Source organism: Salmonella sp. 741265116_PST (assembly GCF_046567715.1).
GTDB lineage: Bacteria > Pseudomonadota > Gammaproteobacteria > Enterobacterales > Enterobacteriaceae > Salmonella > Salmonella enterica.
The window spans coordinates 1-42,410 of record NZ_JBKFPH010000033.1; the positions used below are offsets into that span (position 1 = coordinate 1).

The 42,410-nt window shown below is 53.5% G+C and carries 31 protein-coding genes, 1 other RNA gene and 1 other annotated feature; of the genes, 18 read left to right on the plus strand and 14 right to left on the minus strand.

What is annotated here, in order from left to right; genetic code table 11:
- Positions 1-98: 98 nt before the first annotated feature.
- The 3 genes from clpB to rluD all read right to left on the minus strand — a co-directional run bounded on the left by clpB (position 99) and on the right by rluD (position 4,510).
- Positions 99-2,672 (minus strand): ATP-dependent chaperone ClpB, encoded by a 2,574-nt coding sequence (clpB, locus tag ACLD11_RS18465; RefSeq protein ID WP_080250744.1) that lies wholly within the window; start codon positions 2,670-2,672, stop codon positions 99-101.
- Between the two features lie 129 nt (positions 2,673-2,801).
- A complete protein-coding gene (yfiH, locus tag ACLD11_RS18470) occupies positions 2,802-3,533 on the minus strand; it encodes a purine nucleoside phosphorylase YfiH (protein WP_411015232.1) in 732 nt (243 codons plus the stop codon).
- The gene (rluD, locus tag ACLD11_RS18475) at positions 3,530-4,510 is read right to left on the minus strand and encodes a 23S rRNA pseudouridine(1911/1915/1917) synthase RluD (protein ID WP_000079130.1); all 981 of its coding nucleotides are present in this window, start codon (positions 4,508-4,510) and stop codon (positions 3,530-3,532) included. The genes yfiH and rluD overlap by 4 nt, the downstream gene beginning before the upstream one ends.
- A 131-nt stretch (positions 4,511-4,641) precedes the next feature.
- Between rluD and bamD the strand changes: the two genes are divergently transcribed.
- The 4 genes from bamD (at position 4,642) to pheA (ending at position 7,400) form a co-directional block, all read left to right on the plus strand.
- Positions 4,642-5,379, plus strand: coding sequence for an outer membrane protein assembly factor BamD (gene bamD / locus ACLD11_RS18480; RefSeq protein WP_411012243.1), 738 nt, complete (start codon positions 4,642-4,644; stop codon positions 5,377-5,379).
- A 271-nt stretch (positions 5,380-5,650) separates the two neighbouring features.
- Positions 5,651-5,989 (plus strand): ribosome-associated translation inhibitor RaiA, encoded by a 339-nt coding sequence (raiA, locus tag ACLD11_RS18485; protein WP_000178449.1) that lies wholly within the window; start codon positions 5,651-5,653, stop codon positions 5,987-5,989.
- 102 nt (positions 5,990-6,091) lie between these two features.
- Positions 6,092-6,217: a sequence feature (Phe leader region), on the plus strand.
- Positions 6,093-6,140 (plus strand): pheA operon leader peptide PheL, encoded by a 48-nt coding sequence (gene pheL / locus ACLD11_RS18490; RefSeq protein ID WP_010989056.1) that lies wholly within the window; start codon positions 6,093-6,095, stop codon positions 6,138-6,140. (Overlaps the previous feature by 48 nt.)
- Positions 6,218-6,239: 22 nt before the next feature.
- A complete protein-coding gene (gene pheA, locus ACLD11_RS18495; protein WP_411015233.1) occupies positions 6,240-7,400 on the plus strand; it encodes a bifunctional chorismate mutase/prephenate dehydratase in 1,161 nt (386 codons plus the stop codon).
- On the opposite strand, the gene ACLD11_RS18500 is transcribed toward pheA, so the two are convergent.
- From ACLD11_RS18500 to aroF, 3 genes are read right to left on the minus strand one after another with little or no spacing between them, the layout of a single operon-like run.
- Positions 7,361-8,269, minus strand: coding sequence for an SMP-30/gluconolactonase/LRE family protein (locus ACLD11_RS18500; RefSeq protein WP_411015234.1), 909 nt, complete (start codon positions 8,267-8,269; stop codon positions 7,361-7,363). The two genes, pheA and ACLD11_RS18500, sit on opposite strands and share 40 nt — an antisense overlap.
- Positions 8,270-8,325: 56 nt before the next feature.
- Positions 8,326-9,447, minus strand: a complete 1,122-nt coding sequence (gene tyrA, locus ACLD11_RS18505; RefSeq protein ID WP_000225191.1) for a bifunctional chorismate mutase/prephenate dehydrogenase — start codon at positions 9,445-9,447, stop codon at positions 8,326-8,328.
- 9 nt (positions 9,448-9,456) lie between these two features.
- Positions 9,457-10,527: a 3-deoxy-7-phosphoheptulonate synthase AroF gene (gene aroF / locus ACLD11_RS18510; protein WP_001168062.1), complete on the minus strand. Its 1,071-nt coding sequence runs from the start codon at positions 10,525-10,527 to the stop codon at positions 9,457-9,459.
- Between the two features lie 439 nt (positions 10,528-10,966).
- On the opposite strand from aroF, the gene ACLD11_RS18515 reads away from it, so the two are divergent.
- Both ACLD11_RS18515 and dgcN read left to right on the plus strand, forming a co-directional pair.
- Entirely contained in the window at positions 10,967-11,485 is a 519-nt protein-coding gene (locus tag ACLD11_RS18515) for a YfiR family protein (protein ID WP_001212379.1), read from the plus strand.
- A complete protein-coding gene (gene dgcN, locus ACLD11_RS18520; protein ID WP_411012245.1) occupies positions 11,478-12,698 on the plus strand; it encodes a diguanylate cyclase DgcN in 1,221 nt (406 codons plus the stop codon). Before ACLD11_RS18515 ends, dgcN begins: the two co-directional genes overlap by 8 nt.
- Positions 12,699-12,852: 154 nt before the next feature.
- Here dgcN and rplS read toward each other — a convergent pair whose 3' ends face one another.
- The 5 genes from rplS to ffh all read right to left on the minus strand — a co-directional run bounded on the left by rplS (position 12,853) and on the right by ffh (position 16,543).
- On the minus strand, positions 12,853-13,200 hold the full coding sequence (gene rplS / locus ACLD11_RS18525; RefSeq protein WP_012134695.1) for a 50S ribosomal protein L19: 348 nt from the start codon (positions 13,198-13,200) through the stop codon (positions 12,853-12,855).
- 39 nt (positions 13,201-13,239) lie between these two features.
- Positions 13,240-14,007, minus strand: a complete 768-nt coding sequence (gene trmD / locus ACLD11_RS18530) for a tRNA (guanosine(37)-N1)-methyltransferase TrmD (protein ID WP_411012246.1) — start codon at positions 14,005-14,007, stop codon at positions 13,240-13,242.
- A gap of 44 nt (positions 14,008-14,051) precedes the next feature.
- Positions 14,052-14,600, minus strand: coding sequence for a ribosome maturation factor RimM (gene rimM / locus ACLD11_RS18535; RefSeq protein ID WP_411012252.1), 549 nt, complete (start codon positions 14,598-14,600; stop codon positions 14,052-14,054).
- Positions 14,601-14,618: 18 nt separating this feature from the next.
- On the minus strand, positions 14,619-14,867 hold the full coding sequence (rpsP, locus tag ACLD11_RS18540; RefSeq protein WP_000256453.1) for a 30S ribosomal protein S16: 249 nt from the start codon (positions 14,865-14,867) through the stop codon (positions 14,619-14,621).
- A gap of 314 nt (positions 14,868-15,181) precedes the next feature.
- Positions 15,182-16,543, minus strand: coding sequence for a signal recognition particle protein (gene ffh / locus ACLD11_RS18545; protein WP_000460052.1), 1,362 nt, complete (start codon positions 16,541-16,543; stop codon positions 15,182-15,184).
- A 165-nt stretch (positions 16,544-16,708) separates the two neighbouring features.
- Between ffh and ACLD11_RS18550 the strand changes: the two genes are divergently transcribed.
- From ACLD11_RS18550 to ACLD11_RS18560, 3 genes are all read left to right on the plus strand, one after another.
- The gene (locus ACLD11_RS18550; RefSeq protein WP_001537507.1) at positions 16,709-17,500 is read left to right on the plus strand and encodes an inner membrane protein YpjD; all 792 of its coding nucleotides are present in this window, start codon (positions 16,709-16,711) and stop codon (positions 17,498-17,500) included.
- Between the two features lie 19 nt (positions 17,501-17,519).
- Complete coding sequence (locus ACLD11_RS18555; protein WP_127172650.1) at positions 17,520-18,806, plus strand: HlyC/CorC family transporter; 1,287 nt, start codon at positions 17,520-17,522, stop codon at positions 18,804-18,806.
- A 120-nt stretch (positions 18,807-18,926) separates the two neighbouring features.
- The gene (locus tag ACLD11_RS18560; protein WP_023136472.1) at positions 18,927-19,532 is read left to right on the plus strand and encodes a hypothetical protein; all 606 of its coding nucleotides are present in this window, start codon (positions 18,927-18,929) and stop codon (positions 19,530-19,532) included.
- 34 nt (positions 19,533-19,566) lie between these two features.
- Here ACLD11_RS18560 and grpE read toward each other — a convergent pair whose 3' ends face one another.
- Positions 19,567-20,157 carry a nucleotide exchange factor GrpE gene (gene grpE / locus ACLD11_RS18565; protein WP_001518875.1) on the minus strand — a complete coding sequence of 197 codons (591 nt, stop codon included), beginning with the start codon at positions 20,155-20,157 and terminating at the stop codon, positions 19,567-19,569.
- A gap of 122 nt (positions 20,158-20,279) precedes the next feature.
- Here grpE and nadK point away from each other — a divergent pair, with 122 nt between their 5' ends.
- The 3 genes from nadK (at position 20,280) to bamE (ending at position 23,392) form a co-directional block, all read left to right on the plus strand.
- Entirely contained in the window at positions 20,280-21,158 is an 879-nt protein-coding gene (gene nadK / locus ACLD11_RS18570) for an NAD(+) kinase (protein ID WP_001059155.1), read from the plus strand.
- Positions 21,159-21,243: 85 nt separating this feature from the next.
- Complete coding sequence (gene recN / locus ACLD11_RS18575) at positions 21,244-22,905, plus strand: DNA repair protein RecN (RefSeq protein WP_000880965.1); 1,662 nt, start codon at positions 21,244-21,246, stop codon at positions 22,903-22,905.
- 148 nt (positions 22,906-23,053) lie between these two features.
- Positions 23,054-23,392, plus strand: coding sequence for an outer membrane protein assembly factor BamE (gene bamE / locus ACLD11_RS18580; protein ID WP_411015235.1), 339 nt, complete (start codon positions 23,054-23,056; stop codon positions 23,390-23,392).
- 165 nt (positions 23,393-23,557) lie between these two features.
- Here the strand turns inward: bamE and ACLD11_RS18585 are convergent, their stop codons facing one another.
- Entirely contained in the window at positions 23,558-23,848 is a 291-nt protein-coding gene (locus ACLD11_RS18585) for an RnfH family protein (protein ID WP_001112990.1), read from the minus strand.
- Complete coding sequence (locus tag ACLD11_RS18590) at positions 23,838-24,275, minus strand: type II toxin-antitoxin system RatA family toxin (RefSeq protein ID WP_001543334.1); 438 nt, start codon at positions 24,273-24,275, stop codon at positions 23,838-23,840. Before ACLD11_RS18590 ends, ACLD11_RS18585 begins: the two co-directional genes overlap by 11 nt.
- Positions 24,276-24,463: 188 nt before the next feature.
- On the opposite strand from ACLD11_RS18590, the gene smpB reads away from it, so the two are divergent.
- The 6 genes from smpB (at position 24,464) to ssrA (ending at position 42,290) form a co-directional block, all read left to right on the plus strand.
- Positions 24,464-24,946, plus strand: a complete 483-nt coding sequence (smpB, locus tag ACLD11_RS18595; protein ID WP_001518569.1) for an SsrA-binding protein SmpB — start codon at positions 24,464-24,466, stop codon at positions 24,944-24,946.
- Positions 24,947-25,559: 613 nt separating this feature from the next.
- Positions 25,560-37,034 (plus strand): biofilm-associated protein BapA, encoded by an 11,475-nt coding sequence (gene bapA / locus ACLD11_RS18600; protein ID WP_411015236.1) that lies wholly within the window; start codon positions 25,560-25,562, stop codon positions 37,032-37,034.
- 64 nt (positions 37,035-37,098) lie between these two features.
- Positions 37,099-38,508: a TolC family outer membrane protein gene (locus ACLD11_RS18605; RefSeq protein WP_411012249.1), complete on the plus strand. Its 1,410-nt coding sequence runs from the start codon at positions 37,099-37,101 to the stop codon at positions 38,506-38,508.
- Positions 38,505-40,685 (plus strand): type I secretion system permease/ATPase, encoded by a 2,181-nt coding sequence (locus tag ACLD11_RS18610; protein WP_411012250.1) that lies wholly within the window; start codon positions 38,505-38,507, stop codon positions 40,683-40,685. Before ACLD11_RS18605 ends, ACLD11_RS18610 begins: the two co-directional genes overlap by 4 nt.
- A 7-nt stretch (positions 40,686-40,692) precedes the next feature.
- Positions 40,693-41,856 (plus strand): HlyD family type I secretion periplasmic adaptor subunit, encoded by a 1,164-nt coding sequence (locus tag ACLD11_RS18615; protein ID WP_072104906.1) that lies wholly within the window; start codon positions 40,693-40,695, stop codon positions 41,854-41,856.
- 71 nt (positions 41,857-41,927) lie between these two features.
- Positions 41,928-42,290, plus strand: a transfer-messenger RNA (tmRNA) gene (gene ssrA / locus ACLD11_RS18620).
- Positions 42,291-42,410 lie beyond the last annotated feature (120 nt).

The following is a 42,410-nucleotide window of genomic DNA, read 5'->3' on the forward strand; positions in this document are numbered from 1 at the left end:
AGCATTTCCGGATTCTTACACAACCACTGGATCGGTCAACCGATCCTTAACTGATCGGCATTAAGCCCGTCAGGGCTCGTTTTATTCAAATTTGTGACTTACTGCACTGCCACAATATGATCATCATTGGCTTCAAGGCGAATCACTTTGCCAGGAACCAGTTCACCAGACAGGATTTGCTGCGCCAGTGGGTTTTCGATCTGCTGTTGAATAGCACGTTTTAACGGACGCGCCCCGTAGACCGGATCGTAACCGTTGGCGCTCAACAGTTTCAGCGCCTCGTCGGAGATATGGATTTCATAACCACGTTCTTCCAGACGTTTGTACAGACGCTGCAGCTGGATCTGAGCAATAGAAGCGATGTGTTGCTCACCTAACGGATGGAATACCACAACTTCATCAATACGGTTGATAAATTCCGGACGGAAGTTTTGGCTAACCACACCCAGCACCATCTCTTTCATTCGACCGTAATCCAGTTCGCCAAAGCGCTCCTGAATGAGATCAGAACCGAGGTTAGAAGTCATAATGACCACCGTATTACGGAAATCGACCGTTCTCCCCTGCCCGTCAGTCAGTCGACCGTCGTCCAGCACCTGCAACAGAATGTTGAATACATCCGGATGCGCTTTTTCCACTTCATCCAACAAGATGACGGAATAAGGACGACGGCGCACCGCTTCCGTCAAATAACCGCCTTCTTCATAGCCGACATATCCCGGAGGCGCCCCGACCAAACGAGACACGGAGTGTTTCTCCATAAACTCAGACATGTCGATACGCACCATCGCGTCGTCGCTGTCAAACATAAAGTTAGCCAGCGCTTTACACAGTTCGGTTTTACCGACCCCCGTCGGCCCAAGGAACAGGAAGGAACCAATCGGACGATTCGGATCGGACAGCCCCGCGCGGCTACGACGTATGGCGTTCGATACTGCTTCAACGGCTTCATTCTGCCCGATCACACGGCTGTGTAACTCTTGTTCCATACGCAACAGTTTTTCACGTTCGCCTTCCAGCATTCTGGCAACCGGAATACCGGTCCAGCGCGCCAGCACTTCGGCAATTTCCGCATCCGTTACTTTGTTACGTAACAGACGCATGGTTTTACCTTCCGACTGGGTCGCGGCTTCCAACTGTTTTTCCAGCTCCGGAATTTTGCCGTACTGCAGTTCAGACATTCGCGCCAGGTCGCCAACGCGACGCGCCTGCTCGATGGCGATCTTCGCCTGCTCCAGCTCCGCTTTAATAGTTTGCGTACCAGAGAGCGACGCTTTTTCCGCTTTCCACTCTTCTTCCAGCTCAGAGTACTGACGCTCTTTGTCGTCCAGTTCTTCGTTGAGCATATCGAGACGTTTTTTACTCGCCTCGTCAGACTCTTTCATCAACGCCTGCTGTTCCAGTTTGAGCTGAATAATGCGGCGGTCGAGTCTGTCCAGCTCCTCCGGCTTAGAGTCAATCTGCATACGAATGCTGGATGCCGCTTCATCGATGAGGTCGATAGCTTTATCCGGCAACTGACGGTCGGCGATATAGCGGTGAGACAATGTTGCCGCCGCCACAATCGCCGGGTCAGTGATCTGCACATGGTGGTGCAGCTCGTAACGTTCTTTCAGGCCACGCAGAATCGCAATGGTGTCTTCCACTGAGGGTTCTGCGACAAACACTTTTTGAAAACGACGTTCCAGCGCCGCGTCTTTTTCAATGTACTGACGGTATTCATCCAGCGTGGTGGCGCCCACACAGTGCAGTTCACCACGCGCCAGCGCCGGTTTCAGCATATTCCCGGCGTCCATTGCGCCATCGGCCTTACCTGCGCCAACCATCGTGTGCAGCTCATCGATAAACAGGATGACGTTGCCTTCCTGTTTCGCCAGATCGTTCAGCACGCCTTTCAGACGCTCTTCAAATTCGCCGCGATATTTCGCCCCGGCCACCAGCGCGCCCATATCCAGCGCCAGTACGCGGCGGCCTTTTAAGCCTTCAGGGACTTCACCATTAATAATGCGCTGCGCCAGCCCTTCAACAATTGCCGTTTTACCGACCCCTGGCTCACCGATTAACACCGGGTTGTTTTTAGTACGACGTTGCAGTACCTGAATGGTACGGCGAATTTCTTCATCACGACCAATTACCGGGTCAAGCTTACCTTGTTCAGCCCGCTCGGTCAGATCGACGGTATATTTTTTCAAGGCCTGACGTTGGTCTTCAGCCCCTTGATCGTTCACGCTTTCACCTCCGCGCATCTGTTCAATTGCCTGAGTGATATTGGCCGTGGTCGCACCGGCTGATTTCAGCAGATCGGTTAACGTGCCGCGAGACTCAAGCGCCGCCAGAACAAACAGCTCTGACGAAATAAAATTGTCCCCCCGTTTTTGCGCCAGCTTGTCGCAAAGGTTCAGTACGCGTACCAGTTCCGAAGAAGGCTGTACGTCGCCGCCGGTGCCTTCCACCTGCGGTAAACGGCTCAGCGCCTGATCGATAGCGGTGCGCAACTGGCCAGCATTAATGCCGGCGGAGGTTAATAAAGGACGTATCGATCCCCCTTCCTGGTTCAGCAAGGCGCTCATTAAATGAAGAGGTTCGATGAATTGGTTGTCGTGCCCCAGCGCGAGCGACTGGGCATCGGCAAGAGCAAGCTGGAATTTGTTAGTAAGACGATCCAGACGCATAACTCCTCCCATAACAGGTCAAAATTGCTACTGGAGATTAAATGAGGTCATCCCTCAATTATTCAAGGTGAATGACCTGAATTATGTGAAAAGAAAGTTACCCGTACCGGATCGTCTTGATTCTTTAGGTTATATCAGCCAAATAAAACTTGCCATACGACCTGTCGTCTTGTCGCGACGATAAGAGAAGAAAGTCTCACTTTCGCTAAAGGTGCAGCGATCCTCGCCATAGACATGTTCAACGCCGGTATTCGCCAGACGTTGGCGTGCAAGCTGATAAATATCCGCCAGAAATTTTTCCCCGTGCGGCAAAAATGCGCTATCGGCTTGCGCATCTTTTGCTAAAAATGCGTCACGCACTTCCGGCCCCACTTCAAACGCGGTCGGGCCGATCGCCGGACCTAACCAGGCGATGATATTTTCTGGTTTGTCAGCAAAGCAGGTGACAGTTTCCTCCAGTATGCCTTCACATAACCCGCGCCAGCCCGCATGAGCCGCCGCCACTTCTGTTCCCTCACGGTTACAGAATAGCACAGGCAGGCAGTCTGCCGTCATTACCGCGCAGACGGTTCCTGGCGTATTGCTGTAAGACGCATCCGCACGTTTGGAGGCATAAGGTTCTCCGGTAAGCCTCAACACATTTTTACCGTGAACCTGTTCAAGCCAGACAGGTTTCGAAGGCAGATTGCCCGCCGCAAACAGACGCTTGCGGTTCTCTTCAACATGCTCCGGGTTATCGCCGCAATGCGCGCCCAGATTCAGCGAGTCGTAAGGCGGTAAACTCACCCCGCCAATACGGGTAGAACTACAGGCTGCGACGCCTTTCGGCAGCGGCCACTGCGGGACAATCAGTGCATTCATAACCAGTCCACATCATCTTTATGATCTTCGAAATCGGCGCGCATCGCATCGATAAGGTCCACCATATCTTGTGGAATCGGCGCGTGCCACTCCATTTCGATACCCGACACAGGATGGTAGAGACGCAGCATCGTTGCATGAAGCGCCTGGCGGTCAAACTTACGCAGCGTGGAAATAAACTCTTCCGATGCGCCTTTCGGTGGACGTGGACGACCACCATAGACCTGATCGCCCACTAACGGATGCGTAATATGCGCCATGTGCACGCGGATCTGGTGCGTACGCCCGGTCTCCAGACGCAACCTAAGACGCGTGTGCACACGGAAATGCTCCATAATGCGGTAGTGGGTCACCGCCGGTTTGCCCATAGGATGCACCGACATATGGGTACGTTTGGTCGGGTGACGACTAATGGGTTCATTCACCGTTCCTCCCGCCGTCATATGTCCTATCGCGACCGCTTCATATTCGCGGGTGATCTCGCGCAGCTGCAAAGACTCCACCAGGCGCGTTTGCGCCGGAACGGTTTTGGCCACCACCATCAGCCCCGTCGTGTCCTTATCCAGACGATGCACAATGCCCGCGCGCGGGACATCCGCAATCGGCGGATAATAATGTAGCAACGCGTTCAGTACCGTACCGTCCGGGTTACCCGCGCCAGGATGTACCACCAGATCGCGTGGTTTGTTGATAACCAGAATATCGTCATCTTCATAAACAATATCTAACGGGATATCCTGCGCTTCAAAACGAATCTCTTCGTCGATCTCCGCATCAATAGCCACCCGCTCGCCGCCTAACACTTTTTCTTTTGGCTTATCGCAAAGTTGACCATTGACCAACACGCGCTGATTCAAAATCCATTCTTTTATACGCGAACGTGAATAATCCGGGAACATTTCGGCCAAAGCCTGATCTAAGCGTTGACCGAGTTGGTTTTCGGAGACCGTTGCGGTGAGTTGTACTCGTTGTGCCATATACAGCTTCTTCGTTTAACGTTGGGTTTTACGGCTTTGCCGTTTAATATAGTGTGCTATTGTAGCTGGTCTTAACCGGGAGCAGGAACAGAGAATCTCCCGTAAAACATTTTGAGGAAAGTCAAAACGTCATGACGCGCATGAAATATCTGGTGGCAGCAGCCACGTTGAGCCTGTTTCTGGCGGGTTGCTCGGGTTCAAAGGAAGAGGTGCCCGATAATCCGCCGAATGAAATCTACGCGACTGCTCAGCAAAAGCTGCAGGACGGTAACTGGAAACAGGCAATAACGCAATTGGAAGCGTTAGATAATCGTTATCCATTCGGACCGTATTCTCAGCAGGTGCAGTTGGATCTTATCTACGCCTATTACAAAAACGCCGATTTGCCGCTAGCGCAGGCCGCCATCGATCGTTTTATGCGTCTTAATCCAACGCACCCTAATATTGACTATGTCATGTACATGCGCGGCCTGACGAACATGGCGCTGGATGATAGCGCGCTGCAAGGTTTCTTTGGCGTCGATCGCAGCGATCGCGATCCGCAACATGCGCGGGCGGCGTTCAATGACTTTTCGAAACTGGTACGCAGCTATCCTAATAGCCAGTACACCACCGACGCCACCAAGCGTCTGGTATTCCTGAAAGACCGTCTGGCGAAATATGAATATTCCGTCGCAGAGTACTATACCGCGCGCGGCGCATGGGTTGCAGTCGTAAACCGGGTAGAAGGTATGCTACGCAATTATCCTGATACGCAGGTCACGCGCGATGCGTTGCCGCTGATGGAAAACGCCTATCGTCAGATGCAGCTGAATGCGCAGGCTGACAAAGTCGCGAAAATTATTGCCGCTAACAGCAAAAACACCTGAAGCAATACAGACAAGCAAAACGGCAGCCTTCCGGCTGCCGTTTTTTTATTCGGTATCTGATGCAACAGAAATGATTTCACTGCAACGCATCCAGTCAAATATGGCCTGCTTTCAGGCATTCCTCAAGTAAAAGATCGCTTCTTCCTGCGATGCCTCACAAAAAGTTCGCCTTGACAAAAAGTGACAAAATAATGTGATTTAAATCACACATTTTGACATTAAGAACGGTATGCTGGAATCACCAAGACGGGAAAGACAAGAGGTAAAATTTATGACAATGAACATTACCAGTAAACAAATGGAAATTACTCCGGCAATCCGCCAACATGTCGCAGACCGTCTCGCCAAACTGGAAAAATGGCAAACTCACCTGATTAATCCTCATATCATTCTGTCTAAAGAGCCACAGGGCTTTATTGCTGACGCCACCATTAATACACCGAACGGACATCTGGTCGCCAGCGCAAAACACGAGGATATGTACACCGCTATTAATGAATTGATCAACAAGCTGGAACGGCAGCTCAATAAAGTGCAGCACAAAGGCGAAGCCCGTCGTGCCACCGCATCGGTGAAAGATGCCAGCTTCGTCGAAGCAGAAGAAGAGTAGTCCCTTACATTGAGTGTATCGCCAACGCGCCTTCGGGCGCGTTTTTTGTTGACAGGATTAAAACAGTACGGGTACTGTACTGACGTATACAAAGGAAACAGTTATGAAGCTCACCCGGTTTTTCTTCGCATTCTTTTTTATCTTCCCCTGACCGGGAGGCGTTTCGTCATGTGATAAAGAATGCGAAGACGAACAAGAAGGCCTCCCCCACCGGGAGGCCTTTTTTATTGATAACAAAAAAGGCAACACTATGACATCGGAAAACCCATTACTGGCGCTACGAGATAAAATCAGCGCTTTAGACGAAGAGTTACTGACCTTACTGGCAAAACGACGCGCGCTGGCGATTGAAGTGGGACAAGCAAAACTACTGTCGCATCGTCCGGTTCGGGATATCGATCGTGAACGCGCGCTGCTGGACAGGCTCATTCATCTCGGTAAAGCCCACCATCTCGACGCACACTACATTACCCGTCTGTTCCAGCTTATCATTGAAGACTCCGTGCTTACTCAGCAGGCGCTGCTGCAACAACATCTGAATAATACTCAGCCTCATTCGGCACGTATTACGTTTCTTGGGCCGAAAGGCTCCTATTCTCATCTCGCGGCGCGCCAGTATGCCGCACGCCATTTTGAGCAATTTATTGAGAGCGGTTGCGCAAAATTCGCCGATATTTTTCATCAGGTCGAAACCGGCCAGGCCGATTACGCCGTGGTTCCGATAGAGAACACCAGCTCCGGCGCTATCAACGATGTGTACGACTTATTGCAACACACCAGTCTGTCGATTGTCGGTGAGATGACCGTCACTATCGATCACTGCGTGCTGGTTTCCGGCGCTACGGATCTGAATACCATCGAAACGGTGTACAGCCATCCGCAGCCGTTCCAGCAGTGCAGTAAGTTTTTGAGCCGCTATCCGCACTGGAAAATCGACTATACCGAGAGTACGTCGGCAGCGATGGAAAAAGTCGCGCAGGCGAACTCTCCGCGCGTCGCGGCGCTCGGCAGCGAGGCAGGCGGCATGTTGCACGGTTTACAGGTGCTGGAACGCATCGCCGCAAACCAGACGCAGAATATCACCCGCTTTCTGGTACTGGCGCGCAAAGCCATCAACGTTTCCGATCAGGTTCCGGCAAAAACCACTCTGTTAATCGCCACCGGGCAGCAAGCTGGCGCGCTGGTCGAAGCGCTGCTGGTGCTGCGTAACCACAATCTCATCATGACGAAACTGGAGTCGCGCCCCATTCACGGCAATCCGTGGGAAGAGATGTTTTATCTCGATATTCAGGCGAACCTGGAGTCGCAGGTAATGCAAAGCGCGCTAAAAGAGCTGGGCGAGATCACGCGCTCAATGAAAGTGCTTGGCTGCTATCCCAGCGAAAACGTCGTGCCGGTAGAACCTGCCTGACGTTCAATAAAACGGCTTTTCTTCATCCCTGCGACGGCTACCTGCAGGGTGAAGATGGCGCCGGAGAGCGGATAATCCGCCGCTTCCTGAGCAAACATATTTTCTCTGGTAGTTGTAATAAACAGCGTTTTCATATCTGCGCCGCCAAAGCAAACCATCGTCGGACAACGTACCGGCAACCGGTATTCTTCCAGCTGCTCTCCTTGCGGTGAGAAACGCGCCACGCGCCAGCCGTCAAACATCGCGCTCCAGTAGCACCCTTCACTATCCATCGCCGCGCCGTCGGGAAGTCCTTCTCCTTCGCCAAAATGGCGAAAAAGTTCACGCTTGCCCGGTTCGCCATGCTTATCAAGTAACGTGCGGTATATCACGCCATTCGGCGTATCGGAGGTATACATCCACTGGTTATCCGGGCTGAACGCCAGGCCGTTGTGTCCCTGGATATCGCACTGGATCACTTTTGCCGTCAGGTCATGATCGATCCGCATCAGCAACGCGCCATTATAGTCACCTGGTGCCCAGAACGTTCCGGCATAAAAACGTCCATCGCCATCAGTGCCGCCATCGTTGAAACGCGCCAATTTCGTATTAGAAGGATTGTCGCAAACCTTACGCTGCAATAATCCATTTTTATCGGCCAGCCAGATAGCATGACGCATGGCCACAATAAATCCGCCCTGCTCACGCAAGGCAAAACAGCCCACCTCTTCCGGAAACGCCAGCACGCTATGCGTCCCGCTCGCCGGATGGTAACGATGGATCTCCTGTTCCAGGATATCGGTCCAATACAGCGCGCTTTCATCTTCGCTCCATGTGGGGCATTCTGGTAAATGTCCGACATAATCAAATAAAACGTGCGGCGTAGTCATAACGGTTCCTTAAACGAAAAAAGCCAGCAAAGCTGGCTTCAGTATAGATGTCATCGTTATGGTCGGCTGTCATTCGCCTGACGCAATAACACACGGCTTTCATTCTGGAAGCGTCTGGCATAATCGCCAAACCAGTGTTCAACTTTGCGAAAACTGTCGATAAAAGCCTGCTTATCACCCTGTTCCAGTAACCCGATCGCATCACCAAAACGTTTATAGTAACGCTTGATAAGCGCCAGATTGCGCTCCGACGACATAATAATGTCCGCATACAGCTGCGGGTCCTGGGCGAACAAACGCCCGACCATCGCCAGTTCCAGTCGATAAATCGGCGATGATAGCGCCAGAAGCTGCTCAAGCTGGACGTTCTCTTCCGCCAGATGCAGCCCATAAGCGAAGGTAGCAAAGTGGCGCAGCGCCTGGATAAAAGCCATGTTCTGATCGTGCTCAACAGCGCTAATTCGGTGCAACCGCGCGCCCCACACCTGGATTTGCTCAAGGAACCACTGATACGCTTCCGGTTGACGCCCGTCACACCAGACCACCACCTGCTTCGCCAGGCTCCCGCTGTCCGGACCAAACATCGGATGCAAGCCCAACACGGGGCCATCATGGGCCGCCAACATTGCCTGCAACGGACCGCTTTTCACCGATGCCAGATCGACCAGAATACAGTCAGACGGCAGGGGCGGCAGTTGCGCTATGACCTGTTCAGTAACATGAATCGGCACGCTGACGATCACCATTCCGGCATCGGCGACAATGTCCCTGGCGCGCGGCCAGTCCTGTTGTTCCAGAATACGGACCTGATAGCCCGACAGCGTGAGCATTTTTTCAAACAGACGCCCCATCTGTCCGCCGCCGCCCACAATGACGACCGGACGCAGAGAAGGACAAAGCGTTTTGAACCCCTTATCATTTTCGCTGGAGTAAGATTCACGCATTACCCGGCGCAGGACATCTTCAATGAGATCGGGCGGGACACCGATCGCTTCTGCTTCCGCCCGTCGTGAAGCCAGCATAGAGGCCTCACGCTCCGGCACGTAAATAGGCAGGCCAAAACGGCTTTTCACCTCGCCGACTTTGGCAACCAGTTCCAGGCGCTTAGCCAGTAAATTCAACAACGCTTTATCGACATCATCTATTTGATCGCGTAACGCGGTCAATTCAGCAACCATAACAACCTCTTATGCGACGCGCACCGCCAGCTGGCCGCTCAAATCTTTATGAATTTCACGTAACAGGGCATCGGTCATCTCCCAGCTAATACAAGCATCGGTGACGGAAACGCCATACTTCATTTCGCTGCGCGGCTGTTCGGAAGACTGATTCCCCTCATGAATATTACTTTCAATCATTAAGCCAATGATTGAACGATTGCCATCTTTAATCTGCGCAACCACAGATTCGGCAACGGCTGGCTGGCGGCGATAATCTTTATTGGAGTTACCATGACTGCAATCTACCATCAGCGAAGGACGTAGTCCCGCCTGTTCCATCTCTTTTTCACACTGAGCGACATCTGCCGGGCTATAGTTTGGCGCTTTGCCGCCACGCAGAATCACATGGCCATGCGGATTTCCCTGGGTTTGCAATAACGCAACCTGACCGGCCTGGTTAATGCCAACAAAACGATGAGGTTGCGCAGCGGCGCGCATGGCGTTAATCGCTGTCGCCAGGCTGCCATCCGTGCCGTTTTTAAAGCCGACCGGCATAGAAAGACCAGACGCCATTTCGCGGTGGGTTTGCGATTCGGTTGTGCGCGCCCCTATCGCCGACCAGCTAAACAGATCGCCCAGGTATTGCGGGCTGTTCGGATCCAACGCTTCGGTCGCCAATGGCAACCCCATATTCACCAGTTCCACCAGTAGCTGACGCGCTATTTTCAACCCGGCTTCCACATCAAATGAGCCATCCATGTGAGGATCGTTAATCAGCCCTTTCCAGCCGACGGTAGTCCGCGGCTTTTCAAAATAGACGCGCATTACCAGATAGAGGCTATCGCTGACCTCTGCGGCAAGGGCTTTAAATCGACGGGCATATTCCAGAGCGGTTTCAGGATCGTGAATAGAACAAGGACCGCATACCACCAACAGACGCGGATCGCGCCCGGCAATAATGTCAGAAATGATTCCCCGGGACTGCGCTATCTGCGCTTCCTGCGCCAGGCTCAACGGAAAGGCCGCTTTAAGCTGCTCCGGCGTCATTAATACCTGTTCATCGGTGATACGTACGTTATTCAGCGCGTCTTTTTGCATGATGGCGATCCTGTCTTTTCTTGTTTGCGATAGTTGATCCTCCACGAGGATGTTTAAACCATACCACAAAAAGTAAAGATTTCAATCCATATTACGTAAAATAAACTTTACACCATGCGAAATAGTCGATTAAACCCCTTTATTTTGTATCAAAAACTTTACACAACAAGTGAATTATTTTATTCCCAGCCTCAGAAAAGCGGTAAAATGAGCGATGCTCGCTATTTTTTGATTATTTTTTCTCCGCACACATATTTTTACTTTCTGATATAGGGTGATTAATACCATAATCACAAGAATTTAATATCAGGGACGCCAATTAAATTATTCATATTATCAATAAGACATAATGACGATATGGCAAAATAATGTTATTTTGCTACAAACAATCACGGATGTATTTTAATGCTTTACGACTGAAGATGGTGGGGACTTGTTAATGCGTTTTTCTCACCGATTTATCCTTCTGTTATCGCTATTATTAGCCAGCTTGCCTCTGTATGCTCAACGCGTCACGGAAGAAGAGAAATCCGTACGCGCCATCGTCTCCGGTATCGTCAGTTATACACACTGGCCGGCGTTATCCGGGCCGCCAAGGCTATGCATATTTTCATCTGCGCGTTTTGTCAGGGTACTTAGCGAAGAGGCTGACTGGGCTTTCCCTTATCAACCGCTTGTCATCCGTACCACACAAGAAGCCCTGAGCGCCCGCTGTGATGGTTTTTACTTTGGCAATGAATCGCCAGCTTATCAGGTGGAGTTAACGCGTCATTATCCAGTTAATGCTTTGTTATTAATTGCCGAGCAAAATACCGAATGTATTATTGGCAGCGCATTTTGTCTGATCATTAACAATGATGAAGTCAAATTTTCCGTCAACCTGGACTCCCTCTCGCATAGCGGCGTGAGAGTGAATCCAGAAGTATTAATGCTTGCACGGAATCAAAAGCATGAATAAGGAATTTTCTCTGTCCAGGCCAACATTTAAACGCACACTACGGCGGATTAGTATAATCAGCGTGCTGCTTACAATGACATTGATCTGGCTATTAATTTGCGTTGCGTCTGTCCTTACGCTCAAACAGTATGCGCAAAAGAATCTCGATTTGACCGCCGCCACAATGGCCCATGGCCTTGAAGCGGCACTGGTATTTTCCGATAACGCGGCCGCAGCGGAAACGCTCGCCACACTGGGACGCCAGGGACAATTTTCAGCGGCGGAGATCCGCGATAAAAATGGCCGTATTATCGCCTCATGGCGCTATGATGCGCGAGCCGCAGACGATAAGCTCATCGGCTTAATTAGCCACTGGCTTTTTCCATTGCCGGTATCGCAACCCGTCTGGCACAACGGCAGGGCCATCGGCGAAGTACGGCTTGTTGCCCGCGACAGCCTTATTGGTCATTTTATCTGGCTCTCGCTGGCAGTGCTGACAGGATGTATTCTGCTGGCATCCGGCATTGCCCTATTGCTCACGCGTTATTTACACAATGGCGTTGTGGATGCGCTGCAAAATATTACTGAAGTTGTACACGACGTTCGCACTAACCGAAATTTTTCACGCCGGGTACCTGATGAACGTATTGCGGAATTTCACCTGTTTGCGCAGGATTTCAATAGCCTTCTGGATGAGATGGAAGAATGGCAGCTACGGCTTCAGGCTAAAAATGCACAGTTACTACGTACCGCGCTGCACGATCCGCTGACGGGGCTTGCCAATCGTGCGGCATTTCGCAGCTGTATTAACGCGCTGATGAAGGACAATTCCGCTCGTAGCAGTTCGGCATTGTTATTTCTGGATGGCGATAACTTTAAATATATTAATGATACCTGGGGACATGCGGCAGGCGACCGCGTACTTATAGAGGTTGCCAAAAGATTAGCGGAATTCGGTGGTAGTCGTTATCAGACTTACCGACTCGGCGGCGATGAATTTGCGATGGTGCTTTACGGTGTGCATTCGGAGTATGAAGTACAACGTATTTGCGCAGCGCTATCCCAGGCGTTTAATCGACCTTTTGAACTGCATAACGGCCAGCGAATAACGATGACCCTGAGTATTGGCTTTGCGCTGACATGGGAACATGCCACTGCCGAAAAACTACAAGAACTGGCCGATCGAAATATGTATCAGGCTAAACACCGGCGTGCGGAACGTTCGCTAAATTAAGGAACGGGCCTGGCCGTTGCTGACTCAGCGTTGATACCACAGACCCAGCCTAATCATGTAACCGTCATGGCGTGGAACAACCCATAAAAAAGGGGCCAGCGTAATGCCAGCCCCTTCTTTTCTACAAGCTTTCGGATGTTGCGAAAGCGCGTTCTTAGTTAAGACGCTCTTTGATACGAGCCGCTTTACCAGTACGCTCACGCAGGTAGTACAGTTTAGCTTTACGAACAGCACCACGACGTTTAACAGCAATGCTGTCAACTACCGGAGAGTGAGTCTGGAAGACACGCTCAACGCCTTCGCCGTTGGAAATTTTACGAACAGTGAATGCAGAGTGCAGACCGCGGTTACGAATAGCGATAACCACGCCCTCGAATGCCTGCAGACGTTTTTTGGAACCTTCAACAACCCATACTTTCACTTCCACGGTATCACCCGGACGGAAGGAAGGTACGTCCTGCTTCATCTGTTCTTGTTCAAGTTGCTTAATAATATTGCTCATAATTTAATCTCTTATCCTGGGTAAACTGATATTGGGGGCTTACGCCTGCCCATCATGTTTATGTTGCTGTTGCGCGTGTTCTGTTTTGAACTCCGCCAGCAACCTTGCTTGCTCTTCAGTCAGAGCCAGGTTTTCCAGAAGTTCAGGTCTTCTAAGCCAGGTCCGGCCCAGCGACTGTTTCAAACGCCAGCGACGTATCTCAGCGTGGTTCCCCGACAGTAACACCGCCGGTACTTCCATCTGCTCTAACACTTCAGGTCGGGTATAGTGCGGGCAGTCCAACAACCCATCAGCAAACGAATCTTCGATTGCTGAAGCCTCATGACCCAGTACACCCGGAATAAACCGGGAAACGGAGTCGATCAGCGTCATTGCCGGTAACTCACCACCGCTGAGAACGTAATCGCCAATTGACCATTCTTCGTCAATTTCGGTCTGAATTACGCGCTCATCTACGCCTTCGTAGCGACCACACACCAGAATAAGCTTCTGATTCGTGGCCAGCTCGCTAACGCCCGCTTGATCAAGCTTGCGTCCCTGAGGCGACAGATAAATCACTTTAGCGCCTTCACCTGCCGCGGCTTTTGCTGCGTGAATGGCGTCCCGCAAGGGTTGCACCATCATTAACATCCCCGGTCCGCCGCCGTAAGGACGATCGTCCACGGTACGGTGCCGGTCATGAGTAAAGTCTCGAGGACTCCAGCTCTGGATGTTCAGCAGGCCATTTTTTACTGCCCGGCCAGTTACCCCGTAATCGGTAATTGCGCGGAACATTTCAGGAAACAGGCTAACTATGCCAATAAACACAAGCCAATCCCCATAACGCCATTTATTACCGTTTATTCGGTGGTTTAAAAACCAGGATCCCAATCTACTTCGATAGTACGAGTAGCGAGATCGACTTTCTTGATAACCTGCCCATCGAGGAACGGTACTAGTCGTTCCTTGATACCAAACGCATCTTTCAGGTTTGCCTTGATGACGATGACGTCATTCGACCCGGTTTCCATCATATCGACGACTTTACCGAGATCGTAGCCTTCAGTAGTCACTACCTGGCAGCCCATAAGGTCTTTCCAGTAGTAGGAACCATCTTCCAGCGCTGGCAACTGCGAGGAATCCACGACAATTTCGCAATTCGTCAGAAGATTCGCGGCATCTCGATCGTCAACGCCTTTCAGCTTGATGATCAGATCCTGATTGTGGTGCTTCCAGCTTTCCAGCTGTACCTGCTGCCACTGACCCGCCTTCTGGATAAACCAGGGCTGATAGTCAAAAATGCTTTCGGCGTCTTCAGTGGAGGAAAACACTCTGAGCCAACCACGGATACCGTATGAAGAACCCATTTTCCCCAGTACAACCGGTTCAGCGGGTACTTGTGCGGCGAGTTGCTTGCTCATCATGACCACCGTGACAGATTAAGCTGCTTTTTTTACTTCTTTGATCAGCGCCGCAACGCGATCGGAAATGGTTGCGCCCTGGCCAACCCAGTGAGCGATGCGATCCAGATCCAGGCGGGTGCCTTCTTCTTTTTCGCTAGCGATTGGGTTGAAGAAACCAACGCGCTCAATGAAGCGACCGTTGCGTGCATTACGGCTGTCGGTGACAACAACCTGGTAGAACGGACGCTTTTTAGCGCCGTGACGAGCTAAACGAATAGTTACCATAACATCCTCTTGTGTGAATAAAACAACCGGGCCCCATCGAGGAACGGAGCCCGGGTGTCATATTAAAAGCCCGAAAATTTTACTGATTTCTGGGAAAAAAGCAATCAACATGTGATGAAGCTTGATTCCAGGGCGTGACCGTTGCAGCCAGTTTGGCGTCGGCGTGCGCGCAGAAAGCGGAGCGTACACGCAGTACGTGAGCATTTACTCGCTCCGCTCGCCCTTCGGGCCGCCCTAAAGGGCGTTCAAAACACTATCGTGTTTTGTCGAGCACACTCCGGCGTCAAAATGGCAAATAAGGTAGCCCGATATATTTATCTACCCGGGAAGCCTGGCGGCATCATCCCCTTCATACTCCGCATCATCTTCGCCATCCCGCCCTTCTTCATCTTCTTCATCATGCGCTGCATGTCGTCGAACTGTTTCAGAAGGCGGTTAACGTCCTGCACCTGCATCCCACAGCCCTGCGCGATACGACGCTTGCGGGAACCTTTGATGATTTCCGGCTTCGCGCGCTCTTTCAGCGTCATCGAATTGATGATCGCCTCCATACGCACCAGCACTTTGTCATCCATCTGCGATTTAACGTTGTCCGGAATCTGCCCCATGCCCGGTAATTTGCCCATCAGACTGGCCATACCGCCCATGTTTTTCATCTGTTTGAGCTGTTCCAGGAAGTCGTTCAGGTCGAAACCGTCGCCTTTCTTCAGTTTAGTCGCCAGCTTTTCAGCCTGTGCGCGGTCAACTTTGCTTTCGATATCTTCGATAAGAGACAGTACGTCGCCCATGCCGAGAATACGCGAGGCGATACGATCCGGGTGGAACGGCTCCAGCGCGTCGGTTTTCTCGCCGACACCGAGGAATTTAATCGGCTTGCCGGTGATATGACGAATAGAGAGCGCCGCACCGCCACGCGCATCACCATCGACCTTGGTCAGCACCACACCGGTTAACGGCAGCGCTTCGTTAAAGGCTTTTGCGGTATTCGCGGCATCCTGACCGGTCATCGCATCGACGACAAACAGCGTTTCTACTGGCTTGATAGAAGCATGGACCTGTTTGATTTCGTCCATCATCGCTTCGTCAACGTGCAGACGACCGGCGGTATCCACCAGCAGCACGTCGTAGAATTTGAGCTTCGCTTCTTTCAGCGCGGCGTTGACGATATCAACCGGTTTCTGGCCGACATCAGACGGGAAGAAATCCACGCCAACCTGCTCAGCCAGCGTTTCGAGCTGTTTGATCGCCGCCGGGCGATAGACGTCGGCAGAGACGACCAGCACTTTCTTCTTGTGCTTCTCGCGCAAGAATTTACCCAGCTTACCGACGCTGGTGGTTTTACCCGCCCCCTGCAGACCCGCCATCAATACTACGGCTGGCGGCTGCGCAGCTAAATTCAGCGTCTGGTTCTCTTCGCCCATCGCCGCAACCAGTTCGCTACGGACAATCTTGACGAACTCCTGCCCTGGGGTCAGGCTCTTGTTAACTTCATGACCAACCGCTTTCTCTTTTACGCGATTGATGAACTCACGCACTACCGGTAGCGCAACGTCAGCCTCCAGCAGCGCCATGCGCACTTCGCGCAGCGTCTCTTTAACGTTGTCTTCAGTAAGGCGCCCACGGCCACTGATATTGCGCAGCGTGCGCGACAAACGATCGGTTAAATTATCAAACATTGTCTCTCGCCTGGGGTGGAAACGGTTGGTCGCCGCAGCGACACAGTTACAGAATTTCGCCACAGTATACCATGAAGCCGTCTTTGTTGTTATGCAACGGTTGGAGCTGCGGTCACGTAACGCTATACTGCTTCTCTTTCTCACTGGTCAACTGTCGACACAACTATGCCCGTTTTTGCTTTACTTGCCCTTGTCGCCTACTCCTTCAGCCTCGCGCTGATCGTTCCCGGACTGTTGCAAAAAAACAGCGGCTGGCGGCGTATGGCTATTCTTTCTGCGGTCATCGCTCTGGTGTGCCATGCTGTCGCGCTGGAATCGCGTATTCTGCCCGGCGGCGACAGTGGACAAAACCTGAGCCTGCTGAATGTCGGTTCGCTGGTCAGCCTGATGATCTGCACGGTAATGACCATTGTCGCGTCGCGTAATCGCGGCTGGCTACTTCTGCCCATTGTCTATGCTTTTGCGCTGATTAACCTGGCCTTCGCCACGTTTATGCCTAATGAATATATTACGCATCTGGAAGCGACCCCAGGCATGATGGTGCACATCGGTCTGTCGCTTTTCTCTTACGCGACGCTGATAATCGCCGCGCTGTATGCGCTACAACTGGCGTGGATCGACTATCAGTTGAAGAACAAAAAGCTGGCGTTTAGTAATGAAATGCCGCCATTGATGAGCATTGAGCGCAAAATGTTTCATATCACGCAGATTGGCGTCGTACTGCTGACCCTTACTCTGTGTACCGGCCTGTTTTACATGCATAACCTGTTCAGTACTGAAAATATTGATAAAGCCGTGCTCTCTATCGTGGCATGGTTTGTCTATATCGTTCTGCTGTGGGGGCATTACCATGAAGGCTGGCGGGGTCGGCGGGTCGTGTGGTTTAACGTCGCAGGCGCGGGTATTCTGACGCTGGCCTATTTTGGTAGCCGCATATTACAGCAATTTGTAAGCTAAGCTTTTAAAGGAGTTTCCCCTGGAACACATCTCCACCACCACGCTGATTATCATATTAATCATCATGGTGGTCATCTCGGCCTATTTTTCCGGTTCCGAAACTGGAATGATGACGCTAAACCGTTACCGTTTACGCCATATGGCGAAGCAAGGTAATCGCTCGGCAAAACGGGTAGAAAAATTACTGCGTAAACCTGACCGACTGATAAGCCTGGTGCTGATCGGCAATAACCTGGTCAACATTCTTGCCTCGGCGCTTGGCACGATTGTGGGTATGCGGCTTTACGGCGACGCCGGCGTAGCTATCGCCACCGGGGTACTGACGTTTGTCGTGCTGGTTTTTGCCGAAGTCCTGCCCAAAACTATCGCCGCGCTCTATCCGGAAAAAGTGGCCTATCCCAGCAGCTTCCTGCTGGCGCCGTTACAGATACTGATGATGCCGCTGGTGTGGTTACTTAACACCATCACCCGCCTGCTGATGCGTCTGATGGGAATTAAAACGGACATCGTGGTCAGCGGGTCGTTAAGCAAAGAGGAATTACGCACTATCGTGCATGAATCCCGTTCGCAAATCTCTCGCCGCAATCAGGATATGCTGCTGTCGGTTCTCGACCTGGAAAAGGTCAGCGTGGATGACATCATGGTGCCGCGTAATGAAATTATCGGGATCGATATCAATGACGACTGGAAATCTATCGAGCGGCAGCTTACCCACTCCCCGCACGGACGCATCGTGCTCTATCGCGATTCGCTGGATGACGCCATCAGTATGCTGCGCGTGCGTGAAGCCTGGCGGTTAATGGCCGAGAAAAAAGAGTTCACCAAAGAGATGATGCTGCGCGCCGCCGATGAAATCTATTACGTCCCGGAAGGTACGCCGCTCAGTACGCAACTGATTAAATTTCAGCGCAATAAAAAGAAAGTCGGACTGGTCGTCAACGAATATGGCGATATCCAGGGGCTGGTCACCGTGGAAGATATTCTCGAGGAGATCGTTGGCGATTTCACCACATCGATGTCGCCGACACTGGCGGAAGAGGTCACGCCGCAAAACGACGGTTCGGTCATTATTGACGGTACCGCCAACGTCCGGGAAATCAATAAAGCGTTTAACTGGCACCTGCCGGAAGATGACGCGCGCACCGTCAACGGGGTGATTCTGGAGGCGCTGGAGGAAATTCCGGTTGCTGGCACGCGCGTGCGCATTGAGCAGTACGATATCGATATTCTCGATGTACAGGAAAATATGATTAAGCAGGTAAAGGTTGTACCGGTAAAACCGCTGCGCGAGAGTGTGGCGGAGTAACACAATGGCGAACTCCGGTTCGCCTTTTTTATCGCCGTCTTTTAAGATTCCATCAATTCCTGCCATTTACTTAACAATGCAATAATGTCTTTTCAGGCATTCAGAAAGGATATTGATGTTATGTCAGAAGATTATGTAATTGAATGGGATAAGAATTTTGCAGACGACCTCAACGTCGTCGCCAGCGTTTTTTTATCGCACAACCCAACCTTATGGCCCACTATTTTCTCTCAACTTTCGACGCAACCTGAAATCTTTGAAGACGAAGATGAAGACGAATATGGGTTGCAGGACGTTCTGGATTGTAGCGGTGGCGATCTCGGAAATAACGATCTGGCACAGGCATTTTTACAAGTTCTACGCGGCGAAGGATTAATTCACCTCGTTGACTGGAAAGGTGAAGATGAAGAAGGCGAACTGGCTAATTTTGCCGCAGATCGCTTTTATGAACTCACAAAAAACCTGACGGATTCTGAGGAATTAAGAAATCTTCTTGTCGAAATAACCCAAGAGGATGAAATCTCCGATGTCTGTGAAGCCGGAGACCGTTACCTTGACGAGATCTTTGAACGCATTCAGACCGAACTCAATAAAAGGGGCTTCCAGATTTTTGATCTGAATGAAGGAGCTGACACCTATAATGTGGTCGTTCTGCCAATGAGCGAATATAAAAAAATAGAGGATTTCAACACGCCGTGGCTGGAAGTGCAGGATTTTTTAAGCTAAAAAAATGGCCGACTTTACATCGGCCATCAGACTTTTACTTCGCCTTCGCTACCGTCACCATCGCCGCGCGAATGGTACGACCGTTCAGCGTATAGCCTTTCTGCATAATACCCAGCACATTGCCTGCCGGAACCTCTTCCGACTCCACCATCGCAATCGCCTGATGCACGTTCGGGTCCAGCGGCACGTTGGTCTCAGCAATCACTTCCACGCCGAACTTACGCACCACATCCAGCATAGACTTCAGCGTCAGCTCAATCCCTTCGACCATTGCCGCCATATCCGGATTGGCTTTGTCTGCGACTTCCAGCGCGCGATCCAGGCTATCGATTACCGGCAGCAATTCGTTGACGAACTTCTCGAGGGCGAATTTATGCGCTTTTTCGATATCCTGTTCAGTACGACGGCGCAGGTTTTCCATTTCCGCTTTGATACGCAACACGGTGTCGCGTTCGCGAGTCTGGGCTTCAGCAAGCTGAACTTCCAGATTCGCAATTTTTTCATCGCGCGGATCCACCTGCTCAGCAGAATCGTTTGGTTCAACTGCCTCAACCTCTTCGTGCTGATCCATGATAATTTCTTCCGGGGCTTGCCCCTCAGGCGTTTTCTGTTCTTTACTACTCATGAATTTCTCCGCGTTTTTTTCGCATTCATCTCGCTAACTTCGCTTATTATGGGGATCAGATTCAGGGTTTCAAGGGAAGTACTCACATTGTCATCAATCTTCGCTACAAGGACCTCAGAAAAATGAATAATCATTTCAAGTGTATCGGCATTGTGGGGCATCCGCGTCATCCCACCGCACTCACGACACATGAAATGCTCTACCGTTGGCTATGCGATCAGGGTTATGAGGTCATTGTGGAGCAACAAATCGCCCACGAATTACAGCTAAAAAATGTGCCAACCGGCACGCTGGCGGAAATTGGTCAACAGGCGGATCTGGCGGTAGTCGTGGGCGGCGACGGCAATATGCTTGGCGCAGCGCGTACTCTGGCGCGTTATGACATCAATGTGATTGGTATTAACCGCGGTAATCTTGGCTTCCTGACCGATCTCGATCCGGACAACGCCCTGCAACAATTATCTGATGTGCTGGAAGGGCGCTATATCTCCGAAAAACGTTTTCTGCTGGAAGCGCAGGTCTGCCAACAGGACCGCCAGAAGCGTATCAGCACAGCCATTAATGAAGTGGTGCTGCATCCGGGAAAAGTGGCGCATATGATCGAATTCGAGGTTTATATTGATGAAACATTCGCTTTTTCACAGCGATCTGATGGTCTGATCATTTCTACGCCGACCGGCTCCACCGCCTATTCGCTCTCCGCAGGCGGCCCTATTCTGACCCCTTCACTGGATGCCATCACCCTGGTGCCGATGTTCCCGCATACCTTGTCGGCGCGCCCGTTAGTCATTAACAGCAGTAGCACGATTCGTCTGCGTTTTTCGCATCGCCGTAGCGATCTGGAAATTAGCTGCGACAGCCAGATAGCGCTGCCTATTCAGGAAGGAGAAGATGTGCTGATTCGCCGCTGCGACTACCACCTCAACCTGATACATCCCAAAGACTATAGTTATTTCAATACATTAAGCACAAAACTCGGTTGGTCAAAAAAATTATTCTAATTTTACGTTAGCCTCTTTACTGTATAAAAAACCAGTTTATACTGTATTTAATTACAGTCATGGTTTTTCATACAGGACAACAGCTATGTTGGCGCAACTGACCATCAGCAATTTTGCTATCGTTCGTGAGCTTGAGATCGATTTTCAGAGCGGAATGACCGTCATTACTGGTGAAACCGGCGCGGGTAAATCTATTGCGATTGATGCCCTGGGTCTGTGTCTGGGTGGTCGCGCTGAGGCCGATATGGTCCGTACCGGAGCGACCCGCGCCGATTTGTGTGCCCGCTTTGCGCTGAAAGACACGCCTGCGGCATTGCGCTGGCTGGAAGAAAACCAGCTTGAAGAAGGGCGCGAATGCTTACTTCGCCGCGTTATCAGCAGCGATGGCCGCTCACGGGGCTTTATTAACGGCACCGCTGTGCCCCTGTCTCAATTGCGCGAGCTCGGTCAGTTGCTGATTCAAATTCATGGTCAACATGCGCACCAGCAGCTTACCAAACCCGAACAGCAAAAATCGCTGCTGGATAGTTATGCCAACGAAGCCGCTTTAGCGCAGCAGATGGCTGCCCGCTACCAATTATGGCATCAAAGCTGCCGCGATCTCGCCCATCACCAGCAACAAAGCCAGGAACGCGCCGCGCGCGCGGAACTGCTGCAATATCAGTTAAAAGAGTTGAACGACTTTAATCCGCAGGCCGGCGAATTCGAGCAAATTGACGAAGAGTACAAACGGCTGGCCAATAGCGGGCAGTTGCTTACGACCAGCCAGAACGCTCTGGCGCTACTCGCGGACGGCGAAGACGTTAACCTGCAAAGCCAGTTATATAGCGCAAAACAACTGGTTAGCGAGCTGGTGGGTATGGACAGCAAGCTTTCCGGCATCCTGGATATGCTGGAAGAAGCCACTATCCAACTCACTGAAGCCAGCGATGAATTACGCCACTATTGCGAGCGTCTGGATTTAGACCCCAATCGCCTGTTTGAGCTTGAACAGCGCATCGCTAAACAAATTTCTCTGGCGCGAAAACATCACGTCAGCCCGGAAGCGCTGCCGCAGCTTTATCAGTCACTGCTCGAAGAACAGCAGCAGCTCGACGATCAGGCCGATTCGCTGGAAACGCTAACGCTGGCGGTTAATAAGCATCACCAACAAGCGCTGGAAACGGCGCAAGCGCTGCATCAACAGCGTCAGTTTTACGCCCAGGAGCTGGGGCAGTTGATCACTGAAAGTATGCATTTACTTTCGATGCCGCACGGTCTGTTTACTATCGACGTGAAATTTGATGAGCATCATCTGAGCAACGACGGCGCCGATCGCGTGGAGTTTAAAGTGACGACAAACCCGGGTCAGCCGCTGCAGCCTATCGCTAAAGTCGCGTCTGGCGGTGAACTGTCGCGCATTGCGCTGGCTATTCAGGTGATTACCGCGCGCAAAATGGAAACGCCGGCGCTAATTTTTGACGAGGTCGATGTTGGCATCAGCGGCCCAACCGCCGCCGTGGTCGGTAAACTCCTGCGTCAGCTTGGCGAATCCACTCAGGTGATGTGCGTCACTCACCTGCCACAGGTAGCCGGGTGCGGTCACCAGCACTTCTTTGTCAGTAAAGAAACAGACGGAGCAATGACCGAAACACATATGCAACCTTTGGATAAACGTGCGCGTTTACAGGAACTGGCCCGCCTGTTGGGAGGAAGTGAAGTTACGCGTAATACGCTGGCAAACGCAAAAGAACTGCTGGCGGCGTAAACTTTTTTACCTCCCGAAGGTCTGAGTTCACAACAAAAACGCCGTAAGACCCGACAGCAAAAGGTTTTAAAGTGATGAAAGGTCTATTATCATCGGCATATTAATATGAGCCACGTACTGCTCAGGCCCGAAAAGGAACCCAATCACTATGCGCTGTAAAACGCTGACTGCTGCCGCAGCAGTACTCCTGATGTTGACCGCAGGCTGTTCCACTCTGGAGCGAGTGGTTTACCGACCTGACATCAATCAGGGGAACTATCTTACACCTACGGATGTCGCCAAAGTGCGTGTTGGTATGACGCAACAACAGGTTGCGTATACTTTAGGCACGCCGATGATGTCCGATCCTTTTGGTACGAACGCCTGGTTTTATGTCTTCCGTCAGCAGCCAGGACACGAGAACGTGACGCAGCAGACTCTGACACTCACCTTTAACAGCAGCGGCGTGTTAACCAATATTGATAACAAACCGGCGTTGACGAAGTAATTTTGTGATACCGCCTGATGAGGTTACGTTCATCAGGCCTGCAAACCTCTCCCCCGCCATTTGGTACGAATTTGCCTGATGGCGCTACGTTTATCTGGCTTACAGACACGCCTGCGCTTCAGGTCTGGCACGGCTTTCACACCGTTACCCGGCAAAAGAGGCTAATTATCTGCCAGCCGATTTTTCGGCGCGCTGGCGGCGTAATGCCTTTGGATCGGCGATTAAGGGACGGTAAATTTCAACCCGATCGCCATCCTGCACCGTATCGGTGAGTTTTACCGGACGACTGTAGATACCTACTTTATTTTTCGCCAGATCGATATCCGTGCGCAATTCCAGCAAGCCGGAAGCGCGAATCGCCTCTTCGACAGTCGCGCCCTCCTCCAGCGTTACGCGCTGCAAATACTGCTTTTCCGGCAGCGCATAAGCCACTTCAACCACAAGTTTATCCGGCACGGTAAACCTCTTTGGCGCGAACCGTAAACGCCTGCACCATGTTGGACGCTAACTCTTTGAATACACGACCAAACGCCAGCTCAATGAGTTTATTGGTAAACTCAAAATCAAGCTGAAACTCAATACGGCACGCCTCGGGGCTGAGCGGGGTAAATTTCCAGCCGCCGATCAGCTTTTTAAAGGGGCCATCCACCAGATGCATCAGAATGCTCTGGTTACGCGTTAGCTGATTACGCGTCGTAAACGTCTTGCTGATACCCGCCTTCGACACGTCAACAGCCGCCGTCATCTGTGCTGGCGATGACTCCAGGACGCGGCTACCAACACACCCAGGCAAAAACTGGGGATACGATTGCACGTCATTCACTAACTGATACATCTGTTCCGCACTGTAGGGGACTAAAGCAGTCCGACTAATCTGAGGCATAGCAATTCCCATCAACATAAATCGTGTAAATAATACCACTTATCAGCGAGTAAAAAAAATGCTGTCCCCAACCGTCATGCCTTAATTGTGCGTGCATAGCCCAACTCATGCTAAGATAGATTTTTGCACCTCATCAGGACGTAATGGGGTGTTTTCGATATCAGATTACCTATGAATTCACGACACTTATGACGAAGAAAAAAGCACATAAACCGGGCTCAGCCACCATCGCGCTGAATAAGCGCGCCCGGCACGAATACTTTATCGAAGAAGAGTTCGAGGCTGGTCTCGCCCTGCAAGGCTGGGAAGTAAAATCTCTGCGTGCAGGAAAAGCCAATATCGGCGACAGTTACGTTATCCTCAAAGATGGCGAGGCCTGGCTGTTTGGCGCAAACTTTACGCCGATGGCGGTCGCCTCGACACATGTCGTATGCGACCCAACCCGAACCCGCAAGCTGTTGTTAAACCAGCGTGAGCTTGATTCGCTGTATGGCCGTATTAATCGTGAAGGTTATACTGTCGTCGCGCTTTCTCTGTACTGGAAAAATGCCTGGTGCAAAGTGAAGATCGGCGTGGCGAAAGGTAAAAAACAACATGATAAACGTTCCGATCTTAAAGAACGTGAGTGGCAACTGGATAAAGCACGCATTATGAAAAATGCAGGTCGATAATAGACATTTTTTGTGACCAGCTTCTCAGTATGAAGCTGGTCAATATTCATATCTCATGCCTGCCTCGAAAATATATTCTCTGTGTCTGACGCTTATCAATAGCAATAAATACCACAAAAAGAATATATTCTTTGTTTAAAAAATTTTTATAGCCTAATAACACAATACTTCAAATGATTTTTTTAAAATTTAATATCGCTGAATACCTTCACAAAAGGTATTGTTTTTATGTTAAAAAAGAAAAAGAAGAAGAAATTAAAATTCATTATAAAACATAAAGATAAACAGAAAACCATCATGCATTGTTAGCTTGCCCACCTCTCCTTAACACAAACCCCGTTATATTTTAGGCGCACTAACACCTTTATCAATAGATCTTAATTTGCAGAAAGTTTTTTTTCTGACTATATCATCTAATACGAAAGCACTAGTCAGGCACAAAAAACAAAGGGTTATTCGACGAGAAAACCAGACCTTCACCTACGCTCATAAAAAAGAATATGGCTACGGAAATTCATCTCTCACGATGAACGGGAAGGCTCGTCTACGCATTTTGCCCTGAACGTCGTGCCCGTTAATTAATACACAGAGCAAATTCATCAGGAGCTAATTTATGCGTCTACTCGCCGTGGTTTCGAAATTGACTGGCGTCTCCACCACTGTGGAATCCTCATCGGTCACTCTTAACGCCCCGTCAATTGTTAAATTATCAGTGGCCCGGGAGGAAATTAGTCAACTTACGCGCATTAATCAGGATCTGGTGGTGACGCTCCATTCCGGCGAAACGATCACGATTAAAAACTTTTACGTTACCAACGATCTGGGCGCAAGCCAGTTAGTACTGGCGGAAAACGATGGCACGTTATGGTGGGTGGAAAATCCGCAAGCCGGGCTACATTTTGAACAAATCACTGATGTTAATGAGCTGCTGGTCACTTCCGGCGCTTCCCATGAAGCAGGCGGCGCCGTTTGGCCGTGGGTACTGGCTGGCGCGGTGGCGGCTGGCGGCATTGCCGCTATCGCGTCTTCCGGCGGTGGCGATTCCCACCATCATTCGGATGGCGATAATCCACCCCCCGATAACACCAATCCTGACGGTAATCCCCCTGATAACAGCAATCCCGGCGGCAGTAACCCTAACGGCAATACTCCAGGTAGCAGTAATCCTGTAGATACTACGCCGCCTCTCGCTCCCGGCGAATTATTGATTTCAGCGGACGGAAAAACGGTGAGCGGCGAGGCCGAAGCGGGCAGTACCATTACCATCAAAGATCCTTCAGGCAACGTCGTTGGCGAGGGCAAAGCGGATAGCGACGGTAAATTTAGTATTGATCTGACAGCGCCACAGCTTAGCGGCGAACAACTTACCGTGACCGCGACTGACGATGCCGGCAATACTGGCCCATCCGCAACCATTGATGCGCCCAACATTCCTCTCCCCGATACACCGGTTATCACCGCCGCTATCGATGATGCCGTTCCCCTCACCGGCACGCTGAGCAATAACCAGTTTACGAACGACAATACCCCCACTCTGGAGGGCACCGGCAGCGCAGGCACAGTCATCCATATTTACGCCAATGGTCAGGAAATAGGCTCAACAACGGTTGATACCAGCGGAAACTGGCATTTTGCCATTACCAACGCGCTAGCGGATGGGGAAAATCATTTCACCGCCATTGCGACTAACGTTAAAGGCGAAAGTCGCGAATCAGCCAGCTTTATGCTGACTATCGACACACTCAGCCCCGATGCCCCACGCGTTGAACTGATTGCCGATAACACCGGTTTGCTCACCGGGCCGCTACAGAATAATGACCGGACTGACGAGGCAAAACCGCTATTTTCCGGGCAGGGAGAGGCAGGCAATACCATCACGATTAAAGAGGGATCAACCGTTATCGGCAGCGCTACCGTAGACGAAAATGGACGCTGGACCTTTACGCCGACTACGCCGTTAAGCGATGGCGAACATACCTTTACCGTCGAACAAAGCGACAAAGCCGGAAACACGAGCGGCGTGACGACAACGCCTACTATCATTGTGGACACCACGCCGCCGGACGCCGCTACCATTGATAATGTCGCGAAAGACGGCACAACCGTTAGCGGCACCGCTGAAGCTGGCAGTACCGTGTCGATCTATGACCCGGCGGGAAATTACCTGGGCTCCACGATTACCGGAGAAAATAACCTCTTCAGCATCACGCTGAATCCGGCCCAGACCCACGGCGAGCGTCTGGAAGCGCGTATTCAGGACGCCGTCGGTAACATCGGCCCCGCCACGGAGTTTACCGCTTCTGATTCACAGTATCCTGCCCAGCCGACTATCCTTACCGTGACGGATGACGCTGGCGCCGTTACCGGGCTGCTGAAAAATGGCGATGCCACAGATGATAACCGCCCAACCCTCAGCGGTACTGCTGAACCAGGCAGTACGATATCGATTAGCGATAATGGCTTTCCTGTACCGACCTTTCCGCCCATTGTCGCTGACGCTGACGGCAAATGGAGCTTTACCCCCTCGCTGGCACTTGCCGATGGCGACCATGTCTTTACCGCTACCGCGACCAACGATCGCGGCACCAGCGGGCAGTCTGTCTCCTTTACCATTGATATCGACACGCAGCCGCCGGTGCTGGAAGGCCTGGCGGTTAGCGACGTCGGCGACAGACTTACCGGCATTACGGAAGCTGGCAGTACTGTGGTTATCAAAGACAGTCTGGGAAATACGCTTGGTAGTGGAACGGCAGGCGACGACGGTACCTTCTCAATAGGTATTAGCCCGGCGAAAATTAACGGCGAAACATTAAGCATTAGCGTTACCGATAAAGCCGCGAATAGCGGTCCGGTAGAAACGCTGAACGCGCCGGATAAAACTGCGCCTGCGGCACCGGGCGGCCTTATCGTGGCGACCGATGGTCTGTCCGTAAGCGGTCAGGCGGAAGCCGGGGCAACGGTAACTATCCGCGACAGTAGCAACACTGTACTTGGCAGCGCCGTCGCTAACGGCAACGGACAATTTATCGTTCCGCTGAATCCGGCGCAGACTAACGGCCAGGCGCTTATCGCTACCGCTACCGATGTCGCGAAAAACGAAAGCGCCGCCGCGACGGTTATCGCGCCGGACAGTACCGCGCCGGAAATGCCGAAAAACGTGGTAATTAGTGAGGATGGCGCCAGTATCAGCGGCACCGCCGAACCGGGTAGCGCCATCACGATCGCCACGCCGGACGGCACGCCGCTCGGCAGCGGCAAAGCAGATGGCGAAGGTCATTTTACCCTTCCCCTCGCCCCCGCACAGACCAACGGCGAACAGGTTACCGTCACCGCCACCGACAGCGCCAACAACGTCAGCCCGCCAACCACAGCGCAAGCGCCCGATATCACCGCCCCGGATAAGCCCATTATCACTCAGGTGCTGGACGATGTTGAAAGCTTCACCGGGCCACTGGTTAACGGACAAACCACCAACGACAACCGCCCCACCCTTAGCGGTACGGCGGAGGCTGGCGCGCGTGTCGAAATTTTTGATAACGGCGTTTCGCTGGGACTCGCCACGCTACAGCCCAACGGCGGCTGGACGTTTACACCGTCGCAAAATTTAGGTGAAGGCGCGCATCAACTGACCGTAATCGCAACCGACGCTAAAGGCAATGCAAGTCCGGCCGCGTCATTCGATCTGGTGGTCGATACGCAATCGCCGCAGCAACCGGTAATCACCTTCATTACAGATGATGCGCCGGGTATTCTCGGTAGCGTCGCGCATCTGGGGCTCACTAACGACAGCACGCCAACGATTAACGGTACAGGTGAAGCGGGTTCCACAGTACACCTGTATCAGAATGGCGCCCGGATAGCGGATATTATCGTCGGTAATTCCGGCGTCTGGAGCTACGCTTACACCACGGCCTCGCCACTGGCGGACGACACCTACACCTTTACCGTGACGGCCAGCGACAGTAACGGCAACACCACGCCTTTTTCGACCGATTTTACGATTACCATTGATACCCAGGCCCCTGCCGCCCCCGGCGTTATCGGCGTAGCTGACGGCGACGGAAATACGATTGATACCAATCAGATTACCCAGGAATCCCAGCCCCGGTTGAGCGGTAGCGGCACCGCAGGCGACATAATCATCCTTTACGATAACGGCAATGCCATAGGTCAGGTGCTGGTCGGCACGGACGGGCGCTGGCAGTTTACGCCGCCTGCCGCGCTGGGCGACGGCGACCACCTTCTGACCGCTCGCGCCAACGATCCGGCGGGGAACGAAAGTCCCGAATCTCTCAGCTTTACCCTGCGCGTCGATACCCAGGCGCCGGATGCGCCGCAGATCGTGTCAGCCGCCATCACAGGCGGAGAAGGCGAGGTACTACTGGCAAACGGCAGTATGACCAATCAGCGTATGCCGACCCTCAGCGGCACCGGCGAACCCGGCGCCATCATCACCCTGTACAATAACGGCATAGAACTGGCTACCGTCCAGGTCAATCCACAGGGTAGCTGGACCTGTCCGCTAACCCGTAATCTGAGCGAAGGGTTAAACATCCTGACGGCCACCGCCACGGATGCCGCAGGCAATAGTAGCCCCACCTCCGGCGTTTTCTCCGTTACCCTTGATACCCAGCCTCCAGCGCAGCCTGACGCGCCGCTGATCAGCGATAACGTCGCGCCGGTTATCGGCAACATCGGCAATAATGGCGCAACGAACGACACCACGCCGACCTTCAGCGGCACGGGAGAGATCGGCAGCACGATTATTCTCTACAATAATGGCAGTGAAATTGGTCGCACAACGGTAGGCGATAACGGTAGCTGGAACTTTACGCCTGCGGCACTGACGCCAGAAACCTATACCATTACCGTCACGGAAACCGATATAGCGGGCAATATCAGTCCACCTTCCGCCTCAGTCACTTTTACGCTAGACACCACTGCGCCCGCCAATCCGGTTATCACTTTTGCCGAAGATAACGTCGGCGAAGTCCAGGATACTATTGTCAGCGGCGCAACCACTGACGACAATACACCGGTCATTCACGGCACTGGCGACATCGGCAGCGTGATCACGCTCTATAACGGCAGTAGTGTCGTGGGTGTAGTCACCGTCGATGAGACCGGCAACTGGACGCTAGCGGTGACCAGCGCGTTGCCGGATGGCGTCTACACCCTGACCGCCATTGCCGCCGATGCCGCCGGAAACAGCAGCGGCGTATCGAATAGCTTTACCTTCACCGTCGACACCGTTCCGTTGCAGCCGCCCGTCGTCAATGAGATCCTTGACGATGTCGCGCCAGTGACCGGGCCATTAACCGATGGTGCCTTTACTAACGATCGGACGCTGACTATCAACGGCAGCGGCGAAAACGGCAGCACCGTCACGATTTACGACAATGGCATGGCAATCGGTACGGCGCTCGTCACCGACGGGGTCTGGACATTTAATACGCCCGAATTGTCAGAAGCCAGCCATGCGCTAACCTTCAGCGCGACTGACGATGCTGGAAATACCACGGCGCAAACCCAACCGATCACCATTACCGTGGATATCACCGCCCCGCCCGCGCCAACAGTCCAGACGGTGGACGACGATGGCACGCGCGTCGCCGGACTTGCCGATCCTTACGCTACCGTTGAAATTCATCATGCCGATGGCACCCTGGTCGGCAGCGCTGTCGCTAATGGCACCGGTGAATTCGTCGTTACGCTCAGTCCGGCGCAAACCGATGGCGGTACGCTGACGGCAATTGCTATCGATCGCGCGGGAAATAACGGCCCGGCAGCGGATTTTCTCGCCTCCGACAGCGGTCAGCCCGCCGTCCCGGCCATCACGGCGATTGAAGATAATGTCGGGAGCGTACAGGGGAATATTGCAGCAGGCGGCGCCACGGACGACACCACGCCGACGCTGCGCGGCACCACGGATATCGGCTCTACCGTTGAGGTTTTCATTGATGGCGATTCGGCAGGCTATGCCACCGTTGACGCCAGCGGGAACTGGATCTTTGAGATCGCGACGCCATTAAGCGAAAGCACACATTACTTCACCGTCCAGGCAACCAATGCGAATGGCCAGGGCGGCCTGTCCGCACCGGTCGGGATCACTGTCGATCTTAGCGCGCCGGCGCAACCGGTTATTACCAGCGCAACGGATGATGTCCCCGGCATGACCGGTACGCTGGATAACGGCGCGCTCACCAATGATTCACGCCCGACGCTCAACGGAACGGGAGAAGCAGGCGCCACCATCCGCATTCTGGATAACGGCGTAGAAATCGGTTCCGCTACGGTAGATCAAAGCGGCAACTGGCGCTTCACCCCGAACGCGCCGCTGGAGAGCATCGCACATATCTTTACCGCCGTGGCGACCGATCCCGCCGGCAATAGCGGCCAGCCTTCGGACGGCTTTACGCTGAACATTGACGCGCAGGCGCCAGATGTGCCGGTTATCACGTCCGTGATTGACGATAACAATCAACCGACCGTTCCGGTGTTACCGGGGCAATCCACCGACGATCGGCAGCCAATACTGAACGGAACTGGCGAACCTGGCGCGACAATCACCATTTTTGATAACGATACGCCGCTTGGTACGGCTCAGGTAGGCGAAAACGGTAGCTGGACCTTCCCGGTGCCCCGCAATTTGTCAGAGGGAAGCCATAATCTGACGGTTAGCGCTACCGATCCGGCGGGCAATACCAGCGCGGTCTCCGCGCCGTGGACGATCATAGTCGATATTACGCCTCCGGCGATCCCGGTTCTCACCTCCGTCGTGGATGACCAGCCCGGTATTACCGGCAACCTGGTTAGCGGGCAGCTAACGAACGATGCGACGCCCACCCTGAACGGGCGCGGAGAGGCAGGCGCGACGATTAATGTCTATCTTGACGGTAATCCCGCGTCCATCGGTACCACGACGGTGAATAGCGACGGCACGTGGAGTTTCACGCCGCAGACGCCGCTTGCAAACGGTAGCCACACGTTCACCCTTAGCGCCACCGATCCGGCGGGTAATAGCAGCGCGGTGTTCAGTGGATTTATGCTGACGATTGACGCCACACCGCCCGCCGCGCCGGTTATCGCCAGCGTGGCAGACAATACCGCGCCGGTGACGGGCATCGTCCCCAACGGCGGCTCGACGAACGAAACCCGACCAACACTTTCGGGTACCGGTGAGGCGGGTACAACCATCTCGATTTATAATGGCAGCGCGCTGGTCGGCACGGCGCAAGTTCAGGCCAACGGTAGCTGGAGCTTTACACCGTCTACCTCGCTGGGCGCGGGCATCTGGAACCTGACGGCGACAGCAACCGATGCGGCAGGCAACACCAGCGCCGCGTCCGAAATACGCTCGTTTACTATTGATACCACGGCTCCCGCCGCGCCTGTTATTGATACGGTCTACGACGGTACGGGCCCCATTACCGGCAATCTGAGTTCAGGACAGATCACAGACGAGGCGCGCCCTGTCATTAGCGGCACCCGTGAAGCCAACACAGCTATTCGTCTCTACGATAACGGCACGCTGCTGGCTGAAATTCCCGCCGACAATAGCAGTAGCTGGCGCTACACGCCCGATGCCTCTCTGGCGACGGGCAACCATGTAATTACCGTCATTGCCGTTGATGCCGCAGGCAACGTCAGTCCCGTTTCAGACAGCGTTAATTTCGTCGTCGATACCACGCCGCCGCTGACGCCGGTAATCACATCAGTCAGTGACGATCAGGCGCCAGGCCTCGGCACGATCGCGAACGGCCAAAATACCAACGATCCTACGCCAACCTTCAGCGGCACCGCAGAAGCCGGCGCCACGATCACGCTCTATGAAAATGGTACGGTCATTGGCACGACAACGGCTCAACCTGACGGCGCGTGGAGCGTCTCCACCTCAACGCTGGCAAGCGGAACGCACGTCATCACCGCCGTCGCCACCGATGCCGCAGGAAACAGCAGCCCGAACAGTACGGCTTTCACCCTGACGGTCGATACCACCGCGCCGCAAACGCCAATCCTGACGTCCGTAGTGGATGACGTCGCGGGCGGGGTCACAGGAAATCTCGCTAATGGTCAGATAACCAATGATAACCGCCCCACGCTGAGCGGCACTGCCGAAGCGGGCAGCGTGATCAGTATCTATGATGGCAACACTCTGCTTGGCGTCACCTCGGCTAACGCGGGCGGCGCGTGGAGCTTCACGCCAACGACAGGGTTAAACGACGGCACGCGCACATTAACAGTGACCGCCACCGACCCGGCAGGCAACGTTAGCCCGGCCACCAGCGGTTTTACTATCGTGGTCGATACCCTTGCGCCAACGGTTCCGCTTATAACCAGCATCGTTGATGATGTCCCGAACAATACCGGCGCCATTGGCAATGGACAATCGACCAACGACACACAGCCGACGCTCAACGGTACCGCGGAAGCCAACAGCGCGGTAAGCATCTTCGATAATGGCGCGCTGGTCGCGACCGTGAACGCCAATGCCAGCGGCAACTGGAGCTGGACGCCAACCGCCGCGCTCGGCCAGGGAAGTCACGCCTATAGCGTTAGCGCCGCCGATGCGGCTGGCAACGTTAGCGCCGCTTCGCCATCGACAACGATTATCGTGGATACCATTGCGCCCGGCGCGCCCGGCAACATGGTCATCAATGCTACCGGTAATCGGGTGACGGGCACCGCAGAAGCAGGTAGTACAGTGACAATTACCTCTGAGACTGGTGTGGTACTGGGAACCGCCACCGCCGACGGTACAGGCAGCTTCACCGCCACACTCACGCCCGCGCAGACCAATGGTCAGCCGCTACTGGCATTTGCCCAGGATAAAGCAGGCAACACAGGCATTGCCGCCGGATTTACCGCGCCCGATACGCGCGTGCCGGAAGCACCGATCATCACCAACGTAGTGGATGATGTGGGTATTTATACCGGCGCTATCGCCAACGGTCAGGTCACTAATGACGCACAACCCACATTGAATGGTACCGCTCAGGCGGGCGCCACGGTGAGCATTTATAACAACGGGGCGCTGCTCGGCACCACCACGGCGAACGCCAGCGGAAACTGGAGCTTTACCCCGACAGGTAATTTGACCGAAGGCAGCCACGCCTTCACCGCCACCGCGACTAACGCCAACGGTACAGGCAGCGTCTCCACCGCCGCGACGGTGATTGTCGATACGCTGGCGCCCGGTACGCCGTCAGGTACGCTCAGCGCCGATGGCGGTTCACTTTCCGGACAGGCAGAGGCAAACAGCACCGTAACCGTCACGCTGGCGGGCGGCGTGACGCTCACCACCACCGCCGGCAGCAACGGCGCATGGTCTCTCACCTTGCCGACAAAACAAATTGAAGGTCAGCTCATTAACGTGACGGCCACTGACGCTGCGGGTAATGCCTCCGGCGCGTTAGGCATTACCGCGCCGGTTCTGCCGCTGGCGGCAAGGGATAACATCACCAGTCTTGATCTGACTTCGACCGCCGTCACCAGCACGCAAAACTATTCGGATTACGGCCTGCTGCTGGTTGGCGCGCTTGGCAATGTCGCCTCGGTTTTGGGTAACGATACCGCTCAGGTTGAGTTCACCATTGCTGAAGGTGGTACGGGCGACGTCACCATCGATGCCGCCGCAACGGGAATCGTGCTTTCGCTGCTCAGTACTCAGGAGATTGTGGTACAGCGTTATGACACCAGCCTCGGCGCCTGGACGACGATCGTCAACACCGCCGTTGGCGACTTCGCGAATTTGCTTACCCTGACCGGGAGCGGCGTTACCCTGAACCTGAGCGGCCTGGGCGAAGGCCAGTACCGGGTACTCACTTATAACACCAGTCTGCTCGCCACCGGGTCATATACCAGCCTGGATGTCGATGTACACCAGACCAGCGCAGGTATTATTAGCGGGCCAACCATCAGTACCGGCAACGTCATGGCTGATGATACCGCGCCGACGGGCACCACGGTCACCGCCATCACCAACGCCAACGGCGTCAGTACGCCGGTCGGCGCGGGCGGCGTGGATATCCAGGGACAATACGGCACGCTGCACATTAATCAGGATGGCAGTTACACCTACACGCTGACTAAGCCCACGGCAGGATACGGACATAAAGAGAGCTTCACCTACACCATTACCCAGAATGGCGTCGGTAGCAGCGCCGCGCAACTGGTTATCAATCTGGGTCCCGCGCCTGTACCGGGCAGCGTGATAGCGACAGACAATAACGCCTCGCTGGTCTTTGATACTCACGTTAGCTACGTCAACAACGGTCCCTCGACACAAAGCGGCGTCACGGTATTAAGCGTCGGACTTGGTAATGTACTGAACGCGAATCTGCTTGATGATATGACTAATCCGATCATCTTTAACGTTGAAGAAGGCGCTACGCGAACCATGACGTTACAGGGAACCGTCGGCGGCATCTCACTGGTTTCCACGTTCGATCTGTACGTTTATCGCTTCAACGATGCCATTCAGCAATATGAGCAGTTCCGGGTGCAAAAGGGTTGGATTAACACCTTGCTGTTAGCCGGACAGTCCCAGCCGCTGACCCTGACGTTGCCTGGCGGCGAATACCTGTTCGTGCTGAATACCGCCAGCGGCATTAGCGTCCTCACTGGCTATACGTTGGCGATTTCCCAGGACCACACCTATGCCGTTGACAGTATCACCGCCAACACCACCGGCAACGTACTGACCAATGATGTCGCCCCTACGGACGCCCTCCTCACTGAAGTAAACGGCGTGGCGATTGCGGCGACCGGCACAACGGAGGTAAACGGGTTGTATGGCTCGCTCATTATTGACGCAAGAGGCAACTATACCTACACGCTGAAGAACGGCGTCGGTGCCGACAGCATTAAAACGCCGGACAGCTTTATCTATACGGTCAAAGCACCAAACGGCGATACCGATACGGCCTCGCTCAATATCACGCCAACCGCCAGGGCGCTGGATGCGATTAATGATGTCAGCGATACCCTTAGCGTCGCCACGCTTCAGGATACCGCAGCCTGGCTGGACTCCAGCGTCGGCAGCGCCAGTTGGGGGCTACTCGGCAAATCGGGCAGCGGGAGCGGCACCTTTGACGTTGCAACGGGCACCGTACTTAAAGGCGCGTCACTGGTCTTTGATGTCTCCACGCTCATTACGCTGGGCAATCTGAATATTAGCTGGGCCATTCAGGAGAACGGAACCGTCATACGCAACGGAACCGTCCCGGTGGCGAATATCACGCTGGGCGGCGCGACGGTGACCGTCAACCTGAGCGGCCTGGAGCTGGATGCCGGAACGTACACGCTTAACTTTACCGGCACCAATACCCTGGCCGGGGCGGCGACGATCACGCCACGCGTCATCGGCACCACTGTCGATCTGGATAATTTTGAAACGTCCGGAACGCATACCGTTCTCGGCAATATTTTTGATGGCAGCGATGCGGCGGGGGCGATGGATCAGCTTAATACGGTGAATACCCGCCTGAGCATTAGCGGGTATAACGGCAGCGCCGCCACGCTGGACGCCGCGGCGAATACCACCAGCGCCACGATTCAGGGACATTACGGCACATTGCAAATTAACCTCGATGGCGCTTACACCTACACGCTGAATAATGGCATCGCGATGTCGTCCATCACCAGTAAAGAGGTCTTTACCTATCAACTGGATGACAAGATGGGTCATACGGATAGCGCCACATTGACCATTGATATGGCGCCGCAAATCGTCAGTACCAACCAAAACGATGTTCTCATCGGCTCCGCCTATGGCGATACGCTGATTTACCACCTGTTAAACGGCGCGGACGCGACCGGCGGTAACGGCGCCGATCGTTGGCAAAACTTCTCTACCGCGCAGGGCGACAAGATCGATATCCACGAACTGCTGACCGGCTGGGATCACCAGGCGGCAACGCTGGGTAACTTTGTTCAGGTTCATACCAGCGGTGCCAATACGGTGATATCCGTCGATCGCGACGGCGCCAGCAGCGCGTTTAAATCCACTGACCTTGTCACTCTGGAGAATGTGCAGCTCACGCTAAATGATCTGTTGCAGAACAACCACCTGATAACCGGCGGTTGATAAAAAAGCCCCGAACGCCACGACGTTCGGGGCAACAAGCGGTGATATTTAAAAGGGATAAACTATGGGAAGAGTCGCGCCTGTCGCCATCGTACTGGCATTTGCTTTGTTTCATCACCAGCCCCGGGGCGCAGAAGCGCCGCCAATGATTACATCCGAAGGATTAGCAACGGACCAGATGCTCCCTTCGCTGGATGGCTCCGCCGCTGAGTTGCCGCTCAGCGCCGCCGCGCCGGGCAACCTGACGCTCAATGACGCGGTCAATCGCGCCGTTAACTGGCATCCTTCTATTCGCGAAGCCGTCGGCAAACTGCTCGCACAGAATGAACAAATAGAGGTCGCCAAATCGAAATATTATCCGCAAGTCAGCGCTGGCGTGAACAATGGGTACAGCAATACCTACACCGATCACGGGTATAGCCCCTCGCTGGTGCTGTCGGTATCGCAAATGCTTTATGACTTCGGCAAAGTGGCAAGCCAGGTTCGCGCCGAAACCGCAGGCGCAGCGCAGCAACAGGCCAATGTGTTGCTCAGTATTGATACCGTCGCGCACGAAACCGCCAACGCCATTGTACAAACGCAGAGCTGGCAGCAAATGGTAGAAGCGGCGGAAGAACAGCTCGTCGCGCTGGACAGCATCGGTAAACTTATCCGGCAGCGCAGCGATGAAGGCGCTACGTCGCTCTCTGACGTAGTGCAAACCGAAGCCAGAATCGAATCCGCCCGCTCGCAACTGGCGCAGTATCAGGCCAATCTCGACAGTGCGAAAGCCTCACTGATGAGCTGGCTGGGCTGGAATTCGCTTAACGGCATCAATAATGACTTCCCGGCGAAACTCGCTCGCAGCTGTGAGACGGCGACTCCCGACGATCGACTGGTGCCCGCGGTACTGGCCGCCTGGGCGCAGGCCAACGTTGCGCGGGCGAATCTGGACTATGCCAGCGCGCAAATGACGCCGACGATTTCGCTCGAACCTTCCGTACAACATTATCTTAATGATAAATATCCCAGTCATGAAGTGCTGGATAAAACCCAGTATTCCACCTGGGTAAAAGTTGAGATGCCGCTTTATCAGGGCGGAGGGCTGACTGCCCGACGCAACGCCGCCAGCCATGCGGTAGACGCGGCTCAGTCGACCATTCAGCGCACCCGGCTTGATGTCCGCCAGAAACTGATGGAGGCGCGCAGCCAGGCAATGAGTCTTACCAGCGCGTTACACATCCTTCGTCGGCAACAGCAGCTTAGCGAACGCACGCGCGAACTGTATCAGCAGCAATACCTTGACCTCGGTTCCCGCCCGCTGCTCGACGTGCTTAATGCGGAACAGGAAGTTTACCAGGCGCGTTTTGCCGAACTGCAAACGGAAAGCCAGTTGCATCAGTTGCAACTGAACTGTCTGTATAACACCGGCGCGCTTCGTCAGGCGTTCGCGTTAAATCATCGCAGCATTCAATCCGTGGAGATCCAGCCATGACCCGCGCCGCCCCCGATGTAGAAGAGGTACTCAGTGAGCGCGCGCTGAGCCAATGGGCGCAGGCCATCAGCCATGTCGCCGGTCATTATCGCGTTGCCTGCTCTCCCGGTTCAATTCAGGCCAACGCCCCGTGGCTTAGGGGTAAAAGCAGAACGACCGCCTTAACGCAGCTCGCGCGGCAGGCGGGTTTATCCTTTCATGCGCCGGACATAGACAAAACGGCATTTAGTCAGTGGCGATTGCCGTTGGTTGTCGAGCTCCGGGACGGGCAGTTATTGGTCATCGAACATGTTAATGGCGAAGATGCGGTAGACGTTTTTGTGATTGAAGAAGAGGGTCAGCGTAACCGCCTGACGCTCAGCGAGTTATTGCCGGAGATCTTCTATGTTGCCGCGCTACGCCCGCTATCGGCGCTCAAGGATAGCCGCGTCGATCGCTATATCTCCCGCTTTAAACCCGACTGGATGCGCGAGCTGGTTCTGCAGGATATTCGCCCTTATTTACCGGTAATGGTCGCCGCCTTTCTGATTAACGTGCTGTCGCTGGCCGGGATTGTGTTCTCTATGCAGGTTTACGATCGAGTGATCCCCGCTCAGTCATATCCTACCCTGTACGTGCTCTCCTTCGGCGTGCTGGTAGCGGTGCTGTTCGGTTTTCTGCTGCGTGAAGCGCGTACGCACATTATGGACGTGCTCGGTAAACGCGCCGATATGCGCATTTCCGATCGGGTATTCGGTCATGCGTTAAGGCTGCGCAACAGCGCTATCCCCCGTTCCACCGGCAGTTTTATCTCGCAGTTACGCGAACTGGAGCAGATCCGCGAGATGATTACCTCTTCAACGCTGGCGACCATTGTCGATCTGCCTTTCTTTTTCCTGTTTATGATAGTCCTGGCGATTATTGCCCCACCGCTGGCATGGATAGCGCCCGTGGCGGCTCTGCTGATGATCCTGCCGGGCGTCGCACTGCAAAAAAAACTGGCTGTCCTCGCCAACCAGGCCGCCCACGAAGCGACGCTACGCAATGCAGTCTTGGTCGAAAGCGTTCAGGGGCTGGAGGATATTAAACTGATGCAGGCGGAGAACCGCTTTCTTCAGCAGTGGAATAGCTATATCCGTATTACCGGCGAGTCGGGTCTACGCACCCGCAAACTCACGCAAGGGCTTATCAGTTGGGGGATGTCGGTACAAAGTCTGGTGTATGCCGCAGTGATTATGTTTGGCGCGCCGATGGTCATTGAAGGCAGTATGACTACCGGCGCCGTGGTCGCCGCGTCGATGCTCGGCTCGCGGATGATCGCGCCAATGGCTAACCTGTGCGGCGTGCTGGCGCGCTGGCAGCAGGTGAAAGCGGCGAAGATGGGTCTCGACAACATTATGCAACTGCCCACCGAGACACAGCATGACGATAGCCTGATACACCGCGACATCCTCCACGGGCATTACCTCTTTGAAAACGCTCAGTTTCGTTACCATAACGACGATCAACGCATACCGCTGCGCCTCGTGCGTCTGGAGATCATGCCAGGCGAGCGGATTGCGATACTGGGGCGTAACGGCGCGGGTAAATCCACACTTTTACAGGCGATGGCGGGCGGCCTGGAGATGATTCAGGGAGATGCCCGGCTTGATAATCTCAGCTTGTCGCACATCGATATGGCGGATTTACGCCGCAACATCGGCTTTCTTAGCCAGAACGCGCGGCTTTTCTTCGGCACCCTACGAGAGAACCTGACGCTCGGCGCGCCGCACGCCAACGATGAACAGATTTTTGACGCGCTCGAAGTCAGCGGCGGCGCCGTCTTCGTCAGGCGGCTGGCAAAAGGGTTGGATCATCCCATTATGGAGGGTGGTAACGGCCTGTCCGGCGGGCAGCGTCAGTCCCTGTTGCTGGCGAGAATGCTGCTGCGCTCCCCCAATATTGTGCTACTTGACGAACCCAGCGCCTCGCTGGACGAGCATACGGAGCGAGAGTTTATTCAGCGGTTACATCAGTGGCTTGGCAACCGTACCCTGGTCGTCGCGACGCACCGGGTACCAATACTGGAGCTGGTTGAGCGTGTCGTTGTCCTGAAAGAAGGACAACTGGTGATGGATGCGCCAAAGGCGCAGGCGCTTAACGCGGATCGGATGCAAAGTCACCGTCGGGAGTGGAAAAATGAAAATCAATCAGCATGATGCCGCGATGGACGATCCCGATATTCAGCGTGAACGGGCGTTTTCCGGCGCGGGTCGTATTGTTCTGATCTGCTCACTGTTATTTCTCATTCTCGGCATCTGGGCGTGGTTTGGCCGACTGGATGAGGTTTCCACCGGCAACGGGAAAGTGATCCCCAGTTCACGCGAACAGGTTCTGCAGTCGCTGGATGGCGGCATTCTGGCGCAGTTGACGGTGCGGGAAGGCGACAGAGTTCAGGCTAACCAGATTGTCGCCCGGCTTGATCCGACGCGTCTGGCGTCCAATGTGGGTGAAAGTGCGGCAAAATATCGCGCTTCACTCGCCTCCAGCGCACGGTTAACCGCGGAAGTCAACGACTTACCTCTCGCCTTCCCCGCTGAGCTGAACGGCTGGCCGGATCTGATTGCCGCAGAGACGCGTCTCTATAAAAGCCGCCGCGCGCAGCTGGCCGATACCGAAGCCGAGCTACGGGATGCGCTGGCGTCGGTTAATAAAGAGCTGACCATTACCCAGCGGCTGGAGAAAAGCGGCGCGGCCAGTCATGTTGAAGTGCTACGCCTGCAACGACAAAAAAGCGATTTAGGCTTAAAAATTACCGATCTGCGCTCACAATATTATGTGCAGGCACGCGAAGCGTTATCGAAAGCGAACGCTGAGGTCGATATGCTCTCCGCCATTTTAAAAGGACGCGAGGATTCCGTCACCCGCCTCACCGTACGTTCGCCGGTACGCGGCATTGTTAAAAATATCCAGGTCACGACGATTGGCGGCGTGATCCCGCCTAACGGCGAGATGATGGAGATAGTACCGGTAGACGATCGTCTGTTGATTGAAACCCGCCTTTCGCCGCGTGATATCGCCTTTATTCATCCCGGCCAACGCGCATTGGTTAAAATTACTGCTTACGATTACGCCATTTACGGCGGGCTTGACGGCGTGGTGGAGACCATTTCACCGGATACCATTCAGGATAAAGTGAAACCGGAAATTTTCTACTATCGCGTGTTTATCCGCACCCACCAGGACTATCTACAAAATAAATCAGGACGCCGTTTTTCGATTGTTCCAGGCATGATCGCCACGGTGGATATCAAAACCGGTGAAAAAACCATTGTCGACTATTTAATCAAACCGTTTAATCGCGCGAAAGAAGCGCTGCGCGAGCGGTAAATCGTTGAAGATAAGAAGATACGGGGGCTGGTCACGCGTGTCACAAGTCTGTTATACTTACCTTACACATTGGGGCTGATTCTGGATTCGACGGGATTTGCGAAACCCAAGGTGCATGCCGAGGGGCGGTTGGCCTCGTAAAAAGCCGCAAAAAAATAGTCGCAAACGACGAAACCTACGCTTTAGCAGCTTAATAACCTGCTTAGAGCCCTCTCTCCCTAGCCTCCGCTCTTAGGACGGGGATCAAGAGAGGTCAAACCCAAAAGAGATCGCGCGGATGCCCTGCCTGGGGTTGAAGCGTTAAAACGAATCAGGCTAGTCTGGTAGTGGCGTGTCCGTCCGCAGGTGCCAGGCGAATGTAAAGACTGACTAAGCATGTAGTACCGAGGATGTAGGAATTTCGGACGCGGGTTCAACTCCCGCCAGCTCCACCACTTTTTAGTTGTTTGAAGTACAATGAAGTCTACTAAGCCCGCACAGCACAAGCTCTGCGGGCTTTTTTACGTCTATTGTCGTCCAGTGCGAATTGCTGAGAACTATAAGTTATGGCACCC

Excerpts from the sequence above, each read along its gene's own strand:
- tyrA (WP_000225191.1), bottom strand. The coding sequence starts at position 9,447 with ATGGTTGCTGAATTGACCGCGTTACGCGATCAAATAGATGATGTCGAT.
- grpE (WP_001518875.1), bottom strand. The coding sequence starts at position 20,157 with ATGAGTAGTAAAGAACAGAAAACGCCTGAGGGGCAAGCCCCGGAAGAA.
- ACLD11_RS18615 (WP_072104906.1), top strand. The coding sequence starts at position 40,693 with ATGGACGATCCCGATATTCAGCGTGAACGGGCGTTTTCCGGCGCGGGT.
- pheA (WP_411015233.1), top strand. The coding sequence starts at position 6,240 with ATGACATCGGAAAACCCATTACTGGCGCTACGAGATAAAATCAGCGCT.
- ACLD11_RS18550 (WP_001537507.1), top strand. The coding sequence starts at position 16,709 with ATGCCCGTTTTTGCTTTACTTGCCCTTGTCGCCTACTCCTTCAGCCTC.
- ACLD11_RS18500 (WP_411015234.1), bottom strand. The coding sequence starts at position 8,269 with ATGACTACGCCGCACGTTTTATTTGATTATGTCGGACATTTACCAGAA.
- bapA (WP_411015236.1), top strand. The coding sequence starts at position 25,560 with ATGCGTCTACTCGCCGTGGTTTCGAAATTGACTGGCGTCTCCACCACT.
- ACLD11_RS18590 (WP_001543334.1), bottom strand. The coding sequence starts at position 24,275 with ATGCCTCAGATTAGTCGGACTGCTTTAGTCCCCTACAGTGCGGAACAG.
- ACLD11_RS18610 (WP_411012250.1), top strand. The coding sequence starts at position 38,505 with ATGACCCGCGCCGCCCCCGATGTAGAAGAGGTACTCAGTGAGCGCGCG.
- yfiH (WP_411015232.1), bottom strand. The coding sequence starts at position 3,533 with ATGAATGCACTGATTGTCCCGCAGTGGCCGCTGCCGAAAGGCGTCGCA.
- nadK (WP_001059155.1), top strand. The coding sequence starts at position 20,280 with ATGAATAATCATTTCAAGTGTATCGGCATTGTGGGGCATCCGCGTCAT.
- smpB (WP_001518569.1), top strand. The coding sequence starts at position 24,464 with ATGACGAAGAAAAAAGCACATAAACCGGGCTCAGCCACCATCGCGCTG.
- dgcN (WP_411012245.1), top strand. The coding sequence starts at position 11,478 with ATGAATAAGGAATTTTCTCTGTCCAGGCCAACATTTAAACGCACACTA.
- rluD (WP_000079130.1), bottom strand. The coding sequence starts at position 4,510 with ATGGCACAACGAGTACAACTCACCGCAACGGTCTCCGAAAACCAACTC.
- ACLD11_RS18560 (WP_023136472.1), top strand. The coding sequence starts at position 18,927 with ATGTCAGAAGATTATGTAATTGAATGGGATAAGAATTTTGCAGACGAC.
- raiA (WP_000178449.1), top strand. The coding sequence starts at position 5,651 with ATGACAATGAACATTACCAGTAAACAAATGGAAATTACTCCGGCAATC.
- bamD (WP_411012243.1), top strand. The coding sequence starts at position 4,642 with ATGACGCGCATGAAATATCTGGTGGCAGCAGCCACGTTGAGCCTGTTT.
- bamE (WP_411015235.1), top strand. The coding sequence starts at position 23,054 with ATGCGCTGTAAAACGCTGACTGCTGCCGCAGCAGTACTCCTGATGTTG.
- rimM (WP_411012252.1), bottom strand. The coding sequence starts at position 14,600 with ATGAGCAAGCAACTCGCCGCACAAGTACCCGCTGAACCGGTTGTACTG.
- aroF (WP_001168062.1), bottom strand. The coding sequence starts at position 10,527 with ATGCAAAAAGACGCGCTGAATAACGTACGTATCACCGATGAACAGGTA.
- ACLD11_RS18605 (WP_411012249.1), top strand. The coding sequence starts at position 37,099 with ATGGGAAGAGTCGCGCCTGTCGCCATCGTACTGGCATTTGCTTTGTTT.
- ffh (WP_000460052.1), bottom strand. The coding sequence starts at position 16,543 with ATGTTTGATAATTTAACCGATCGTTTGTCGCGCACGCTGCGCAATATC.
- ACLD11_RS18515 (WP_001212379.1), top strand. The coding sequence starts at position 10,967 with ATGCGTTTTTCTCACCGATTTATCCTTCTGTTATCGCTATTATTAGCC.
- clpB (WP_080250744.1), bottom strand. The coding sequence starts at position 2,672 with ATGCGTCTGGATCGTCTTACTAACAAATTCCAGCTTGCTCTTGCCGAT.
- rplS (WP_012134695.1), bottom strand. The coding sequence starts at position 13,200 with ATGAGCAATATTATTAAGCAACTTGAACAAGAACAGATGAAGCAGGAC.
- recN (WP_000880965.1), top strand. The coding sequence starts at position 21,244 with ATGTTGGCGCAACTGACCATCAGCAATTTTGCTATCGTTCGTGAGCTT.
- rpsP (WP_000256453.1), bottom strand. The coding sequence starts at position 14,867 with ATGGTAACTATTCGTTTAGCTCGTCACGGCGCTAAAAAGCGTCCGTTC.